The organism is Oligoflexus tunisiensis, assembly GCF_001748245.1.
Taxonomy (GTDB): Bacteria; Bdellovibrionota_B; Oligoflexia; order Oligoflexales; family Oligoflexaceae; genus Oligoflexus; species Oligoflexus tunisiensis.
In genome coordinates this window covers 4,590,485-4,646,552 of the sequence record NZ_BDFO01000001.1, presented here as the reverse complement: position 1 = coordinate 4,646,552, position 56,068 = coordinate 4,590,485, and the positions used below count along the sequence as shown (strand labels likewise).

Genomic DNA, 56,068 nt, shown 5'->3' with positions numbered 1-56,068 from the left:
CTCCTTGATGGCTGCATTCAGGTAGATGCTCTCCAGGCTGGACAGAGCGATGTTTCCCTGAGATCGGACCGTTTCGTACAGATCGTGGGCGGCCTCGGCCTGAGTCTTCATGCTGATCGCCGCGCCCTCCTGCGTATTCGCTGGAATGGTTTGCGCATCCTGACAGATAGCGACGGGACGACCATTGCCGATGACGGCGCTTTCGTATGTGGCGCGGGCAATGTCCTTGCGTTTGGAATTCTCCCAAACTTCCTCTTCGATGAGCGTCTTGACTATACGAGTTTCCACGCCCATATACGCTTCGGCGATGATGCCCTCACCTAGACCAGCGCCCCGCTGGCCGCGGCAGCTGGTGTCAAAGATCGGCACCTCGATGGGATCACCATAGGAATCCTTGGTGAAGTTATAAACCTTGTCCGGCTTCGCCACTTCAACAACCTTGGTTTTGGTGCGGGGCTGACAACCGAAGGCCAGGACGGCAAGAGTTGAGGACGTGAGAGCGAACACAGTCTTATTCATGGTGTGAATCCTAAGTGAGGGTCAAAGCTGAAGTCTGGAAGTAGACGGTTTTCACGATACTTTATTGCAGAGTTCCCTCATATTTGAGGACGTCCTGTTCCTGTCCGCGCTGTCCCGTTTTGCAGCCATAAAATCCGCCGAACTTCCTGAAAACCTTGATATTTCCAGGTTTTCGGACTGGCATTCTTTCTGCAAAAGGGGAGATGTTACGCACAGGAGAAAACGACCATGTCCATCCATCCTTCATTTTTGATTCACCCGATCCCGAAGCCCAAGGCTCCCCCGACGAAGCCGGTTCCAGTGGAAAAACCAGGCAAAACGGGCTAATGTCCGGGCTCTTGTATTGTGTTGCGCTCACGGCTTTGCTAGAATCCGGGCGTTTCCATTACGGAGGGCAGGCCTTGCCTGGAATCGGTCCAATTTGGCAAAGATCGTTCAAAAGTCTGGGACTTCTTGTTCTGGCGTTGAATGTTGTGCTGGTCTCGATCCCCCGTTGTGAATTGATTCTTTCCTTTTTTCTGCATCATGAACAGCACGAATTGGCCCATGGGGACGTGATGGAATCCTGTCACCACTCCGACGGGCCGGTCGATGCCCAGAGCCCGGCGTTGACAGCCGAGCGTCTTTGCGAATGCTCGATCTTATCATTTATGGCTTTTCACGCGCCTGCGTTGAATCTGCACGAGCATGTCGCCTTCCGTATCCAATCCGAGCGTCTTCTGATTTTCCCATGGAAGGCCTTTCTCAGCGATTTTCAGCCGCTTCCCGAACCGCCCTATCCAAAAGTTTGAACACGTTGCACTCCTGACATTTTTATCAGCACGAGGCTTGCGTCGATTGCGAAACGTGGCGCTGCCGCCTTGCGTCCCATCACCGTGAATTCTGTTCATTCAGAAAAAGGATGTGTCATGTCTATGAAGGACTCTGATGTTTCGTGTGCTCTGCTCACCGCCGCCCTCGCCGGGCTCATGGGAGGCTGCGGCACGCGGGAGAAGGAAAAGGTTATCGAGACTCCGCAGCCATTGGCCGGTGTGGTCAGCGCGACCACTGTGGATAAAACCCTGACTCTGGCTTCATTCACCGCGCTCTGCGAAACCCGCGGTGGCCTCGTGCAAACCCACGCGAGTTGTGCCGGCGCCAATACCTGTGCGGGGATTTCCTATCACAGCTCATCGGGGCGTTTGACGGAACATAGCTGTCGGTCGGCAAACAGCTGTGGAGGCATGAGCTGTGTGGATCTGCCGGCGGATCGGGGCCTGACTGGAGCGCAAATCCTGGAAGGAGCGCCGGAAATCGCAATGGGGGCAGGGGAGTCCCAGTGCAATTACTGTCACGGCACGGGCCAATCCGCTTTTGTTCTGCCCATCCCACCCGATGCCGATCCGGAAGAACGCAAAGCGGCCTTCCAAGGCAAATCGGATGCGGCCCTGTTGGGTGCGATTGCCTTTGGCATTCATGGCGTCAGCGCGGATGGAACGGCATATGCGAACATGCCTGCCTTTTATAAGGTGTATTCCCTGGCGGAAATGAAAAGGCTGGTGACTCATCTGCGCTCGCTGCCTCTGGAAACCAAAAACTGGCGAGCTGTGCCGTGAATCTGCCGCGTGATGCGATCGGCATCGGGCTGCGGCCCGCACTTTATGCAGACATGCAGAGGGAGGTGCCGCCCGCGCTCGATTATGTCGAGATCATCAGTGAAAATTTCATGGGAACCGCGTGGCCCCCTCAGGAAAACCTGAGGCGCGTGCGGGCGCATTATCCCGTGGTGATGCACGGGGTGGGGCTGAATCTTCTGGGGCATGAGCCCTTGAATGAACGCTATCTCGATGAACTCTGTCGGCTGGCGGATGATCTTGAAGCCCTTTTTGTCAGTGATCACCTGTGCTGGACGGGAAGCCATGGGCACACGCATCATGATCTTCTGCCGACGCCTTACACGTGGGATCTGATCGGCTATGCCGCCGAGCGGGCTGCCTTTGTGCAGAAGCGCCTGGGACGACCCTTCGCTCTCGAAAATGTTTCGAGTTATGTGCAGTTTGCTGCGAGTGAAATGAGCGAGTGGGAATTTTATCGGGCTGTGGTGGAAGAGGCCGGAGTTTCCTTCATGCTGGATATCAACAACATTTATGTGTCGAGCCAGAATCATGGATTTGATCCCTGCACTTATTTACGGCACATCCCCTACACGCGTGTGGTGCAGGTGCATCTGGCCGGACATGAGCGCCAGTCCGATGGAGCCATCATTGATACCCATGATCGTGCGGTGGCGCCTGCTGTCTGGGAGCTCTATCGGGAAGCCTGGGCCATCGGTGGGCCCTTTCCCACGCTTTTGGAATGGGATGATAAAGTTCCGCCGCTGGCTGAACTTGTGAACGAGCTGAACAAGGTGCGGGAGTATCAGCAATGAAGAAAGCTCCTGCCTGGCTTGAGGCCTTTCAAAAGGAATGGAGCCGGGTTCTGCGGACACCTCTGGAAACCGCTCATGGACAACTCCAGGCTCAGCTGCCGGACGGCTGGTCCCGGCTCGGGATTGTGCCGCGTGTTCAGCGTGCGGCGCAGGCCGGGCTTGAGGATTATCAGCGGCAGTATTGGTTTCGCCTGCTGACCATCCTGCAGCAGGACTTTCCCTTGACGGCCCGCCTGCTGGGCTGCTGGCAGTTCAATCAGCTGGCCTTGAATTATCTCGTGGAATTCGCGCCGCGCGACCATGATCTGCAGGGCATCGGTCGGCACTTTGTGAATTTTTTGTGTGATCGGCATGAACCGCTCTTCGTATTGCAAGCGGCCTGGATTGATGCGACGCGCTCCGCCGTGTTTCTGGCTCCCGCTGTTCAGGCCTGGACAGCTCCGCGGGATCCCGCTCAGGATCCTGCGACCTTGCGTCTGAAGCCGGCTGCGGACTGGCGTTTTGTGCAGGAGAGTTGGCCGCTGGTGGATTTGTGTCTGCGACTTCAGGACAATCCAGGTGAAGAGGCCGTGCCCTGTCCCAGGCCATTGGCTCAGCCCCAAACCTGGTTGATTCAAAGGGAAGGTCTGGGGCTTGTGCATCGACTCCTGGCGGCTCCGCAGGCGCGACTTTATCAGCTTTTGATGGAGCACGCTGTGCAGGATGCTCTGATGAGACTCGAAGCGGAGAGTCTGTCGCAGAACAGGGCGCTGGCGCCGGACCTGGTGCAGCAATGGATGGCGCAAAGTGTGACCTGGCGCCTATGGTCCGCTTGAAAGTGCGGCGAAGATTTCCGTGGGAAAGCCTCGCCGCGAATTGCTGAATACCCGGTCCCTTAAGGCTTGGAAAGGTCAGCCAGGGATTTTTCCATGGGCAGATTGCGCACGCCAAAGGCCTTGGCAATCGACTCGTCCTTGTCCAGGAAACAGACGGCGGACGCGGCGCGATCCTTTAAATAAAGGCTCAGGACCTTTTCGGCCTTGGCCTTGTCATCGGCCGCTGCCACGAAGATGGTATCCGGAACGCGCTCGGGCGTGACATAACGCGAGCAGGAGGAACACCAGGACGCAAAGAATACGACACGGTCGGGACCCTGGGTGGTGGCTTCACGAAATTCCTTGAGATCCACCGCGCGACAGTTGGCGCCAAGGGCAGGCAGGGGAAGCAGGAGAACAAGTGCGATCCAGTGAAGTTTCATAGGGTCCTCATCCAGGCCAAAGTGTAGGAGCGAAACACGGTGGCGTTTTTATTCGCACCAAACGCCGCTTTTTTGCTGAAGGTGAAGCGGACATTATCCTCTTCCACACGCAGGGTTTCGAGAGTCAAAAACAGGTCTTGCGATTTTTTGTCGGACGGCACAGGCGAGGGCTCACCGTCGAGTTCAATGCCGCCGCGTTTTTCCTGAACCAGGCCACCGATGATCTTGAAGGCTTCCATCGGTTTGTAGCCCACGGTGCCGATCCATTTTTGAGTAGGACCGACCTGAAGACGGCCGCTGCGGGTCGCCTCCTCCCACGGCTGGGAGTAGAGAAAGCTGCCGCCGAAGAGGACGGGCAGCATGCCGAACCAGACATCAACACCGGCGAAGGTTTCATCATAACCGGCGCCGAAGGAGTCGAGATTGTTGAGTTCCCGCGAGTCCTGCAGACTGCGTGTGGTTTGGAAGCGATGCGAAAGAACAAACTGAACCTGAGGCCACCAGGGTTCGGTGACATCCTGAAGCCAGGCGGTCCAGCGCAGATTCAGGGTGGCGTCGGTCAAGCCGGTTTGCGAGCGTGAGCCCTTGCGATTTTCGCCAAGCCCGCTGTCGAGACTCACGAAAAGGTGCGGCGTCAGGCGATGGGCATAGGCGAGTTCCAGTTTGGTTTTGCGGTCGGGACCATAGTCCTTGCGAACCATCCCCTGCTCGTCGATGGTTTGAAAACCTTCGGAGAGATTGAGGCCCAGATAGAATTTCGCGGGCTCAAGGGGATTGAGGATGACAGGATCCGCTGCACCACTGCCACAGGAGGAGCAGGCGTCCGCGGAAGATGCGTGCAGGGCCATCAGGGACAGGATTCCGAGAACGGGCTTATTCCACGGCATGATCAATGCTCACGCGCACCTGATCGGCCTGGCCATTGACCTCGGCTTCCAGGTCCACAACCCAGGAACCGGACGAGCCGCCCATGGAAAAGTAAATGCGACCAACGGTCCAGTGACCGGGATCGACCTGGGTGAAGGTCATCTCGTTTTCCTTGATGGAGGGATGCCCCATGCTGGCCATGTAAAGGTGAAAGCGGGTCAGTTGCGAGGTGCTGACGGGTTCACCCTTCGGGTCCAGAAAATAGACCTCGGCACTGTTGTCGAAACTTCCGGCCACAGGCGCGTTGTTCCAAACGATTTTCGCCGCAAAAGCGCGATTGGGACTGAGGGAGTAACCCTCAAGCGAGGTTTGATCGGCGCCGGGCAGGGGAGCCGTGGTGTTTTCATCCTTATTGTTGTCACTGTTTTTGCCGCAGGAAAGGGCGGCCAGTATCAGTATACCCAGGCACTGTATTTTCATGGGGTCTCCTTTGAAACAGTCCACTGTTGGTATAAAGCAATTCTTTAAATGAACCAATGCAGCGAATTGTTGCAGGTCAGGAAGCGGCTATGCGTAAAACACATCAAAGATTCCATCAGGCTTTGCTGGAGCCCAGTCCCTCGTCCGGCCGGGATGGAGTGGAACAGACCCTGGTCAAATATGGACTTTTGCGCCGCGTGCGGTGGTTTGTGATCGCAGCGCAGCTGGGCGTCATGTATCCAGCCTGGAAAACCGGCTATCTCGTCGATGAGGGGATGACGCTTGCGCTTTACGTTATCATCGTGGCCTCTCTGGCCCTTTGGAATCTGCAGCGTCGTCCGCTGGCTGTAGCTGGCGGCATTTTTTTCGAACTGTCGCTGGATCTTTTGTCCCTCAGTGGCCTTCTGGTTTTGACGTCGGGCTGCCAGAATCCTTTCTTTCCCCTCCTCTATGTCGGGGCCATCCTTGGTCCGATTCTTCTGCCGCGGCGCTGGGCGGTGGCCTATCTGTTCGAGTCCGCTCTGGCGCTGACCCTGATCTGTTATGGGACTGAACCCGACATGATGAATGCCAGCGGCCATCAGGTGCCCGGTGTCCTGACCGTCGGTGTCAAGGTTCTGGTGATCCTGATCATGGGAGCCCTGGCGCTCTGGTTGAAAACTCATCTGGATCAGGCGCAGATTCACCGCGACAGCTTGCAAAAGCAAAGACAGAAGCTGAACAACCTGCGCGTCATGGGGATCGTCGCGGGGCAGCTCTCGCATGAAATCGCCACACCTTTGAATACGATGCGTCTGATGCTGGATCGCCTGCAGCGTAAGGATGCTGAGGCGCATGAACTGCAGGTGGCGCGCGCCGCCCTGGAGCAATGTGAACGCAGCATTCGGAATCTTTTTGAAACCGGGGTGGACGCTGACGCTTTATCGTTTGGAAAAACCGAACTCGTTGCCTTTGTGAAGTCCGTCTGTGAGCAATGGCAGCTCGATTTTCCCGAGGTGCAGCTCCGTTTTACCGTCGACGCGCAGCTTGAGGAGCTGAGCTATCATATTCCAGCGGCCCCCTTTGCCCAGGCGGTCCTCGATCTTTTGGATAATGCCAAGGAAGCATCTGATTCCGCGCCGATCTCCATCCGTGTCAGCATACACAAAGGACCGGAAGGGATCGAGATCACCATCGCCGATCGCGGCCGTGGTCTGGATGAGGGCATCCGGGCCCGTCTCGGCGAACCCTTTGTGTCCACCAAAAGCACTGGCACGGGCCTGGGAGTTTATAACGCGACCGCTTTGCTCGAAGCGCTGGGAGGCCGTCTCGGTTTGAAACCAAGGCAGGGTGGGGGCACGCAGGTGTCGATGGTGTTGCCGCTATGAAACAACTCCTTATTATCGAAGACGATGTGATGTTTCGTGAGGCTCTGCTCGGGGAGTTTGGCGAGCGGGGTTATCGGGTTCGCGGCTGCGGATCGCTCAAGGAATGGCGGGAGCAGAATGATTTTCATCCTTCGCATGCGATCATTGATTTGAGACTGCGTGGTGAGAGTGGTCTGGATGCGGTCACGCATCTCAAAGGTCACTACCCGGATTGTCAGATGATTGTGCTGACCGGTTACGGTAGCATTGCCACAGCGGTGCAGGCCGTGAAACGCGGAGCCTTGAATTACATTTCCAAACCGGCTTCCATTGATACGATTGAACAGGCCCTGGCCGGGGTTTCGGAGCCGGATCGGGGGACCCCGGAACCTCCGAAACTTCACGAGCATGAGCGGGAATACATCGAAAAAATACTGCAGGACTGTGAAGGCAATATATCCCGGGCGGCCCGGGCCCTCGGGATTCATCGGCAAAGTCTGCAGCGGAAACTGCGAAAATATACCTGAACCAAATCCCGCAGAAATTGCTCAATTTCACGCGGTTTTTGCTTCGCCGGGTCGAAGGCTCCTGCCAAGGCCTCAGAATCGCAGCGGATGCTGAAACCTCAATATTGGCGCGGGTTTTGCTTGAAAAAAGCACCGAACACGAGCCGTCTCTATGAATTGAGAAAGAGGTTACCGATGCGGAAGAGTCTGCGTCCCTTGATTATCCTCAGCGTTCTGCTGGCTTCCAGCGCATGCATTCGCCGTGCGAAAAATTCCGAAGTTCAGGAAGCCCCGAGCGGACGCTGGTATGCTGCGGAACGCGACGTGCCGCCGCTGGAATTGAATTATCACAAAGTCCTGACGCCCTTGCCGCAAGGCGCGGAAATGCTGAAAAGGCTTTGTTTTGGCTTTGATCCGCAGCGCAGCCAGGACTTTGATAAGGTTCGCCAGGTTTTTTGCCAGGCCACCGTTCCGACTGTCACCAGCCTGCGTGATCTGCAGTCCGCTCTGGGTCTTGCGATTCCCGAGGCGACCGTCGGCGGCCGCGAAGTCAATGGCAAGCCGGGCGTGACGCCAGGCTGGGCCTTGACCGGACATTCCACCTCGCTGGTCAGCCGCTTTGTGTCCCCCATCAATCCGCGCGTCATTCTCTTTACCGCTCCTCAGGATGCCAGCACGCCGAGCCCTGATTTTGTGGTGATGGGCTTTGTGCGGGGCGATCAGTTCGTGGAGGTGATCGCGCGCGATCCGAAAGCCGGACGTTTGAATTTCTTTCTCATCGCCTTCACACAGGCCTGCAATGCCACGGGCCACTGCTCCACCGGACATCTGCAGTCCTCAGCCATCGAAAAGGATTGGCTGTCGATCTCCATTTATGAAGACACTTATCTTGCGAACACTGTGTTTGACTGCACCCACTGTCATCAGCCGGAAGGTCCTTCCACAGAGAAAATATTGCGGCTTCAGGAGATGGAACAACCCTGGCTGCATTTCTTCCGTGATGATACCCAGGGGCAGGAGCTGATTCAGGCCTTCAAGGATTTTCATGGGCCGGATGAAGGAGTGGGGGGTGTGCCGGCTTCCTTGATCGCGGCTTCGGATCCCGAAAAATTGGTCTGGCTGCTGAAAGCCAATGGCTTTGGGGAACAGCCCAGTCATTTGCCAGCGGGCACGGTGGGGGCTGATGCCACGTGGCTGGAAGGCTGGCAGCGCTATGTTCAGGGTGAATCGATTCCGTTTCCGTCCTGGGCGAATAATATTTTGGATTCGAGCAAGCTGCCCGATATCAAAGCCCGTATGGATGCCGCAAAAGCTGCCGGCACCTGGGATGATCGTCCAGATTTGCGTCTGGCTCTGGATGATCGTCTGTCCGCAAGCTACGGCGCGCGTGCACCCCTGGACGCGACCGGCAAGGAGCTTGTGGCTCTGGCCTGTCAGCGCTGTCACAATGAAAAACTCGACAGTAACCTGGGCAAATCCCTGTTCCGCGCGGATCTGAAGCCCAGCGCCCGCAGCGCGTTTCAGGCGAAGAATGCCATCGATCGGCTGAACATTCTGCGCAAGGATCCTTCCGATCCACTTGCCATGCCGCCGCGGCAGTTTATGGATCTGACCGATGCTGAAATCGACCTGATCATTGAGGAACTGAAAGACGGCCGCGACCTGTAGAACCACCTCACCCGCCTGGTATTCTTTCTGCAACAATTCTGCTAAGGTGAAGGCCACGCACCGGGGCACCGGTGTGCCTCCGAATTTTTAACGCAAAAGGATATTGCATGATCGCATACCGTTCTCTCTTGTGGCCCGCAATTTTCACGGGGCTGGCCCTCTCCTGTACCACTGTTCCCAAGGGTGACAACCCGTCCGCGTACACCGGTATTGAACGCAAGGAGTTCAATCGCCTGGCGGTGCGTTTGAATCTGCCTCTGCTTTGGGACAATGATGCCAATGGCAATCAGACCATCGATCCCAATGAAGTGCGCACGCTGCTTTTTTATCCCAGCCAGGAAACGTGGAGCGATGGCAAAACGTTGACCCCGGCCTTTGCCGAGGCCTTTGCGAAGATCAAAGCGCTCGCTGCCCGTGGTGAAGCGAGCGACGAACGCTTGCGTCTGGTGGAGCAGGATCTCGACAAGGGTCTGCCGACGGTGATTTATAATGATCTGCGCACCCTGACGGAAGCGGAGCAGGCCTTTGCCCGCAGCATGTTGAAGCTATCCGCGAAAATCGACGCCCTCTATGCGCGGCAGTCCGGATTGGATGCCGTGCGCGCTCAAGTGCCCAAGGATGAACCCGCGAGTCAAAGTTTATTCCGGCGAAACTGGGGACCGAAGTGTCGTTCGCCGCAGCTCGAAAACAATCCGAAGTGTACGGCGATTCCCGGTATGGGGGAGGTGCCGGTGGATATCTATCCCGTCTCCCTACAGACGGATCCTGCCTTTTGCCAGACTCTGGAAAAGCATGCGGACAGCCGCCAGCTTATGAGTCCTTTCGTGGTGGTGCGCGAGAAGGAAGGACGCCTGACACCGGTTTCTTATGCGGAAGCGTATAAGGATCTGATGACGGAAGTGGCTCAGGATCTGGATGCCGCGGCCGCGCTTTTGGGCGACAACGAAGCCGCTCTCAAAGCTTATGTCAAGGCCGCAGCGGGAAGTTTCCGGAGCAACAATTGGGAGCCGGCGGATGAGGCCTGGTCGCGCATGTCAGCCACCAATTCCCGTTTTTATCTGCGGATTGGACCGGATGAAACCTACTGGGAACCCTGTTCCCGCAAGGCCGCCTTTCATATGACCTTTGCCCTGATCAACAAGGATTCCTTGAAGTGGCAGAACGCTCTGGCTCCTGGTCTGCAAAAAATGGAAGAGGACATCGCCAAACTTATTGGAGCCCCTTACAAGGCGCGCAAGGTTTCCTTTCATCTGCCGGATTTCATCGACATCATCATCAACGCTGGTGATGATCGCGATGCCTTTGGTCTAACGGTGGGACAGAGTCTGCCGAACTGGGGCCCGGTGGCGAATGAAGGTCGCGGCCGCACGGTGGCCATGAGCAATGTGTATCAGGATACGGATTCTGAGCAAATGAAGAGGCAGCGGGCCGAGTCGCTGTTTGCGAAAGAGGATCTGGTTCATCTCACTACCGATAAGGAGGTGAGTATCGTCAACACCATTCTGCATGAGATCAATCATAACCTCGGGCCTTCGCATGAGTATGCGTATCGGGGCAAGAGGGATGGTGAGATGTTCGGAGGACAGCTGGCGTCGATGCTGGAGGAACTGAAGGCGCAGACCAGTGGTCTCTACTTTATCGATGCGCTTCTGAAGCAGGGTTTGATCAAGGAGGAAACGGCGCGCTCGCTTTATATGGATAGTGTAACCTGGGCCTTCGGTCATATCTCGCAGGGCATGTGGACCGCGCGCAAGGAGCGCAAAGCTTATAGTCAGCTGGCGGCGATTCAGCTCGGGCTTCTGATGAAGGAAGGGGCAGTGACGTTTGATCCGAAGGGTCTGGCTGCCAATGGCAAGGACCGCGGCACCTTCCACATCAATTTTGCCAAAATGCATCCGGCCCTCGTGAAGATGGCCCGGGAAATCGGAGCCATCAAGGCCAAGGGTGACAAGGCCAAGGCGGAGCATTATACGCGCGAGTATGTGGATGGCAATCAGCAGCTGCGCGATATGATCACCGAACGCTACCAGCGTTTGCCCAAGCAAAGTTTCGTTTATGCCGTTGATATCTGATGCCCGGTTGGAAGGAGTGCGCCCATGGATCTTTTAAATGCCATCATTGATACCACCAAACAACTGGCCGGCGACGCCATCGCCGAAAAAGCCGGAGCTCATACGGAGCAGAGTGCGGATACCGTCTTTGAAGTGTTTCTCCACTGGTTCAATGCCATGGAGGAACAGCACAAAGCGGAGTTCATTCAGCTGGTGAAAACCGTGGCGGGCACCCTGTCTGGCAAGGGTGAGGGCATCGAAGCGATCTGGGACGAATTCAAGGATAATGAGATGGTCCGGCACTGGATTGGAAGCCTTTCGCAGCAGCTGGTGAAGCGGCTGACCCAGGAATTCTTATCCTGAAGCCGGATCAGACGGTTTTATCCTGTTGATCCCGGGCGATCTGGAATTGATCGCGGCCCTGGTTTTTGGTGACATACAGGGCCGCATCGGACAGCTAGAAATATTCCCGCTTAGTCAAAAACTATCTACACAGCTCTGGAATTGACCGTAAACTCATGCTCTTTAAAAGCGCCGCTCTCGTCAGATAAGAATGTCGCACGACCTGTTTCGACTCCAGCCAGGATTTCGTTGTTCGGACCGACAATAGGCTTGAGAACGTCCAGCATCATTTTGCCAAGAATGCTATAGTCTAGTTCGTTTAACAGTATTCCTGGAGTAGGTAATTTTGCTGTTAATTCATATTTCTGACCTTTTGTAAATTTTGAATAATATTCAGGTCTCAACTTAATATGAATGTTCAAAAAGCCTAGCCTTGCCGCAATTTCGCGGAGTTGAACAGGACTCAAATTTCTTCCTATGTCTTGATGGACCTCTAGAAACTTAGTCGCTGAAGCGCACGAGTCATTGAGCACACTAATAAGACAAGTGTCTTCGATTCTTAATAATATTGCGCCCGCATTCGTCAAATCCAGGAAGTCAAAGTTCTCCATATTTGGAATTGCCCTTGCGTGCAACGGAAAAAAACTTCCCAAGGTTTCTTGATGTATTATGTCTGGATTAGTATGGAAAATGCGGCTTAGGCAATGCATGTGATGTAATTGCTGGTAATCATGCATTGATCCAATACTTTCGGACCCTTTTCTATGGTCCAAATGCATTCTGAGAGTCTTGTCTTTTGAGGGGGTCCCAAAAACTCCTCCAAATAGCACTTTAAAATCGCATTTGTTCAGCTCTGTTCATGTCAAATTCCCTCAGGAATTCCTGGGGTGTCCTATTACCTAAAGATCTGTGTGGGCGATCCTCGTTGTACTCACGTCTCCACTGTTCGATCTTATGCCGAGCATCCTCAAGGCTCTCAAAAACCGATTGATTAAGGCATTCATCTCGAAACCTTCCATTGAAAGACTCTATGAAAGGATTGTCTGTTGGCTTCGCGGGCCGGGAGAAGTCCAGCCGCACACCTTTCCAATGCGCCCAGTCGTCGAGGGCTTTGCTGATAAACTCACTCCCATTGTCGACGTTAATGAATGAGGCCATCCCATGACCATGAGACAGCCTTTCAAGAGCATTTGCAACATGTTTTCCGGTCATGCTTCGCCCACATTCAAGTAGCACTGCTTCGCGACTAAAGGTATCGACGACTGTTAGGATTCGAATGGCTTTTCCGTCAGCCAGGGAGTCGTGAACAAAATCCATGCACCAACGCTGATTGGGAGCTGTGGGTGTCGGAGGAATGATTCGGATCTGGGAACGACGCTTACGGTAGTACTTCCGGTGTCGCAGGCTCAAACCCTCACTGACGTATATGCGATGAACCTTCTTGCGATTTACCAACCATCCCTCACGCCGCAGAAGCACATAAATGCGATTGTAGCCGTATCGCACCCGACTCTGTGCAATATCTCTGATTCGCATCCGGATGGCCGTATCATCGCGTCGGCGGGCTCGATATCGACAACACGATCGGTCGAAGAGCAAAACACTGCAGGATCGTCTCTCGGAAATCTTGAAGGCACGTTTCAGGAAGTCTGCAATCTCCCGCTTCCTTGCAGGCTTCAAAGCTTTTTTTCGATCACTTCCTGCAGCATATGCTTGTCAAGGCTCAGGTCAGCCACCAAGCGCTTGAGCCTGCGATTCTCATCTTCGAGCAAACGCATTCGCTTGAGTTCCGTCGAACCAAGCCCTCCGTACTTTTTCTTCCAGGTATAAAACGTCTGCTGCGAAATTCCCAGCTTACGACACACATCCACCACAGCCTCGCCAGCTTCCACCTGACGCAGGGCATAGACAATCTGTTCCTCAGTAAACTTGGACGTTTTCATACATCTCTCCACGTCAAAGAGAGCTGAATTATAGCGGATTTTTCAGCTTTTCGCTGGAGGATTTTTCGGGGTCAACGTCACTTTCAAGTGTGTTTTCGTGAAAATTAATGCCATCCAAACATAGAATAGCATTATTCCGTTTTTTTCTATGTGCTTAACGACTTCATCATATCCTTTAAGCAAAATATTTCTAATGGGTTCCTCAATCATCCTTCCCATATCCGTATTGCAGTCCTTACAACATGGGATAACGTAGCTTCCATACTTCAGCTTTGTTTGGTTCGTAAGCGTTATGTATTTGTCATGAAGTTCATATTTTTTTAAAATCCAGTTCGGTAGCACATGCTCATCGTTAAAAACCTTTGAATCGGGAGATGCGCCACAGACAAAGCAGCAGCTTCCCTCAACAATATCTTTCATGAAACGCTCTATGCTAAAGAAAATAATCCTTCCGTTGCTGTCTATAACAGACTTGTCCTTTGTTCTTTTTAATTTTCGAGTCATTGCCTACTCTTATGAGGTAAATGTTGATCAATAGCCATCTAATGTTTTGTCAACATCGATGAGCAACAACTGAATCAAAAAGCCTGAAATTAAAAACCTCTCGACGGTTCAGCGTTGCTCAAGACATTTGTGACCTTCATCTGCTAAATTATACTGCACCGGATGGTGGTGTTTCTGGTTAAGTAATTTTTACTCTGCGTTGTATAGGGAAAATTGAATCTCAAGCACCTCTATACTCATGCGAGTCTGGAATATTGGCCAGAACTCGCCTTATAAAATTATGACGTCAGACGGGTAGCCTTTATCATGAGGCTGTAGAGCCCTTCAATGGGTGAGAAACTTACTTAACGAGTTCTGGCGGATTCTGTTTGGGTGTTATTTTGGATTTACCTTGAGTGCATCTACTGCAACCTCATTTCGATAGATCTTATATTTTCCTATTTTATGCATCGTGAGAACACCTGCATTTGTAAATGCAGTTAAGTATTTTGAGCAGGTCTGCCAATGAATTTTGGTCTTGTCAGCCATATGCTGCGCAGTGGTTAAGGGGCTGCTAAATAGGTGGTCAACCACGGGACCAATATAGGATTGATTCAACTTAATGTTTTCGATCTTATTGTTGTAGAGTAACTCGCGAATGTGCTTTCGAGCCGTTTTTAATTGAGCGATAGCTAATTTTGTCACAAGAGCTTGGGTTGAAAAACCGATCAACATGAACTCTATAAATTCCCACCACTCACCATGACTGGTGACCCTTAAGAGGCGCTTTTTGTATTCTGTCTGATTTTGACTCAAGTATCCACTTATGAATAGAGCTGGATGACTGAGCATTTGGTCTGATATGAGCTGAAGGATCATCAGTATTCTACCGGTTCTTCCATTTCCATCTTCAAATGGGTGAATGGCTTCAAATTGATAGTGGCAGATCGCGACCTTCACCAAGGGAAAGAAATCGGTATTGCGCTCAACAAAGGATTCCCAATTTCCGAGAAGGCTTTCCACTTGTGAATATAGAGGTGGTGTATATATTGTTTCAGTTGAGCCGTCCTGCAAGCTATTTGCAATTCGATTTTGGACGGTTCTGAATTCGCCGGGTACTCCCTTTTCAACTTCCAGTGCTTGATGAACAGCGCGAATTGTTCTAGACGACATTCCGTACTGTCTTAGATAGCTTTCTCCAGCTGAAAGCGCATTTCGATATTTTAGAACTTCTTTGTTTTGGCGACTTCTTTCCCGATTTGGCTTTGTCTCATCCTCTAATACGGATTCAATTGTGGTATGGATATTTTCTACAGCGTTGCTACTGATTGCTTCTTGAAGAAAGAATGAACTCAAGAAAACGTCTGGATTATCGATTTCTTTCAGCGCTCCATTTAGTTCCGATACGTACTTTTGAGCATCATTATGACGATGAAGAAATTCCATCAGTCGCGGATGTTCTGTGATGGTGATGTTTGGAGGCAATAAAGGCAGTTGAAACGGATAGTTGGCATTATACATCGAAGTTTGCTTTCTTTTTCGTTATGAGGAGTTCGATATATCGAAGAAATGCTAAATTTTCGATATATGATGTGCATCAAAACGAAATTTTTTTCAAGTCTCTATATATCCAAATGACATTGAAGACCTGCATTTTTGAAATAATCAATGAATTTTAGCCACTTAAAGCCAAGACATTGCCTTTGTCCAAGCTGGGACAAACTGTGTCAACATGGATGGATGTGGCGCAAATGTGTTAATGCTCTGGTCAGGCGGTTTTATCCTGCTGATCCCGCGCAATCTGGAATTGATCGCGGCCCTGATTTTTGGCGACATACAGGGCCGCATCGGATAACGACATAAGCATTTCGGTGCTCATCTTGGTCACCGAAGGTTCCGTGGACGCCACGCCCATGCTCAGGGTCACGAAGGGACTGACCTGGGATCCCGTGTGTTCGATGGCGAGTTCGCGGATCGTCGTGCGGATGTTGTTACAGATATTGGCCGCCTGGAGCGCTGTGGTGTGGGGGAGGATGATGGCAAATTCCTCGCCTCCATACCGGGCGACCAGATCGCCGGGGCGTTTCAGGGCGGATTTCACGGCCTGCGCGACTTTCTGCAGGCAGTGGTCGCCGCGCTGATGGCCGTAGGTATCATTGTATTGTTTAAAGTAATCGATGTCGCAGAGGATGAGGGCCAGATTCCCGCCGTTTCGGAATGCGCGTTTCCATTCCTGCTCCAGACTTTCATCAAAACAACGACGATTCGGTATTGCCGTCAAGCTGTCGAGCAAAGACATCTTCGCGAGGATTTGATTGAGATCGGAAAGCTGATGCGTGGCCTCCAGTAATTCCTTCTCACGCGCTTTTCTGCGGTCAATTTCATGCTTGAGACGCAAACAGGAACGCACCCTGGCACGCAGCTCAAATTCCTCGATGGGTTTGCTGACGAAGTCGGTCGCGCCAAAGGCGAAGGCCAAAGGCATCTTTTCCGCCCTGGCTCCATCGGAGGTCGCGAGGATCGGAATATCCTGATAGAAGAGCATGCTGCGGATGCGATCGACGAATTGAGCGAAGTCATCACCGTGGGAGATGTCGATTACAATCAGCTCCAGGCCATAAATGGTGCGCAGAGCCTGTTCGCCAAGACCCAGCACGTCCTGCGCTTCTTCCAGACTGGCACAGAGGATGGTTTGATTGTATCCCCAGCGGCCAAGCATGGCAGCACACTGTTCCAGTTCGTGCCGGTTAGGATCGATAACGACAATCGACATCGCAGTTTCTCCCTGTGAGACCTGAGCTCATCCATAGGATCGGCACGAGCCTTGAACAACTCAAGGATCCAGGCCAAGTGGGTAAAAGTCCTTGCAGAGACTGGAAACTTTCGCAAAGTCATGGCAGTTTGCCGAAAGTCCCAAAGAGCCGAGGAGGCCCTGTGCTGATATGCAAAAAATTGAGCAAGAATTACGGTAGCTTCCAGGCCGTCAAAGATTTGACACTGACGGTGGAACGTGGGGAAATCTTTGGCTTCCTCGGACCCAATGGCGCCGGTAAAACCAGCACGATCAAGATGCTGATGGGTCTCTTGGTTCCCAGCTCGGGCTCTGCTTCGATTGACGGACTTGATACGCAGCGGCATCATGTGGCGGTGAAAAGCCGGGTGGGCTATCTGCCGGACCATCCGCATTTTCTCGATTATCTGCGGGGACGTGAACTGCTTTGTTTTGTCGGTGAGATGCATGGCCTCGCGCCGTCCGAGGCCCGGGCCCGGACACAGCATTGGCTTCAAAATCTGGGTCTGGAAGAGGCTCAGGATGATTTTGCCAGTCAGTATTCCACCGGCATGAAAAAACGTCTGGGCCTCGCCTGTGCCTTGATTCATGAGCCCAAAGTATTAATTCTGGATGAACCCACCAACGGACTCGATCCGCGTTCAGCCGCTCATGTGCGGGATCTGATTTTGGACTTCGCGGCCCGCGGTCGCACCGTGCTTCTCTCCACGCATCTTTTGGATCTGGCCGAACGCCTCTGTCATCGGCTCGGCATTCTGCATCACGGGCAGCTCGTCGCTCTGGGAAGTTGCGCGGAACTCGCACCCGAGGGCAGCCTTGAAGAGAAATTTCTGGCCCTGACTGCGGATCGGCTATGAGCTGGACGCGCGTTTTTATGATTCTCTGGCGTCTGCAGACAAGGCGCTGGTGGAATCGTTTGCAGGTGATGCGAAGCTGGTCACTCGGTGCATCTCTGGGGGCCTTGGTGCTTTTGGTGCTCGCGCTACTCGGCCTGCAGCTGGTGCTGGCGGGATCCCTGCGGAGTTTGCTGGATGCTGATGTCTTATATGCGATCCTTCAGCAGCGATCCGATGATGCCTATCACCTTTTGCGTTACACCCGCTATGAGGATGTTCCGGATCCAGGTGCGCGTTTGATGCTGGTGTTTCTCAATGGCTGCTGGCTCAGCTCACTTTTTTTGAAATGGGGACATTGGCAAAGTCTGCAGCGTGATGCGGAATGGGAATGGTTTGCCGCAAGCCCTTGGCCCGCATGGCCTTTGGTGGTGCAACGCAGCCTCGTTGAGAGTTTGTGGCCGCAGGGTCTTTCCCTCTTCATGGGCGCCTTTCTCGTGCAGCTGGGTGTCATGCGGGGGTTGTCGCTCGGTCTGGCTCTGTTTTGGTCCATCATTCTTGGGATCGCTTTGCAGGCGCTTGTGGCTGCACCGCGTGTCACGGTTGATCTCCACTTGCGTCTGCGCTGGCCTCCGGCTCAGGTGCGCAGCCTGCGTGGATGGAGCGGCATCCTCGGTGCGGGCCTTCTCGTGCTGGGCATGCAGGCTCTGAGTCTGGATCAGGGCTGGGCTTTAAGCAGCGCCCTGCATTGGGGAACGATTCTGGATCAAACTCCTGCCGCCTGGGCTTTATCCACGGTGATGCTGCAGGATGCCTGGCATCATGTCGGGGCGCTTTTCAGTCTTGTGATCCTTGTCCATGGGCTTTGCTATCTCTGGGCCGCCTGGCTTTTACGTCCTTCCACCTCAGGCCTTCCGGGCTGGAGTGCGGGTTTCGGCTGGCGAACATCGCTGAGGCCGGGCCTCATGAATTTCTTATGGGAACGCCTGCATCCTCTCACCAGGCGTGATCTCGTTCTGCTGGGAAGGGACCGGCATTTTCTGCTGCAGATTCTGGTGCTGCCTTTGCTTCTGGCCCTTTTACCCCAGAGTCTGCCTCTGCAGGATCCGGCGTGGCTTTCCGTGATCGCGTTTGGAACAGGATTTTTATTTCTGTGGTCGGCGGTGTTTCATATTCTGCCGATGGAAGGCGAGAGTCTTTGGATGCTGTTCACCTGGCCTCACTCGCTTGCGAAGTTTTTGCAGCGACGTCTGCTTCTGCTGCTGAGTCTCGCGGTCTGTTACGCGGGACTGGTCATGGGTCTGGGCCTTTTGCGGATGGATACGGTGTCGCTTGAAATGGGGGCGATCTTTTCCATGATGTGGGGCCTTGGATGTCTGGGGCTGATCCTGATGGCTCTTATGGTTTTCTCTTATGAGCCGGAAGCTCGTGAGCGTGAACCCCGCGCAGGAAGTCTGCTATATTATGGTATGTTAATACCGGGGGCTCTGCACGGCTGGTTTCTGTTCAGGCCGGATGCGTGGGCAAGCCTTTTTTATCTGCTGGCTCTGACGGGAATGGCCGGCGTTTTCTGGTGGCGCATGCTGCGGGCACTGCCCACGCTGCTCGATCGTCCGATGTCTGGCAAAAAGAAGCTGGCGCCGCGGACGGTTAAACTGTATTTCTTAAAGTTCATCTCTCGTTAGATTGGATACGCATGCGAAAGGTGCTATTGGTTTGCCTCGATAATCTGGGCGATTTGATTTTTACCTCGGCTCTCGCTGAAGCCTTGCGACAGGATCCGGATGTGGAACTGTCGCTTTGGTGCAAGGATTATACGGCGCGCATTGGGCATCTGCTCCCCGGTGTGCAGCAGGTGTTTGCTGCGGATCCTTTCTGGGATAAGTCGCCTGGTCGCAAAAAAGGTTCGGCACGTCTCTTCTTTCGAACGCTGCGTACCATTCAAAAAGAACAATTTGATATGGCCCTGATTCCCAGCAGCTGCTGGCGTACGCCCTGCTTTCTGCGCATGGCCGGTATTCGGCAGCGCATCGGCCTTGCCGGTCGGAAGAATGGTTTGTTTCTGACTCAGGTGTTGCCCGCTCCGTCGCGCCACGAACCCGTGGTGGCCGGTCTTTTGCGGAGTTTTCAACCGGTGCTGAAGCCTGGCGTGGCGCCGCACACCTGCCTCGATCGTGAGCGTTTGCCGCAGTTTCAATTGCCGGCGGAACTGCAGAGCAAACCTTATGTTTGTCTGCATGCGTTTGCCGGACGCCGCGATCGCTGCGCTCCCTTGCCGATTCTGCAAGGTCTGGCCCGTCAGCTGGAAAGCATGGGCTATGCGGTGCTGTGGATGGGCACGGGTCCAGAGCTGCAGGAACTGCGACAGAATCCGGAGGTTTCCATGCATGGGCTTTATGCGGATCGCTGGGCGCATGATCTTTTGAGTGTGGCCTGGCTCATCAGCCGTGCCCGGTTTTTTATCGGTCACGATTCAGGGCCTCTGCATGTGGCGGGTGCCCTGGGTATTCCAGTGTTGGGCTTTTATCTGCCGGGTGAACCCTTGCGAACCATGCCGCAGGGCGCCGGCCCATCAGTTATGATCGTGTGTGATGATCCGGCGGCATTGGATGCTCAGTCGGCAGGTGCGGGGCTTCAGGAACTGTTGGATCAGTTGAAGACATGAAAGGAGTTGGACCATGGCGCGGTTATTGATTTCGATCGGGCTGAGTCTGGTTCTGATGGGTGTGATTTGGCATTTCGGCCGTGGCCTGGGATTGGGGCAACTGCCTGGGGATATTTCCATCAAAAAGGGCAATACCACCTTTTATTTCCCAGTGGTCACTTGTCTTGTTTTAAGTCTGGTGTTGTCGCTTATCTTTTGGATCTTCGGCAAGTTTCGGAGTTAATGCACGAGCGGCTGCCCGAGACCCCGCGCATAGACCCGCGCGAAATCCTGCAGGGCGTGCAGGGTTTCGTCCTTGTCCTTTCCCATGATGATATGGGCCATGAACACAGTCGCGAAGCTTTGAAAACCGATGACAAAGCAGATCTGATTCAGATCCGCATCGGGGGAGAGCTGGCCTTTTTTCTGGAGCAGCTTCAGGCGCTCGCAGAGCTGAGGATCGGGATTGTAGGAGACGTGATGCCGGATCTTGTCGTTCAATAACGGATCCGTGGCTGCGCGCGAGACGATGATGCGAATGAAATCCTTGAAACGAATATCCTGCTCCACACGGGTTTGCAGGTAGCTGCAGAACTCATCCTCGACCGTGTCACGCGGCGGGTAGGTGAGCTGCATTTCCTTTTTCTCATTGATATAGCGGACGATGATCGCCAGAAGCAGGCCTTCCTTGCTCTGAAAATAACGGCTGATGAGCGCCTCATTGCTGCCGGCGCGCTGGGCGATCAACTTGGTGGTCGCGCCTTCGTAGCCCAGCTCGGAGAAAACCTCGAGGCCAGCCTGCAGCAGATTCTCCTGCGTGGTTTCACGGTCCCGCCGCCTGGGAGTCTTGCTGTCGAATCGGGTGAGGGCTCGGGAGAGGGACACCGGCGTGGCTCCTTGGAAAGGCTGAATATCGTAACATATGGAAATTATTGATCATAATATCATACCCCTTTGCGGGCGTGGAATCAAGTCAATACGCACTTAATTAGGTCACGGCAAATTTGTATGTCGCGATGAAAGGGCAACGGGAAGGGCCGCAACTGACAGCGAGAAGGCGGTTCAGGTCAGATGTCGTGATGCCCACAGTCCCGCGCGGGACTGCGGTTCAGGTCATGGGCGCAGGGTTCAAGGGACCAGCTGCGTGGTCACGCGGGACAGTTCGCGGTCTTCAGTTTTGCCGGATGACTTGACGCTTTTCCAGACGAGGGTATAAGCACCGCTGCCATAGGTGCTTTGCTTGGCTTTGTTGTCAACCTTGACCATGAGCGCCGGATAGGTGGCCTTGATAAAGGTCACAGCCTGGGCCTGGGGAATGGACGGCTGGGCATTGATGTTGGAGCCGGACATTGAAAGAGTCAGGAAAGGAATCGGCTCGGTCTTGCCGGGAGCGATCAAGGTGCCCACGATAGTGTCATCCATATTTCCACCGCGCGTGTACTGGCTATTGTGGTGCTCAAGGCTGCGGAAGCCAAAGAAAATCGTGGGATGTTCCGTGGCGCTGTACTCCGTTTCATTGCCATTCTCAATGTTGTTCGACTCCGCGCCGTCCGACAGCTGCACGGACGGGTTGCCGTCATAGCCTGTCGCCACATAGGCAAAGTTCTTGGTGAAATAATTCTGATAGGACAGGGCGAAGGTGCTGCAGCCGCTCAGGAGAGCGCTTGCGAGCAGAACGGAAGCCAGACCGGAACAGGCTCTTATCAAGGACATTACTCCACTCCTTTTGAAAAAAAACCGCTCACATCTGATAGGAGATGCCAAGCGTATCATGTAGGTCAAACGAATCTGCAACTGATCGATCGGGGTCTGATAGCCGACACCGGCTCCCAGACGGACAGGGAGGTTGGATAATATTCCGAGACGAGCGCGTTCATGTTCATTCCGCGCTTCCATCTGGCGATGGGCGTTTTGAAATCCTGCACAGAGAATTCCGGAATAATCGAGCAGACCGATGGGCTGGCACCTTTGGCTCTCCTGGATTTGCGGGTATGTGAATGTTTTTAATTCTAGCATGGTTTCGCGGAAAGAAAAGAGTGACCAGTCGTTTTTGCGCAATAGGGACTAAAACTGGCCAACCGGCTGATACATTGAGGACAAAGAAAGAGAAACGGCCACGAATTCGGCTTGATTCCACCCCCCTGAGCTTGTAAGTAAATGGTTACATACATGCCAATGTAACGGCATGGAGGGGTAAGTTATGAAGTCAATTTCCTTTCTGCTTTCCAGTGCCCTGCTTGTGGCCTGTGGCGAACGCTATTCCCCTTGGGAATCGGATCCACCTTCGCATCTCAAGGATCTGACCGCCGAGCAGCTTGCGCTATTGAATGAACAGCCTGAACAGTCCTTCCCATTTACTATTGCCATCATGGGCGATCCTCAAGGGACACCCAAGGACCTGGCGCGGACCGTGGACGTCATCAATCGTCGCGATGATGTGAAGTTCATTCTGGTTCTCGGCGACCTGACCGATTATGGCCTTTTGCACGAGTATGTGTGGGCAGGTGAAGCGCTGAAGCGTTCACGGATTCCTTTTTTGACTGTGGTGGGGAACCACGATGCACTGGCTCACGGCAAGAGAATCTATAGCGAAATGTTTGGACCGTTTGATTACACCTTCTCCTATGCCGGCATCAAATTCGTGATGTGGAACAACAACCAGTATGAATTTGGTGAAACCGATTTCTCTTACCTCACCCGGACGATCGACAGTCGCACGGTCGTGGGTTCGCATATTCCCCCGATCGTGGATGTTCATACGCAGCCCCAGGTGGACCGTTGGCTGGAAATCAATCGCCAGGCGGGAATCATCGCATCCCTGCATGGGCATCGCGGTACCAGAATCGAGTATAACTGGCATGAAAATGGCATTCCGTACTACATCGTTCCGAAACTCTCCGGACGACGCTACTCGCTCGTGACCTTTCATGCTGATCGCAAAGTATCCTTTAAAGTTTGCAAAGATGAATGCGGGGACCTGCCATGAAATTCTTCCGTTGGATGCTTCCACTCCTGCTCCTGTCGGGTTCCACTCTCGTGGCTCAGGAGATCACCGTTTTCAAAAGGGGCGCCACCGAAAATCCCTGGCTACCCAATTCGGCTATTACGCAGCATGCGGCCTATGCCGGTTATCTGGCTGCAGGTTTTGGTTACGAGTGGCGTGACACCTGGGCGCTTGATCTTTTGTATGGCTATACGCCGCCCGAGCTGGCCGGTGAAGCCGTGCATTCGTGGACTCTGAAATCGCTGGCCTACATGGGCGCGATCGGTTCGCGGGATACCGTGCGTCTGCGTCCTTACATGGGCCTGTCCGTGAACTACAGCCCGGATAGTGAACTCTTTTTGCAGGTGCCTGATCGCTACCCGCGGGGTTATTACCCAGCTTCCGCCCTGCGCCCGGCGCTGGTCGGTGGCGTGGAATTCCGCGTGCAGAACCAGCTGGCCGTGGCCTTTGAATTTGCAGTCCTCGACAGCGAACTTGCCTATTTCACCGACGCCAAAACTTTCGATCCTGAGTACATGGGCAGTTCCGGACTTTCGGTTCGCTGGCTCCTCTAACTGTCGCGCTCTGAGTCTTGCCCGATAGACCCCAAATCATTAGTATAAGCAAAGGAACGACCGCCTTGACGGGCGTGTTGTTTCCTCGCGACCTCAAAGCAGAGGGGTTTTCCTGTTGCCAGGACGTCGGCTTGGAAACGGCATTGGAGGCGGTGGATTATGGGACAAAAGCAGTCCCTGAGGACCCAGCTTGTGACAGAGATTGTCAATCGCCCGAAAACCATCAGCGCCCTGACCATGACAGGAGATGTAATGGCCATCACTGTCACGTCCGCAGAGTTCGACCGAAACGCCGTGGGGTTCCTGAGCAAAGGTCAGCCGCAAATCCAGCCGTCGATTCCAAAGTTCAGCGCACGATTCCAATTTTTGCCGCGCATACCCATGCAGGCGCGGCGACGGCGGCATCCGACGAAAGAGAGTGTCGATCATCATGGGCGATGCTCCTTTATGGTTCAGAAATCAAGACGTCCAACGGAATTCCCCACTATAGAAGCGAAGTTTTCGCGCATGCGCAAGACTGGAGTGTAAAATCCCTGATGCGGAGCCTGCATGCCTGTAAAATCCAAAAAGAAGACCAAAGTTGTCAAACCCCGGCGGCCCTATCAGCATGTGCTACGCAGTCTCAGCAAAGTCATGAAAATCAATCGCGAGATCGATACTCCGGTCTGGCTCTCCGGCAATGCCGAACATGGCTGCTGGGGGCCCTGGCCGCTGCGCGTGACGATTTGGAATATTTTTAAGGGTCACGGTGGTGAACATTTTTACAATGACTTTCGTCTGCTCAGTTTTCAGAGCGATCTGGTCCTGCTGCAGGAAGCCCTCATGTCGCGACGGTCCCTTATGGAGCTTTCCCCCGAGGGCTTTCTCAGCGTGCACGGTGCGTCCTACGAGCGCCTTGATCAGCTGCGCGATGGGGTGATGACGTTAGCGCGGATGATGACGGACGAAGCGCCTCTGCGCATCCTCTGCAAGTACCCGGAGCCGGTGCTGAAAACGCCGAAAGCGGCCCTGGTGACAAGCTATGCCCTGGGTCATTGCGAGGAGAGCCTCATGGTCGTCAACATCCATGCGACCCTGATTCGGACCATCAAGCGTGCGGTGGAAGAGCTGGACTACCTGATCCATCACCTGCCGCAGCACAAGGGGCCGATTATCTTTGCGGGTGACTTCAATACGTTTACGCCGAAGTACTTCAAAGCCGTGGCGGGCAAGCTGGAGGAACTGGGCCTGCATTATGTGCCGATCCCCGGGGATCCAAGGCGGCCGGTCGACCATTTGGATCAGCTGTTTGTGCGGAATCTCAACGTCAAAGAGGTATGGGTTGAAACGCGGATTAAATCGTCGGATCACTTTCCGATCCGCGCCGTTTTGGAGTATGAGCCGAAGCGCTAGGCGCCTGGAAATGATCCATCGCGGAAAATTCCGGTCTGGAAACCCCTCATCCTTCTTCAGTTGGAACCAAAATATACTGAAAAGAACGCAGCAATCTCAAGTCCTGCTTGCGTTTTCACAGGCAGCGTCGCAATTTAACCGCATACTGTTCGATTTTGATAGGTCTTGAACGCAGGATTCCAGAAAGATGCCTCTCATACCGCTGTCACAGTTGCTGGAAGAAAAAATCAGGGGCTACCTGCTCACGACAGGTCAGTCCCTGGAACAATTGGCTGAACAAATCGATGTGCGGCTCCCGACTCTGCGACGCCTGAGCAAGGGTGGTGAGGATGCCAGCTGCTCCTTCTATGATGCCTTCCTTATTCTTACCCATATCGTCCCGGATGAAGCGAGCACCCTGCTCGAACAACATTTTCCGGAGTTCATGGATGAGTACGCGCGCAACCTGAAAACGTTCGCCGACAAACGGGTGAAGGCGCCGCAAAAGGACGAGATCAAAAAAGACTCAAATATCGTGCGCAAGGTCTTTCAGTCCGTTCACCACTACCGTTTATACGGCTGGATTTTGGCTGGAATTTCACGTGAGAATATCTTAAAAAAGTTTGGTGTGGATGGCATTTCCATCCTCGAAGAATTCATTGCCGCCCAAGTTGCAATGGTTCTCAATGATGGATCCATCATCCCGATCGTGGAAGATGCTTTGGTGCTGAATAGCAGCGACCTGAAGCGTCAGGCGGAACTGAATATCGAACTTTTGGAATTGAGTACGGCTGAGGCTTGGGTATGGACACGCATGACCAACCTTAGTCCAAATGCCGTGACAGAAGTCCGCGCAATTATGCAGGAGGCGCGTCGGCGCATCTGGGAAATTATGGCGGACGAATCGAATAGCGGGGCCTTGCCTGTGCACTTGACGATGTTCACGGATTTTGTGCGCTAAAAGACCAGCTGATGACAGGGGATACACAGAATGAAAAGTTACTTTGGAATTGCTCTTTTCTTCGTTCTGGGGGCCCAGGTGGCCCACGGTGGGGGAATTGGTGGACTTGGTGGTGGTACCGGCCTGACCATTCATTTTAATCCCACCACCCAAAGCATCAGGGTTCCTGGACACCTGGACGCACGTTTTGAAATAGCCAGACGTGGTGCGGGCAGTGAGTCAGACTATTACATGGAACCGGGTGATTTTGCCCGTTTACTGGAAGTGTCAGATTCCCGTCAGGTCATTATCGTCTGGAGCGAGGGGGGAACGCGCTCCTATCGAGCCGTATCCGGAGACCAACCGCAGCAGGTGGAGCTGATCGATCGCCGGGCTGCGATACGCAGTGAAGTACGCTGAATGAGTCATTATAAAGAAACGACAGCGGACGAGGTCTATGAGCAGTATCAAAAACTCGGATCGGTGCATCTCATTGATGTGCGCGAAGCGGATGAGTTTAGCGAACTGCGCGCCCCGTTCAGTCGCAACCTGCCTTTGAGTGAACTCGGTGATCCCCAGGTGATTTCCGACCTGGGCATCAACAAAGCCGAGCCTATCTACCTGATTTGCCGTTCCGGCAAGCGTTCGGCTCGCGCCTGCGAGATTCTCGCCGGACATGGTTTCCAGCGGCTCTACAATGTCAGCGGCGGTATGATCGCCTGGCAGGCCGGACTTTTGCCAACTCAGTAAAAGAAAATTGCGGATAGCTGACGCTATCCGCAATAACGAGGGAGAGGGGTCCGCGAGATGGAGAAAGGGAGTGTTCCATCCGCTGCGAACAGGAACCGATGAGTCCTTGCTGTGGGGCAGCAATACTCACATCCACAGGAGTGAATCACGTGTCGTCATCCTTCGTCTGATGGTTTGCTCATTCGTCACTCCTCGGTGTGTGGCCAGGTTCTGTTGTCCGCAGTGCAAAGATAATTCCACAAAAAAATGCAATCATTTCCACAGAGAATCTGTGGACAATCCTTACGTGACGGCATATTTGTCAAGGTTTTGGGCAGAATGCTTTTAGAAATTCAGCGACAGTCCGAACTGCCAGGCTTTGAAAGTGGGCTGGGCATAAGCTTGAAAGGTTGTGACGCCATCGCTATCGGCAAGACTGAGTTCATAGCTGCGATTCACCGAGCGCACGGCTTCCGCATAGAGACCGACAGGACCCCAATAAAAACTGGTGCCGACGCCGCCTTCGCCTCCGCTCTGTTTCACGTCCACCTGAAACGACTGCTTGACGTCCGGCTCACCCACACGCGTCGCCGCGCTGATGGAGGCCTGGGAACGGCTGGCAAAGATCTGGGAATAGAAACCATAGAGCCGCAGGAAGCCAAAGCGCGGACCGATCTGGACCAGTCCTGAGTATTCCTGCGGGGCGATGGACGCGGTTTCACTGTTGACCTTGAGTTTCGCATCATCCATGTGATAGCTGACGCCCATGGACAGAAAACTGAAGGGGTGGACCAGGGCGCGTACCTCAAAGGCATCATGACTATCGACGAGGTCCGTAAAAAGACCTTCATTCAGTGGGTCACCCGCTTGATCCTTCTGCACCATCACAGTGTCGAGCTTGAAAACGCGATGTCCGGCTCCGGCGCTCAGAGTCACCCAGTGGCGTGATTCCTTGGAACGACTGGCCGTCTTGGGGCTTTCGTTGTCGTTGACCCAGTCCACGTCCGCGACGCTGCCGTCCCACATGCGTAGGTCTTCACTTCGACTTGCAGCCGCCGCACGCTTCTTTTTCACCTTGGGTGCCGCCGCAGCAGAGCCCACCAGGGACCAGATCAACAGCAGAAGTAGGGATCGCATACACCACTCTCCAAAGGCACGGTGTCCATATCCTTACTTCCAAGTCCTGGGCCAGGGCCAAGTGCTTGAATTCATGGGGCTGACACTGTCGGGAAACCCGCACAGCTGTCAAGCGGATGGGCTGTTACTTTTCCTTCACAGCCGATGGTCATCGGGCACGGGGGGAGCGTGTTCGATCGGAAATGCCGGATGGTGGGGAGAAGGTCCGGTCCGGATCAAAGCCTTGCCGGAAGGCTCATGCGTTTTCTGGAACAGCCTTTGCTGCTGAAGAGGAGAAAGTCGGAATCAACCAAAGGAGTTGCGTTGTGCGTTACCTGCTCATGTCCAGCATTGCCTGTTTGATTTTGGAATCAAGTCCAGCCTTCGCTCATGGGGCTCAGAATGTGGGGTATAACGCCGGTCGGGATATGGCCGCGCGTTTATGGAGCGCGAAATATCATAAGGATTGCTTCCGCTCCGATCGATACTTCGCTGAACTCTCGCATATGCAGCGGGGTCTCTCCGGTTCCCAATATCATCGCGGCTACAAGGACGGCATCGCCAAGGTTGAGGCAGAGGTGGCCCAAAGCTGCCACAGCACCCAGAGCAACCATCAAGGCGAACCGCAGGGGGAATGCCCGCTCACCGGATATCAACACGGGTCCAACCTCGGCATGCAGGTCTGCAACGATACGATCATGAGCAACCGCATGGCCAACACCTGCTTTCAGCAGGCGTTGTCGACCTGTTACGATGGACTGAAGCAGCATGTGCGGAATTTCTGCCGCAACAAGATCTACAGTTCGTCCTATCGCCGGGCGGAAATGGAATGCCAGCAAGCCTTTGCCCGCCGCTGATCCTGACGGCCTGATCGGAATGGTTGTGCTTGCCTGCAGATGGTTCGTCTGCGGGGCAGGCCTTTTTTATGGCAGGTGTCTGCAGCGATCACTTTATCGGATCCCCCTCCCAGCAGCCATTGAAGAGTTTTCAATCTGTGTCCATCCTGGAAGCAACGCACACTGGATTTTATCAACAAAGGAGAAGATGTATGCGTATTGTGTTTTCTGTGTGGATGGGGGTGGCGACCAGCCTGGCTCAGGCCGGTCCGGTTCAGGTGCTGGATCGCGGTGCGGTGATGGAGGAATCGGGTGGCAGCGCCCTCCTCGTCACCGATCGTTTTTTCATCACCCGGACCCCTGAAGCTCGTGACGAGGATTTCAAGGATCTCTATTACCTGAATCTGGACGACTCGCGGTATGATCGTTTCACCCTGGAGCGCTTTGGTCGGGTCACCGCGTTCGTGCCGGAAGCCCTGGCCGTGCTGGAAATCCCGGCATCCAACCTGGAACAGGCCGCGGCCGAACTTCACGATGAACGCTGGGCCTGCGGGCAACTCATACGGCTCTTTGGGGATGAAGTCCCACTTCACTTCACGGCAAAGACGGCGACACCGGTGATCGCGGTCACGCAGAAGGTCAAGGCCATCCCGTCCCTTCATGAAACGGTCAGCCCCGCGGCGATTCAGGAAACTGTTCAGGCGATGGTCGACCTCGGCACCCGCTATGGTCGCAGCAGCAACGCCGGTGCGGTCACCGAACTTTTGCTGAAGCTTTATCAGGATATGGCCGCCGGTCGCAACGATATCACCTTCGAGAAGGTCGCGCACAGTGGTTACTCGCAACCCAGTCTGGTCGTACGGATCCGAGGGCAAAGGAATCCCGAAGACATCATCGTGCTCGGCAGTCATATCGATAGCATCGCGCGTGGCTCTGATCTGGCTCCTGGTGCGGATGACAATGCCAGCGGCACGGCCTCCAACCTGGAAGTTTTCCGCAACATCATCGCTCATGATCTGTATTTTGATCGCACGGTGGAAATCCATGGTTATGCCGTGGAGGAACTGGGTCTGATCGGCAGTCAGGAAATCGCGCGGCGCTATGTGAATGGCGGCAAAAATGTGATCGCCATGATGCAAAATGATATGAACATGTTCAAAGGCGCGAAAGAGGACATGATCTGGCTGATCACCAATGACAGCGATCCGCAGCTGACGGCGTCCATGGAAACGCTGCTGGCGCAATATCAGACGGTGAAAGTCGACAAGAATCGTCTGCTCGCTGGCACCAGCGATCACCGTTCCTGGAATCGCCTCGGCGTTCCGGTGGTGTTTCCCACGGAAAACCCGACCAACTATAATCGCAAGATTCACACACCGAATGACGTGATCGCCAGCTCCGGCGCCTTCACACAGTCCGCCGAATTTGTGAAACTCTCGCTGAGCTTCCTCGCCCATTATGCCGGTCTCGTCACCGCGCCCTGAGCCCTTCTGCAACCTGTGTTTCTCTGAAACACAGGTGTGCAACCGTAGGCAATCAAGCTGAGTTGACAATTCATCGCCATCCGGCTAATGCTGGGAGAATTCATGATTTTGTAAACCTGACTTGTGAATTCACCAAAGTGAAGAAGCGAGCGTTTGAGGAGACTCCCGTGATGCGTTGCATGCCGTCTCTAGCCAGTCTGATGCTGGGACTGGGTCTAATTTATCCTGTGGCCACGGCCGCGCTGGGGGGACCAGCGGTATTGAAGCAGGCTGAAGCCGAACTGCGCAAAAAACAGGTTGCGGATGTGCGGTATGCTCTCGATTTGGACCTGCCGGAAGCGGATACACCCTTTCAAGGCACGGTGCGGATCAGCTTCACCTTTCATCCGCAACATCAGCCTTTGCGCGTCGATTTTGCCAAGGGGACCGTGGAGTCCGTCAAGGTTAATGGGCGCACGGTGAAGTTTGAAGCCGATGATGTGGCGCTGCAGTTAGACGAAAAGCTCCTGCAGCCGAATGCCAAAAATGAAGTCGAAATTCGCTATGAGCATCCTTACAGCAAGGACGGCAACGGACTTTACTGGTTCCGCGATCCGGTTGATCAGCAGGTTTACACCTTCACCCATTTCGAACCCTATGCGGCCAACAGCGTTTTCCCAAACTTTGATCAGCCCGATCTGAAGGCCACCTACCAGCTCAAGGTCAAGGTTCCCAAATCCTGGACCGTGGTGTCCTCGGTGCGCGAAAGCAAGGTGACAGCGGATGGTGAAAAGAACGTCTGGGAATTTCCCGAGACGCAGAAATTCTCCACCTATCTTTTCGCGCTGCATGCCGGGCCTTATCGCATCTGGGAGGACAAGTCCTTCCGCATTCCCCTGCGGGTCATGGCGCGGCAGTCCCTGGCTCAGTATATGCCGGTCGATCAGTGGTTCAAGGCCACGCGGCATGGGCTGGATTTCCTCGGCAAGTACATGGGCTATGAATATCCCTTCGGCAAGTATGATCAGGTGGTGGTGCCTGACTTCAACGCTGGTGCGATGGAAAACGTGGCGGCGGTCACCTTCTCGGAACGCTTTCTGGTTCGCGGCAAGCGCACGGCGGCCGATGAGCAGTCCCTGGCCGGCACCATCCAGCATGAGCTCGCGCATATGTGGTCGGGCAACCTCGTGACCATGCACTGGTGGAATGACCTCTGGTTGAACGAAAGTTTCGCCACCTACGCTGGCACGATGACGATGGCGGCGGACCCGCGCTTTCCCAACACCTGGATAGGCTTTCATCGCAGCAAGAGTCGTTCGTATTTCCAGGATCAGCTCGTCACCACGCATCCGATCGTGACCGAGGTGCCGGATACCATGTCGACCAACTTTGATGGCATCACCTATGGCAAGGGCGCTTCGTTTTTGAAGCAGCTGCACTTTCTGGTCGGAGAGAAGGCCTTTCAAAAAGGTCTGCAGATTTATTTCAATGAGCATGCCTTTGGCAATACGCGGGTGAATGATTTCATCGCGGCGATGGAGAAGGCGACCGGCCGCAGTCTGCAGACCTTTGCCAAGGAATGGCTGCACACGGCGGGTGTGAATACGCTGGCGGTGGACTTCACCTGCCGTAAAGGAAAAATCGATCAGTTTCATCTCAAGCAATCGGCCCTTCCGGAACAGCCCACGCTGCGGGAACATAAAACCCAGCTGGCGCTTTACAAGTGGAAGAAGAAGAGCTTCGAACTGATCAAGGAAGCCGCGGTGGGGTATCAGTCCGCTTCGACGACCTGGAAGGAGGCCAAGGGCCTTACCTGTCCGGATCTCGTGATTCCCAATCACAATGATCATGACTACGTGAAGGTGGTCCTGGATCCTATCAGCTATAAGAATGCGGCGGAGCATCTGCAGGCGATCGAAAATCCCATGCAGCGCATCATGGTGTGGAATGCGGTGTCCGATATGATCGTGAGCACCGATCTCTCCCTGAAGGATTACACCCGCTTTCTCGTGCAGCAGCTGCCCCTGGAGAAGGACTACGAAGTGCTGCGCGCCATTGATGGCAACGTGGATCGCGATCTTCTCAGCTTTGTGGAATGGATCCCCGAGCCGGCGGTGAAGCAGGAACTCCTCCAGGATCTGATTCAGGTCTATGAAGGAACCTTGAAGTCCTCCCTGCCGGCGGACAGCAAGAAAATTCAGTGGGGCACGTATCGGCAGCTGCTGACCATGGCCGATCGCACGGATAGACTGCTCAGCCTCTGGCAGGGCAAGACCACCTTCCCGGACGTCACGATCGATCAGGATGAACGCTGGAGCCTTCTGGAATCCTTGAGCCGATTGGGACACAAGGAGGTTCTGGCCTGGTCGGACGCGGAAAAGAAAAAGGATCCGACGAGTCTGGGCCATCGCCGTTACCTGGCCGTGCAGGCCGCATTCCCGAACTATGATCAGAAGATGAAAATGCTCGATCCCATCGTCAAAGCCGAACGGCGCATGTCCGGTCAGGAGCGTTATGCGATCATGGGCAACCTCTTCCCGCGCGCGCAGCGTGAGCTTTTGAAGCGCTATGAACCGACCTACCGCAAGGAGATCGATCAGATCGTCACCAAAGCGGAACCGGGCGTGGTGCGGTCCTATGTGATGAATCTTCTGCCGGTGAGCTGCGATAGCTCGACCCTGCCGCTCATCGACGAGTTGATCGCCAAACCCTACCCGCAGTCCATTCACGATGGTCTGAAGGCGGCTCGTCAGAATAATGAACGTTGCCAGAAGGTAATGGCCCGGCTTCTGAGCAGTCGCCAGGGCTGAGTCTCCGTGGTCCCCTGGTCACCCAGGGGACTTTTGATGCCAACTCCGCTGCTCGCCTCCCTCCCGCCTTGTCTCTTTTTTGATGCGACAGTCAAAATTGTCATCCTGCCATAGCCCCAACCTGTGGAGTCGCCTGGTTTCGCCGCCAGAGGGCCCGCATCCATGCCATACAAACCTTATTCCATGTTGGTTTGACTGAAACCCTCCCGCTAAACATTTTTCAGGAAATCTAGGCGGCCGCTGAATTTTGCGGCATAATAACTCGTCTTTTTTCGCAAATCTTCAGGATGGATTTCTATGGAATTACTTAGTTCACCGGAAGCCTGGCTCAGTCTTATCACCCTGACGGCGATGGAAATCGTTTTGGGTGTCGATAACATCATCTTCATTTCGATTCTGTCCTCGCGCCTGCCGCCCGAGCAGCGTGACAAAGGCCGTCGCCTGGGCCTCATGGGCGCGTTCATCTCGCGGCTTCTTTTGCTTTTCACCATTTCGTGGATCGTTGGTCTTGTGCATCCTCTCTTCGAAGTCGCTGGTCGGCCGATCTCCGGGAAATCCATTATTCTTTTTGTCGGTGGACTCTTCCTGATCTGGAAAGCGACCAAGGAAATTCACGGAAAACTCGAAGGGGATGAGGAAGGACACGATATCAAAGGCACGGTAACGCTTGGCAGCGTTCTGGTGCAGATCGCCCTTCTCGATATCGTCTTCTCACTCGATTCGGTGATCACTGCGGTGGGCATGAGCCAACATATTTCGATTATGGTGGCGGCGAACGTGATCGCACTCGCGGTCATGGTCTTTACCAGCAAAGCCATCAGTGATTTTGTGGAACGCCATCCCACCATCAAAATGCTGGCTCTGTCCTTCCTGATAATGATCGGTTTCGTGCTGGTGGCGGATGCTGCGGGACTGCATATTCCGAAAGGCTACATCTATTTTGCGATGGCCTTCAGCGTCGCGGTGGAAATGCTGAACCTGCGCACGCGCTCCAAGAAAAGCAAAGATAAAAAGTCCTTGAGTGAGACGCGCTCCTGAACCGCGAAAAGAAAAGGACCCGGCCTGCCGGGTCCGGATTTTTCACCCTCCCTTCCTCGTAAAATGACAAGTTTCCCATGAGCCATGACCCCCATAAAATGGTGGGAATTCATCAGTCCATAAGCGTGGCGCATGTGTCGTAAGTTTCCTACGGAACGCCATGTCGCAGCAGACTGGGCCGGACAGCTGGGAAAGACTCCTAACAATCCTGACTATCAGTAAAAATAGATTTTTTTAGACCTTGACGCAAAAGTCGCTCAAACTTAAACATCAAACAGACTTCTTTGAAATCTCGCCTTAATGTAGTTGTAAAAAACGAGTGAAGCATGGAAACACTTCGGATGTATCGCGTTGGGTTTGTCTGTATTGTTTTGTCTTTTTGTCAGCAGGGAGCTTGGGCTGCAGAACCGGCAAACATGGGTCCCATCAGCGTTCTGGGTGACAGGCCTTGTCCCGCCCTGCAACAGGCCACCTGCGAAAGTCTGATGCGGGACATCACCGGGATTTGGGAACAGATCAAAACAAAACCAGCGCCTCGTGAACTTTCCTTTTTACGTTTGAAGCTCAACCGTGCTCTGGAACATTATCGAATGATCGCGCGCGGGGCTCAGGCGGAGTCACTGCAAGCCTTGGAACATAAATACCTTGCCTTGCAGGAAATCCTGCAAAACACGGAGCGGGACACGCGTGCGACGGCCCCTGATATCGCCTATCATCATCTGGAATTGAAGGTGGTGCAAGAGGTGATGGAACGATACGGTCCATTGGAATTGAATCCTGCCAGCATCAGTCCCAAGGATCAACCCAACTGGCAAACACGTGAGGTCCCTCCACCCTGGGCGGGTTATTGGTACCCACGCTATGATCCCATTCTTTATACGGGCGATAATTCCATCATGGCCAAGGTCGATCGCATGATGGCGCGTATTGGGCGTCCTTCAGAGGCTCAGGCCTGGGAGGCCTCGTTTACCGCGGGGCATCCGGAAAGCTGGGAAGGACTTTGCAACGCCTGGTCCAACGCGTCCATTCTGGAGCCTGAGCCCAAGGGGCCCATCACCGTGCTCGGTGAGCAACTCAGTATATCGGATCAAAAGGCCCTGCTCATCAAACTCCATGAAACGTATCCCGTCACGATCTACGGCGTCCGTTACAACGGTGATTTTGAAACCGATGGGACGTATCAGGATATCCGGCCTGAGGCTTTGCTGCGTCTGGCCTTTACCTATCTGGGCAGCCTGAAAAAGACCTTCATCATCGATGATACGGCAGGCACCGAGGTGTGGCAGCAGCCCGTCTTTAAAGTGGACTGGGTGATCCATGCGGACCCCGCCTTCGATAATGCCTACCAGGCTTCGATGCGCCTTTGGAAAATCAAGATGCGCCCGCGGGTGAGCGAGGAACTGACCAATATGAATGATTACGCCTTTGATCAGTTTCAGCTTCGACTGTTCGTTGATCCGCAGCTGAAGGCCCAGCAAGGCCGACTGGTTGTGATTGCCGGCGAATGGATGGGGAATTCACGCCAGACGCATCCTGATTACGTGGTCGTGCCGCAGGAGAGTGGCCTGCCGGGATCTTTCAATACCTCGCTGCAAAGCAATGTGGATCCACTCATGGCCTTGCTCAAGCATCCATCTTCATTTTTTCTGGACTAGTCTCTCAGCGTCTGATGGGATTTCGGGCGTTGGGATTGTTCTTTCAACGGATATTCTACAAAGGATAGTTTATGAAAATCACAGTTATGACTTCTGGACTGTTTCTTCTGTCGATGACAGCCTTGGCCGGCCCTGGCCAACAGGTGGAACTGGGTAACGAGGGAACCTATACGATTGATGGCATGAAGGAGCGCTGCCGTCTGTTCCAAAGCTCAGCTCAGCTGAAGCCTTTCTCCATTCGCATCGAATGCGCGAAAACAGAAAACCGCTGGGACGCCATTACTCAGAAAAGACCTCTGCCCATGTGGGTTGAATACAATGCCGCTGGCGTAGGCAAAGGCCAGATCGTGGCGGAACAGGTGAAAGAAAACCTCGCGGCTCAGGAATTTGAGTGCGTGAACTATCAGGAAAAAACCCTGCTGTACAAAGGCTATGTGGAGTTGAGCTGCAATGACTTCATCGACCATGTCAGCAGCCTGAAAACACTCTGCGCCGAAGGCTTTGTGAGCAAGGACGGAACCGAATCGCTGGTCGATTGGGTGCAGGTTGGTGAAGCTCAAACGGGCAGCCAGTTCACCAACGGCTGTCAAACTCAAATCGAAAACGGCAAGCCTGAAAGCGGCGAACAACAACCTGGCGAACAGGATCCTGCCCAGGGCGAGGCTGAAGATGCCGAAAAGCCCGGCCAGGAGGATCCCGCTCAAGGCGAAGCTGAAGCAGGACAACAAAATCCAGCTCAGCAGGGTCAGTCTCAAGCCAGCTGAGGCTGGGATGGTCTGAAACAACGAGGGGGTTTTTTAACCCCCTTTTTCCAAGGAGTCTATCCATGTGGTTGAAATCTCTGCTCACCAGTGTGCTGACGACCGCGACACTTTCCGCTCCGGCCTGGGCCGGAGCGCCATTGACCAACGAGGCCGCGCAGGCCAACAATGATTTTGGCTGGAGCCTCTTTGAACAGCTGCAGGCGCCCCAGGTCCGGACGGAAAACCTCCTGTTTTCCCCGCTGAGCGCATGGCTGGCTCTGTCCCTGGCCAGTAACGGGACGGAACAGGAGACACTCGAGGAAATTCAAAACGCCCTGCGAACTGATGAATATTCCCTGGTGCAAACCAATCCGCTGGTGCGCGATCTGGTGCAGAACCTCATGAACAATGAAGGCAGTTCCGAAATTCTGCGCATCGCCAACGCTGTCTGGGTGAATAGCGACAGCTTCGATCTGGCAGCAAAATTTCAAACGGATGCCGAAACCTTTTATTCCATCCTGCCGGACGACGAGGTGGTGACGAGCGAATCCTTCGGCGAAGCCGCCACGATTCAGCATATCAATGAGTGGGTGAGCAAAAGCACCGGCGGCATGATTCCGAGCATCCTCCAGAAGCTGGATCCGGACATGGCCTCCATTCTGCTCAATGCCCTTTATTTTCAGGGCCAATGGCTCCTGCCCTTCAGCACGGAGCTGACGAGCAGCGACAGCTTCCAGTTGGCCGATGGTTCCACCAAAACAGTGAGCATGATGCAGCAGCGGGCTTTCCTTCTGCCCTTTGCCAGCAGCGGCCAGTATAAGATGATTACCCTTGCCTTCCGCAGCGGGGCGCTGGAAAGCGGTGAGGGCATCATGGGTCGCTTCCAGCTCGATCTGGTGCTGCCGGAAGGCGCGGAAGGCAGTATCTTCAACTTGAAGCAGGCGGACTATCAAAGCCTGGTGCAGGGCCTGAGCGAGCAGGTCGCACACGTGGCCCTTCCCAAGTTCAAATTCTCTTTTGAGAAATCCCTGACGGATTCGCTGCAGGCCATCGGCATTCAGCGCGCTTTCGATCCTGGTCTGGCGCAGATGGCGCCTCTGGGAACACCGAAGATGGGCGGTCGTGCCTATATCAGTGATGTCCTGCAAAAAACCGCTGTGGAAATGGATGAGCATGGTTTCAAAGCAGCCGCCGTCACCGCGGTGATCGTCGGCACCACCGGCGAGCCGGTGGAAACCGCTGAATTCGTGGCGGATCGTCCCTTCTTTTTCGCGCTGCGCGATCGGATCACGGGCGCGCTGCTGTTCCAGGGTATTGTGGCCAATCCGGAAGCGCCCTGAAAGGCAGGCCGGGCCCTCTACTTCATAAACAAGGCCGCACTGCGAATGATCATGCTGGTCGGCATGATGCGGGGCAGCGCGGCCGTCACCTTGTTCATGAAACCCGCGACATGACATTCATCGCGGGCAAACATCGCATCAAGACCCTGACGGGCGACATCCGGTGATTTCATCATCAAGGCCTGGAACGACGAGTTCAGCTTGTGCTGGGCCCTGTCAAAGAAGGACGTGGAGGTGGGACCCGGACACAGTGCGGTGGAACTGATCCCATGGCGCCGGGCCTCGTAGTTGAACGCACGGGAAAAACTCAGCACAAAACTTTTGGTCGCAGCATAGACGGCATAGGAGGGCAGGGGTTGGAAGGCGGCACTTGAGGCCACCTGCAGCATATAACCCTGGCGCTGCTGCTCCCGCATCCTGCGGCCATAGTGATGGGTCAACTGCACCAGGGCATCCATATTCAGAGTCATCATGTCCCGGGCGAGTTCGAGGTTGCCGTCCAGAAAAGGTCCCCAGGCCCCCACGCCGGCATTGTTGATGAGAACCTCCGGCACGATACCCCAGCTGTCGGTCTGCTTCACCAGGGCGTCACAGGCACCGGGGCGAGTCAAATCCTGAACCATGATCCGGACCTGGCGGGAATCCTGGGCCAGCTCCTTTTGAGCCTCCTCCAGTTTATCCTTGGAGCGGGCCACCAGAACCAGATGATAATCGCGCGCGGCCAACAGCCTTGCGATATCGAGACCAATTCCACCGGAAGCGCCCGTGACGATCGCCCATTTTTCTGTCATGATGATTCCTTTCCATGTTCAAGCTCTGCCAAATATTAAAGTGGGAAGCGCGGGGAGACAAGCATGCAGGACTGTGATGCCGTCATTTTTGATTTGGGCGGCGTTTTGCTCGATATCAACTACCAGGCCACCGAAAGAGCCTTGCGGGGACTGCTCGGACCCCGCAGCGATCATTACTATCAACAGACCAAACAGAGTCCGCTCTTTGATGATCTGGAAACCGGTCGGATCGAACCGCAGCATTTTCATCAGGGCCTTGTGGAACTGGCCGGCATGCCGCTGACTGTGGAGGCGATCAACCAGGCCTGGAATGCCATGCTCGGCCGTCTGCCGATCGCCCGCATGGCCTTCGTTGAAAAGGTGGCCGCCCGCCGCCGGGTTTTTCTTTTGAGCAACACCAATGCCATTCATAAGGCCGCCTTTGATCAAATCATTGCCGAGGATTTGCGCGGGAAAAATTTTGATGCCTGTTTTGAGGCTGCCTATTATTCTCATCTCATCGGTCTGAGAAAACCGCATCATGAAGTCTATCGTTATGTCACCGATCGGCATGGGCTGGATCCCGCCCGCACGCTTTTTATCGATGACAACCGCGAGAATGTCGAAGGCGCCCGCCGGGCCGGACTGCAGGCGTTTCACCTGCAGGGTGATCTTCTGGAGGCACCTTTGGACTTTCTCTGGCGTTAGAAAGCGTTGCCATAAAGAAAGTAAACGCCGACATTATCCTGACTGAAGCCCAGGTCGAGCCGCAGATTGTTCATGCTTTTGCGATCGAGAAAGTAGTCGATGCCGACGCCGCCTGCGGCCTGGCCCGACGCTTCCTCAAGGCTCGTCAGGCGTTCGGCATGTGCGCCCACACCGGCGAAGATGCGAAAGCCCCAGGTTTCCGCCCACAGGGTTCGCCATTCGGCCTGGCCATAGCTTATGGCATGGTCGCGAAACTGATTGCCATAAAATCCACGCAGCACCTGATTGCCGCCGAGGCCCAGTAAAAAATAAAAGGGCACTTCCACCTGGTCCATCTGCGCGGCGGCCAGCTGGAAGGCCAGCGACTGCCGCGGATTCAAGGTCACGTACTGTTTCCAGTCCAGGCCGCTCATTCCAAAGTGGCCCTCGTCTGTGTTCGTTTGAAAGCGTTGATGACGATAGAGGATCCGCAGAAGGTGGCCGGTCGTGGGACGCACGCGACTCGGGCGACTGTCATGGCCGAGGGCGAGGGCCAGGTTTTGCTGCTGACTTTTGTGCCCCCAGCGCGCGAACTCGGCATCCACCAGGGGTGTGGGTTCATCGTGCTGGGCCGTGAAGCGTTGCCAGCCGGTCCCCAGTTCAAATTCCCAAAACAGGTGTTGATAAAACATATGTTTGAGGCGCGTTTCCACGCTGAAGCTTTTGTCTTCATAGGCTTCCGGATCATCCGGATGCAGCTCCACGGAACCGCGACCATAGTATTCACTGGGAAAATCCTGGGCGGAGAGCTGAGCACTCCATTCCCAACGGCCGGCGTCCCAATAGATCTTTGGTTCCACGCGGGAGATGATCTGCTTTCTTTGGGTCAGGGTCGCAAAGGCCACGAGCTGTGAGGGATCACCCTGATCCGGCTCATCCAGATTGCGAATCAGAAAGGCGCCGGCACCGAGACCCGTGTCCGGAGTATAAAACAGGACGGGCAAAAGGCGCGAAAAGGAAGCGGGTGGGCTTGAGGCCGGGGCCGCTGCTGCCTTCGGGCAGAAGCAAAGCCAGGAAAGCAGGACAAGGACAACCCGCATGATGACCTCGTGGAAGGGCTGAGGGGCCGGATGGCAGAGTTTCCTTGGGCCGCAGGACAACCCTGGCGAAAAAAATCTGCGTTTGGCCAAGGCCCGGATGCCAGAGTTTCCCTGGACTGCAAGGAAACCCTGGCCGCAAAAAGTTCAACGTCCGGCAAACGCTCCGGGACGCCGTTCCGTGAAGGCCCGCAGACCTTCCTGCACATCATCCGTGCCGGCGATCTGCAGGAGGCGTGGGAAGAGGCCGGCAAAGGCCAGATCCTCGCCGTCGCGCAGGCTTTCGCGGGCCGATGCGAGCGTGGCCTGAACCGCGAGCGGGGCCTGGGCTGCAATGGTCGCGGCCAGTTCCATGGCCCGATCAAATTGCTGTCCAGGTTCCACCAGTTCCTGCACAAGGCCGAGCCGATACGCTTCCTCAGCTGACATTTCATCGCCGGTCAGAAGATAGCGCATGGCATGTCCCCAACCGATTTCACGTACGAGGCGCACCGTGGCCCCACCAAAGGGAAAAATACCGCGTTTCACTTCCAGCTGAGCAAAGCGGGTATCGCGAGCGGCGATGCGAATATCAGCCGCCAGCATGCTTTCGACGCCAAAGGTATAGCAGATACCCTGGACCGCGAAGATGATGGGTTTGCGACAGATGCGGCCATCGGTCATGGCAAAAGGATCGCAGGATCCTTCCGGATACTCGGGCATGTGGCCGCCGGCGATAATGTGTTGCCACTTCGTAAGATCCAGGCCGGCACAGAAATGATCCCCGATCGCATGGACCACGCCCACCCGGAGTTCCGGATCCTGATCCAGGACTCCATAGGCCGTGGCGATCTCAAAAAACATTTCAACATCAATCGCATTGCGCTTGGCCGGACGATTGATGCCGATGGACAGAATGGAACCATGACGTTCGACCAGAATTTTGGATTCGTTCATCATCTGCTCTCCTTTCCGCTCTAAAACTCTCCGGCGCGGGCATAGCGATCCCGATGGAAGCTGGCGCTGCCAAAGAGTTCGGAGTTGATACGACTGCGCTTCAGGAAAAAGCCTATATTGTGTTCATCGGTCATGCCGATGCCACCATGCAGCTGAATGGATTCGGTGGCGACGGCATGGAAAACTTCGTTGAGTTTGCCCTTGGCGAGGCTCGCGAACATCGTGGCCTGAGGATGATTTTCATCCAGCGCAGCGAGAGCACGTTGCACCACTGAGCGGGAAACCTCCAGCTCGCAGTAAAGATTGGCCATGCGATGCTGCAAAGCCTGGAAGGAACCAATAGGCACCCCAAACTGTTTGCGTTCCTTGAGATAGGCGAGCGTCATTTCAAAGGCGGCGCTGGCCGCTCCGAGCATTTCCGCCGCGAGGCTGACCGCTCCCGCATTGCAGACGTCCTCGTAGGAAGCCATGGCATCGCCGCTGCCGATGCGGGCGCTCGCAGGAACTTCCACCTGCTGCAGGGTAAGATGCGCTGCAGGACGACCATCGATCAAACGGAAATGTTCCCAAGCGAGACCCTTGGCATTCTGCGGCAGCAGGAACCAACCGAGGCCCTTGTCGGTGCGGGCCAGCACCAGAATCTGATCGGCCAGCGCAGCATCCAGGACCACGGATTTGCGGCCGTCCAGAATAAAGCTGGAGCCCTTGGTGGTTGCGGTCGTGCCGATCTGCCGACTGTGCTGTGTGCTTTCATCATGCGCCAGGGCCAGGATGCTGTCACCGGAGGCGATGGCGGGCAGAAGGGATTCCTTCTGATCGGAACTTCCGAGTCTTTGCACAAGACGGCTGGCGCCGGCTACCGTGGAAAGCAAAGGCGTGGCCGCCAGGTGTCGGCCGGCGGCCTCCAGAATCAAACCCAGACCACGGAAGCCGAAATTCAAACCGCCGTGCGCTTCATCGATCAGAATACCGGTCCAGCCCAGTTCGGCCATCTCCTTCCAGGCTTCCCGCGGGAAACCCATAGGATCGTTGGTATCGCGCACGCGGCGCAGATGGTTGATCGGCATTTTTTCACGGAAATAATTGGCAGCCGAAACCTTGAGCAGCTTTTCCTCGTCGGTCATATCCCAGTTCATCATGTCTTCTCTCCTTCAGGGTAAGCCCAGCACGCGTTTGGCAATGACATTCAGCTGAATTTCGCTGGTGCCCCCTTCGATGGAATTGCCTTTCGAACGCAGCCAGTCGCGAACAGCCTGACGTTCCCTGGCCTCATCGGTTCCTTCCCAAACCAGACTCTGAAAGCCGATCGCTTCCATCATCAGCTCATACTTGCGTTTGTTGAGTTCGGTGCCATAGAGTTTGAACATCGACGAAGCCGGGCCGGGCGAGTGTCCCGCCTTTTGCAGGGACGTTTCGCGTTCGAGCGTCAGTTCAAAGGCGGTGTTGTCCATGTGCCACGCGGCCAGACGCTGGCGGTAATGTTCATCGGCGATTCGGCCATCGCGGGTGGCCAGTTTCTGTTTGGCGATGATGTCGAGCGGCAGTTCACTCGGTTTTTTATTGATCTCGCTGATGGCCTGACGCTCGTGCGTGAGCAGGGCCTTGGCGATTTGCCAGCCGCCGTTCAAAGGACCGATCAGATTGTCCTTGGACGTTTTCACATCCTTGAAAAAGACCTCACAGAAAGGCGAGGCGCCGCTGATGAGACGAATGGGTTCGACTTTGACGCCGGGTTGATGCATGTCGATCAGCATGAAGCTGATGCCCTGTTGCTTGGAAACATTGAAATCGGTGCGCACGAGGCAGAAGATCCAGTCGGAGGCATCCGCATAGGAGGTCCAGACTTTGGAGCCATTGATCACAAACTGATCACCGACCGCTTCCGCACGGGTCCCGAGACTCGCGAGGTCGGATCCGGCCGCCGGCTCGCTATAGCCCTGGCACCAGCGGATCTCACCCCGGGCGATTTTCGGCAGGTGACGTTTTTTCTGTTCTTCCGTTCCATACTGCAAAAGAACAGGGCCCAGCATCCAGATGCCGAAACTCAAAAGCGCCGGTCGGCAGCCGAGTTTGTTCATTTCCTCTTTCAGGACCATAGCTTCCTGCGGACTCAGTCCGCCGCCGCCATAGGCCTTGGGCCACTCGGGTGCGGTCCAGCCTTTGGCTGCCATGCGTTCAAGCCAGATTTTGGAATCCGGGTTCTTGAATTTTTCCTGGCTGCCGCCCCAAACCTCCTCCTCTTCCACGATCGGTGTTCGCATGGAGGCTGGGCAATTCGCCTCAAGCCACTGACGCACTTCTGTGCGAAAATCCTGGAGCATGGTTCCCCCTGTTGATGAGTCTGCCTTCAGACGAATTCGGTGCGAAACCGGAATCCGGCCTGTTCAAGGCGTTTGGTCAATTGATCGCCAAAAGCCACCGTCGGCGTGATGAAGCCTTTGACATTGGCGGCAAAGGCGTTTTCCGCCGCCAGCCGCGCGGTTTCACAGGCCAGAGCCACGGTCACCTCGTTGCCGGGATCGCCTTCCCGTTCCATACGCACGATCAGTTTGCAAAGGCCCTGGCTGCGGCCGACAAGTTGCCCGCGGAAAAAACCATTGCGACGAACCTCTTCTGATGGGCCTTCGCCTGGTTTGGGGCCGAAGCGCCGCAGAATGTTACGACCGATACTGTTGCCGGTCATCAGGCCGAAGCCGGCCAAAGCCCCGGTGGTAAGACCAGCCTGCACCACGCCCAGGTTGCGTCCGACGAGCAGGCGTTCTTCATATTGGAAGGGATGATCGGGCTTGCCTTGCGCGGCGCGGAGCCAGGACGAGCGGCGCACGACGGCCTTGTTGATCGGGCCCATGAAGAAAGGAGCGGTCCAGCGTTCCAGCACCGGTTCATAGCGGGGTTTGAGATCCGGTTTCGGTCCGCGTGGCCAGTTGGGATCCGGAATCAAAATGTTCGGATCAAAGAGTTCACGGCCATTGCTGTGCTCGGCAATGTTCAACGCCGAGGCGAGCGTGCCCCCATTCAGACCGCCCCGAATTTGATAGTAGAGGCTGAGTTCGTCGACAAGAAAGCCGCGGCTGCGGGCGGCAGCCAGTGCCAGGTATACAGTCAGGTCTGCCGGGATGGAGTCAAAACCGCTGAAAGGAATCAGGCGGGCGCCGGTTTTTTCCGCTTCCGCCTGATAGCGCTCGATCATCTTGCGAATGAACGGTGTTTCACCGGTGATGTCGAGATAGTCACGCCCCCACTTCGCACAGGCGGCGACGACAGGCTCGCCGTGAATGGCAAAGGGTCCTGCAAAGGTGAGCACAGCTTTGGTTTGTTGGACCATCGCGTCGAGGCTTTCCGGGCGGGTGGAATCAGCAATAAGGATCTCGGGTTTACGGTCGCAGGATGTTTGCACCGCCTCGAGCTTCGCCTGGCTTCGTCCGGCTATCGCTACGCGCAATCCTTCGGCACCGCCGGCACGGGTGAGATACTGAGAGGCAAGACGGCCCGTGAAGCCAGTAGCGCCGTAGATGACGAGATCAAACGCGGTCTGCATAGTTTCCTCCGACTTTGAGAGAACAGCAGCCTGTTTTAGCACAAGCTTTCACGGTCGCAAAGCGCTTCGTTCGCGCTTTCCAGAAAGCACGCGCTCGCAAAAAACGATGACGATCTCTGAAATCGTTGAATAAAGCTGCATTGCTTTCCCGTGTCGGAATAGATAGCCATGAAGAAGAAGAGCCCATTTTAAATGTTCGTTTGGAGAGGATGCTACATGAAGCGTTTCTTACTATCGGTTCCCTTTGCCTGGTACTCCTTAAGTGCGGAAGCCATTACCTTTCCTGAGTTTGGCAAGCCGCTGCCCGACGCGCCGGAATTTGCTGCGGAAGCCTTCGCAGCGGCCTACGATTTTGAAGGAATCGTGGCGTTGTCGAACTGCTCGGGAAGTCTGGTGCGGTTCGAGGATAGTCTGGATTCGGATCAGGCCATGGTCTTGAGCAATGGTCACTGCGTGAGCATGATCCAGCCGGGCAAGGTGATTAACAATCAATCCGCCAGCCGCTCCTTCGATGTCCTGAGTTCCACCGGATCGCGCCTGGGACGGGTGACGGCGACGAAGCTTTTGTATGCGACCATGACGAAAACGGATATGAGTCTTTACCTCCTGAAGGAAACGTATCAGGAGATCCTGAATAAGTATGAGACGCAGGCGCTGACTCTGGCCAGCGGCGAGCCTTCGGTCGGGACCGACATCGAGGTGATCTCGGGTTACTGGAAAAGGGGGTATAGCTGCCAGGTGGAAGCGATCGTGGATACGCTGAAAGAAGGGAACTGGACCTTCTCGAGGTCGGTGCGTTACAGCCGGCCGGGTTGTGAGGTGATCGGTGGAACCTCGGGCTCGCCTGTGATTGAGAAGGGTTCGCGGATGGTGCTGGCGGTGAATAATACGATCAATGAATCAGGACGCGAGTGTACGGTGAATAACCCCTGCGAGGTGGATAAGGATGGCAACATCACTTATCAAAAGGGAGTGGGTTATGCCCAGCAGACCCATTGGATCTACAGCTGCCGTGATGCGGATAGGAATGTGGATTTGACGGTTCCGGGTTGCCAGTTGCCACGGTGACGATCGGCCCCCTTCGGGGGTGACGATGGATGAAGTGGGTGGCGGCCCCCTTCGGGGGTGACGATGGATGGAGTGGGTGGCGGCCCCCTTCAGGGGTGGCGCCGGATGAAGCCTACTTGCAGTTCCCCATAGCCGGCACGGCGCCCAGACTTTTCTGCTCCGGCTTTTTCTCCGCCGGTGGGGTTTCGAGGAAACCCTGCAGCGGAGCCTCGGGTTTGGGGGCAGGAGGCTGGGCCGCCGTACCTTCGGGTTTTTTCTTATCGTCATCGCAAGGCTTTTTTTCCAGCAGACCACCTATGTCAACTTTGTTCTCTGTCTGGGCCCCGACGGGGACGCTGAGCAAACTTATGGCGACGAGCCAGCGACGTGTCATGCCTTCCCTCCTACGTTGAATCTTTTCGTAACATGAAAAAAGCGGGATTTCCCACCGGAAATCCCGCCCGCCTCGGCCTGTCGGCGAGTCTTCCAGCTCTTACATTCGCTGCCGGAGTGCTACATAGTAGCGACGGCCCAGGGCGTCGTAGTTATAGCCGCTGTACGCGAGCGTTCCCGTCTCGCGATTGGTGGTGTGGATACCACCGATCTTATTCTCCAGGTTGAAGACACCCAGGGATATCGTTCCATTCCAAGGGTGGTCCCAGCTGTAGGTTGTATCATACCGGGTGAAGGGTTTGATGTAGCCATAGCTTGGGTCGCGATAAAAGATCGAACTTTCCATCCGACCTATGGTCAAGGAATCCACACTCCAGCGATGTCCCCCGTTGCGCACGACAAAGGTATTCGACGTGCGGTACCGCGGCTGCGCGTAGGAACCGACGAACTCTTCATTCGGTGCGCCGGCGGCGATCTGCTCCTTGCGCGAGAGGACGTTGGAATAACGCGTGCGGAAATTCATCTGCGTGCTGGTGATGTTCCAGTTGAAATTCGATTCCAAATCGAAACCGCTGGTCGTCATTGTACCAAGGTTCGCGTAGCTGTTTTCAATCCGCGAAATCTTGCCATTGTCCGGACGATTGGGATCCTCCACCCGAATCACCTGGGAACTTCCGATCGGCAGACCCTGGCTGGCCCGCTCGACGATCGTGTTCAGATCCTCCTGGGAATGCATGCCTTCAACCTTGGCCGCCCAGTAATCGGCCGTAAAGTCGAAAAAGTCAACCGGCTGCAAAATGAAACCGAGGTTATACGCCACAGCGGTCTCTTCTTCGAGCTCGACGTTGCCCGGATTGTTCACGTAAACGGAATAGCTCTGGATATCCTCACCGCAGGGGTTGTCACGTCCAAGATCCACGTTACAGTAGGTTGTGTCTCTCACACCCAGGTAACCGCCGCTTGATTTGTCATAGAGCATCTGCAGCGAAGGAGCCTTGAAGCTGGTGCCATAGTTGGCCCGCAGTTTCAGAAAGGTAAAGGGAGAATAGCCCAGAGAACTTGCATAGTTGAAGGTGCTGCCAAAATCATTGTAATTGTCCAGGCGACCCGCCAGCCCGAGTTCCGTGCGCGACGCGACCGGAAGGTTCAGCTCGACGAAAGCTGAACTCACATCACGCTCACCTTTACCGTCGGCATTCACGCTGCCCCAGTAACGTGGACCTTCATTGTAAAAGAGTTTGTCCTTTTCATCGGCGATGAGCTCATAGGTCTCATGCTGATAGTTCATACCGAAGGCGAGAGCCATGTCACCGCCCGGCAGTGTTCCAACCGTGCCCGTGGCATAGGCCGTGGCCGCGCTGATGCCATTGCGTTCCTTGCCGTAGAGATTGACGAAGAATTCATCCAGCGTCGCAGGATCCGGATTGAAAAGGTTCAACTGGGGTGTCGTGCCATCGTTCGGAAACATTTTCTCCGAGAAGGCCAGCTTATCATCGACTCGGTTGTAATAGCGCTGACGGATGGTGCCGAAGCTCGACAGATCCAACTGCCAATCCCAGGCGTTATCCAGGGCCCCGCCGATGCCGACCATCCCGCCCATGGCCGTATCACGGCTTTGGGTATTGCCTTTTACATAGGGAAGCGAACGGGAAAGGACCTTGATCATGGTTTGATCGTCCGTGACGAGACCCAGCCGACCCACTTCCGCCTGCAGATCCGCGGGAGCATCGGCGAGCCGCATCATGTATTCCATGCCGGTGAGCGGATCGGTGGTGCCGATACGCGGAACCTTGTCACCCATGGTTTCCGTTTCCGCGAACATGGCCGTGGTGTTGATGTTAATGCCATTGTTCAACTCGGTATTGGTATTGGCCATGGCGTGCCAGTTCTGGCGTTTGGTCGTGATTTGACCGGTACTGGCGTCACGGCGCAGACCACGGCACATCACCTCGTCCGGAGCATTGGCGAAGGCGATTTGGTTTTCCGTCGGACAGTTCGGGCTTGGACGATAAACGAACTCGTCGCGTTCGTTGTTGACGTTGTTTGGGTCAACAAGGGCCCAGCTGTACGTGCCCTCAGGGTTGGCATAAGCGCTGTATGCGTAGTTGCCTTTATAGCCCCAAAGATCATCGCGATCGCGGGTATAAACGGGAGTGGTGCGAGCCCCACCCACCGAAATGGTGACGTTCGTATTTCCAAAATCGGTGCCGCCGACGGCACTGAAGGAAAGGTTATCCCCTCCGCCCTGCTCGGAGGTGGTGCTGCTGAGCGCTGTGGCCACGCCGCGGAAATCCTTTTTCAGGATAACGTTCATCACACCGGCCACCGCATCGGCGCCATAGACAGCCGAGGCGCTCATCTTGACGATTTCCACGCGGTCAATCATCTCGATGGGAATATTGTTGATGTTCACGCCACCGAGCGAGGCTTCCGAAGGAAGGCGCCGGCCGTTGACCAAAATCAAGGTGCGATCCGAGCCCATACCGTGAAGGTTGATCGTCGCCTGGCCATCCGAGATATAACCGCTGCCACCGTTGAAACTGCCGAAGGAGTTCTCCGTCTGGTTGCGGAAGAGATCCGAAACGCTGGTGATACCGGCCTTTTGAATCTCCTCCTGATCAATGACCTTGATCGGAACACTGGTTTCCACGTCAATCTTCTTAAGACGCGAGCCCGTGACTTGCATCTTCTCGGTGCTCTTCTCATCGCTCTTTTTCTTCGCCGCTTCGGTTTCCTGAGTGGTCTCCGGCCGTTTTTCAATCGTGCCGGTATCCTGCGCGAACGATGGACTTGTAATGGGCAAAAGGCCGCCGATCGCACAAGCAAACAACATGTATTGCTTCCTGGCAGTTTGTAATGACATGCAGACTCCCTAAGTAAATCGCGAAAAGCCCGCTGAATCAAAGCTTCCAGCGGAGGATGAGAATGCGATTAAATTTACTTGTTGGATACACAAACACTCGCTGGGAGTAAACAAAAAATGCAAATTGATGAGTCACAAATCGCGCTGGCTCCTTCCATCACACGTGCTGGTTACTCTGTAAAGGTTATGATCTTTGTGGATCTTGCAGCAAAAGACTTTGCGGCGGGTTAAACAGGCGAGCCGGACCGTGAAATGTTATGCAGAGGTTCAATGTGCAGAAACCCTTCTCTCAATTTAGAAAAAATGCCTTTTCTGTCGGAACAGCCTTCTGCAGTGTAGATAAAAATTCGCTTTGAAAATTAAGACGAAAGAAGGGGGACAAAGATGAACCTTGCAGCGCTTGGTGTTCGAAGGCTTGGCGGCGGAGTGAGTCATTCCATGGGACTATTCCTGGTCATGGGACTGGGCTTGACCGCATGCGGACCGCAGATTTCCAGTGAACGCGCGGAAATGAAAGCCGATGAAGGCGCGACCCAGTCCTATCAGGAATGGTGTACGGGCTGGCAATTGAATTGTCCGGTGGTCGAACCAGGGAAGGACGCGCCTCTGACAGCGGCTCAGTTCAAGGCTCTCACTACCGTGGCCCGCGGTGTGTTGAGCAGTCCATCGGTATTCAGCTTGACCCGTCAGGAATTGGACGCAGAAGGTCTGAAGCAGGCGCTGACGGCTCTGCATCTGGAGGATGTCTACCAGGATGTTCAGGAGCGGCTCGATGCAAGGCAATGGCAATCCGGTGGGCTCGAAAGCGGTGCCCTGGTTTCCCATCATGCGGCCGGATCGCAGTTGAAAACCGATGCCGGGCTGCTGTGGAATCTGGAACCCGTGCAAAAAGTGGAGCTGATTGCGGAAGCCATACAGCTTTCCGGTTTCGGGCTCAGTGCTGAGGCGGCCGAGGAAGCTCCGGTTTTAAAGGGTCTTTCCGTGGCCGAGGACAGCAGTTTCAGTCTGGAGCTGAGCGATCGCGCGGTGCAAGGCGTGCCGCAGGATTTTGCCCTGGACAGCCTCCTTTTGACCTTTGGTCTTGATCTGACGATGCTTGATGGCAAGGAGATCGCTCTGCCGGATCTGATCGCGGCGGGGGCACCGCTCGTGAGCTGGTTGAACACGAGTACAAGGCAGATCGTGCTGGAACGCGCCTTCTTTGCGACGGCTGCGAGCGAAATGGGTGTGCTGCTGCCCGACGATGGCATGGGGCAGGCGCTGGGCAATCTAATGAGTCGTCTGGAAACGATGCGGACGTCGAGTCAGGCCGGAACCAATCTGGCTTCGGTTGCGCTGGTCCGCGGCAGCACGGCGAAGTGTGATATGAACAACGGCGAAATCAAGATGAAGTTTGCGGCGGAATTCGGCATCAAGCGCATCTATCAACCGAGCGCTTCATCCCTCGGTATCGAGTTTTATGGTCTGGAAGCCAGCGCGAAAAAAGCTCTCGGCATCCCCATCAAGCTGAAGCGCGTGGAACTGAGCGCCGACAAGATCACCATTCTCGATGTGCCCATCATCGGTAAAGTGGATCTGAAGCTGGATGATGTGACGAATCCGGATCAGCTCACCACGCTGGCCTGCGGCGCCTGATCAGTCCAGACGAAAGTTTGAAAATTGCGAGAGGTTCAATTCCGGCGGCAGAGGCTGACCCTGACGCTGCCGGAAGGCGCGTTCCCCGATAAAACGGTGGATGCGCGCCACCTCCTGCAAAAGATCGCAGGATTCCTTAACCAGCTGAAGACTTGACATCGAGGCTGGCACCACATCCTGGTTGTTGCTTTCGCAGGAAAAGCTGAGAAGACAGGCGGGCAGACTCATGCCCTTGATCTTCTGCAGGATCGCAGAGGTCAGTTGATGCAGACCTTTTACGTGGTTGCCGGGTTCGGCGGTGCTTAAATTTTCCGGCAGACCGTGATTGGTTTCCGGGGTGACCGTCAGGAGAATCTGGCGATCCATAAGATCGGCCAGGCGCACGATTGCATTTTGCATGAGTTCGGCCGCGCTGGCGAGGGCTGCGGTATAAAAGAGCCCGCCGTGCCAGACGCCTTCCTCCAGGACCACAGGATTATCCGCGAGCTTGAGAGCCTCGCGTTGAATTTTCTCGCCGGCAAATTGAAGATTGTCTTCAATATCCAGGAAAATCTGCGGCGCGCAACGGATGGAATAGCGCTCCTGGAGCACGGCCGGACCTTCCGTTCCAGCGTCCCGTTGATTCTGCAAGGCCGTTTGCCAGGCCTGCACGTTATCGAACCAGCGCCTTTGCGCAGGCGAAAATTGATTCCCCGCCTGCCAGCCGGCATGACCAAAACCCTGTTTTTTCCAGCCCAAACCTTCGGCATGCAGAAGCCAGCCGTAGGTGACTTTGGTCTGCAAGGCCGTGAGGTCATGCCAGATGTCAACCGCCAATGAGGCCATCATGGCATTCGTGTTGATGAGAGCCAGGACATCGCGGGGACCCTGGGGCTTTAGCTCCTCGAAAATCGGCTGCACGGCATGCGCCATGGGAATGAGGTCACCGCTGGCCCCCAGGCTGCCGAGACTCGGCACAGCTGGCAGGTTTGGAGCATCCGCCAGTTCCAAAAGTTTTTGAAAGGTGAGGGGATGCAGACCGGAATAACCCAGCCCCATTTTATGACACTGCAGACGCAGGGCCCGCCGGACGACACGTTCCGGAAGGCTTGGACCGATACCAACGCAAAGATAACGCAGCAGGGCTTCCTGGTGGGTCTGCCAGTCCTGAATGGGGACACGTGTGGAAAGATTGTGGCCGAAGTGGGTGTGAAGGCCGTAAATCGCAGCGCCATCCGTTTCCAGATGCTGCATCAGACGCTGCCAGGCCACTTGAACGCGCTGTGTGGCGGCCGTATCAAGAGACCAGCTTGTGGCCGATTCACCCAGTCGATAGAGATCCGCCAGGCCGGTTTGGTGATCCAGGTGAAGCTGCATGATGGTGGTCTCCCGCGATTACATAAAATCGATAGCTTAGGCGGGAATGCGGGCGATGACAAGAGGCAGCCTCATCGCAAATTCTTCAAATGCGCCGCCACCAGCAGAGGCAGTTTGTCGAGGTTATATCCCCCTTCCAGGCAGCTCACGATCCGGCCGTTGCAATGCGCATCCGCCGCCTCCTGAACCGTGCGGGTCATGATTTCAAAATCCTCGATATCAAGACCCAGGGAACCGATCGGATCATCCTTGTGCGCATCAAAACCGGCACTGATCATGATCAACTGCGGCTGGTTTTGTTGGATGCTGGCTTCGAGCCCTTGCCGGAACAGTTCATGATAGCGGGCCCGCGAGGTTCCGAAGCTGACCGGAATATTCCGCGTCGCACCCAGCCCGGCACCGGTTCCGGTTTCGGATTCATGTCCGGTGCCGGGATAAAAAGGATAACGATGGATGCTGAGAAAATGCACCGCGGGATCATCGTAAAAAATATCCTGCGTGCCATTGCCATGATGCACATCAAAGTCGACAATCAACACGCGATCGAGATGGTGCACATCACGCGCATAATGCGCGGCGATCGCCACGTTATTGAAGATGCAAAAGCCCATGCTTTCGGTCGGCGTCGCATGATGCCCGGGCGGACGGATCAGACAAAAGGCCGAAGCATCCGGACCCGACAGCACACGGTCCACGGCGGCTATGGCGGAACCGGCCGCATGCAGTGCGACCTGAAAGGAATCGGGCGAGACGAAGGTATCCGGATCCAGATGTCCGCCACCCGCCGCACAGAGTTCCCGCGTCTGCTCCAGCATGCGTTCACTATGGGTGCGCAGAATCCATTGATCATGCGCGGCCACGATCCGGCCCCGCGGCAGCTTCGTAAACCAGGGAATCGCTTCCAGATAACGGACGGTATTCTGAACGCGTTCGGGACACTCAGGATGGTAACCCGTGCGGTGCTTTTCAAACAATGGATCAGCGAAGACACAAACCATGACGTGCGAACCCTCCGGCTGGCTTTCCAAAGGCAGCATTCTCGCAAAAGCTCCGGGCCTTGTAAAGCGCTCTCCGGTCCGGCGCAATCCTTGCGGACTTTCCAAAAAATGCGTCGGGACCTCTGCGATATCAAGGTTTTGAGGGCCAATTCCGGTGCGCCCGCAGCGGTCGCGACCTAATCCCCCGGCAGAAATTGCCGAAGACCCGAGGAGAACTCGTGGAAAGAACAAAGAATGAGCAAGAGCAAGGACCAGGACGAATCCATTTTGCTTTCCCCTTTTGAAGCGTTGTTTCGCGACGTGCTGGACTATTACAGTCAAACGCGGAATCAAATCTTCAAACTCGAAAAGTGGGAATACAAAACCGTCTTCGAAAATGTGATCAAGGCCCGCTTTGGTGGCGACGCCCGCAAGGCCCTCGATCGCCTTCGGGAAAGCTTTCACGAGACCCGTGCTGAGGAAACCGCGCATGGGAAACGGTATCTGACCGATCTGCGGGGACTCATGTGGCAAGGCATGGACCAGATTTTTACTCTGCTCGATGCGCATCAGAAGGATGACGGCCTTCTGCTTCGAATGCGCACGCATCTGCAGAAGGCTCTTGTGGCCCAGGACCTTGCGTCCGTGAAGCAGACCGTCAAGGAAGTTTTAACGTCCCTGACGGAGCTTGAGAAGGCCAGACAGAAGGATTTCGAAGGGCTGCAGAACAGTTTTCAGAAACAGATGGAAACGCTGCAATCGGAACTGCAGATGGTGCAGAGTCAGTTGCAGCTCGACGGCATGACCCATGTTTACAATCGAGCGACCTTCGATCAGCAGATTCGGAAGACCGCGCAGTTTTCCTTTCTTACCGGGCAGAAGTCCTGCCTCATCATGTTCGACATCGATCACTTTAAAAAAATCAACGACAGCTATGGGCATCCTGCCGGTGATGCGGTGATTACTGCGTTTGCCCGCACGTTAACCCAGTCCTTTCCACGCAAGACGGATTTCGTCGCGCGCTATGGCGGCGAAGAGTTCGCTGTCCTTCTGCAGGGCACCGACCTGAACGAAGGCCAGGACCTCGCCCTGCGGCTGCTCGGGCGGGTGCGCACCCTGAAAATCAGCCACAATGATCAGGATCTCGCCATCACCGTCTCGGCAGGCGTGGCCCTGTTCCAGGTCGGCGAATCGGTGGAACAGTGGTTGAAACGGGCGGATAAGGCCCTTTATGATGCCAAGCAGCAGGGCCGGGATCGCCTGATCCTGGCGGCCTGACCCGGCTTGTGTTAAGCTGCCTCCCTTTGCCTGGGGGCGTGCCATGAGCTCACGAAAAAAATACGAGCAGCGCTGTCGTCGCTGTTTGATGCGACAGGAACTCTGCCTTTGCGCGCAAATTCCTGACCTGAATTTGGCGACCAAGCTGATCCTCGTGATGAATAAACGGGAAATCAAAGTGCCCACCAATACCGGTCGGCTCGCGGCGTTGGCTCTGCCCAACAGCGTGATCCTGAGCCGTGGTGTGGAGGATGCGCCCTACGATTTGAGTGAACATCTGCCCACGGATCGCCCAGCCGTTTTACTTTATCCGGCGGATGATGCCATTCTTCTCACTCCGGAATGGGTGGCGACAGCCGGTCCCTTTCATCTGGTGGTGCCGGATGGCAACTGGCGGCAAACGAGCAAGATGCGACGCCGCGATCCGGTGATGGCCACGCTGCCCTGTGTGCGTTTGCCTCCTGGTCCACCGACGGCATATCGGGTACGCCGGGAGACCAAGGCGGAAGGCCTTGCGACCATCGAAGCGATTGCGCGCACGTTCGGCATCCTGGAAGGTCCGGCTGTGCAGAAAGCATTGGAAGATCTTTTTCAGTTGATGGTCACGCGCACCCTCGCAAGTCGCGGCATTGGGGATTCTGCAGGATTGCGCTCAACTTCCGGCTGACCTACAATCAGCTCATCCATGCAGCAATCAAAGAGGGAATCACAATGAGATCAAAAGTAGGTTGGGTGTTGTCTGTCCTGCCGAGTATTCTCCTGCTTTTCAGCGGTTTCAACAAGGTCATGGCCACTGAGGAAGTGCTCAATGGTTTGAACCAGTTTGGAATCGATCCTGGACAGATCAAAGCACTGGGGATTGCCGAAATCCTGCTGACCCTGCTCTTTCTCATCCCGCGCACAGCATTTGTAGGAGCCATACTCCTCACCGGCTGGATCGGTGGAGCAATCTTCACGCATCTGCGCGTGGGCGATGCCTTCGTCATGCAGATCATCATTGGCGTTCTGGTCTGGATTGGGTTTGGCCTGCGGTATTTCGATAATATCCTGCCCTTGCTCGGTCTGCGAAAACCCATACAATAAGCCGTCTCCGGGATGTCGGACGGGGTCCATTCCCGAAATGGACCTTCACCCTTAACGAGCCGACATCTCACATCTTTCCTTGAAAAAGACCTGTCGCGACCCACTCGAATTCCCATTTTTTAGGCTACAGCAGCCCCCTTCCTGAATCAAATCATCGAGATAAAACCAAAAACAGCGGGCAGTGCGGTGTAGCCAGCACGGAATTTCACAAGTCATGAGGTGTCAGGTCGCTGATTTTACAGGACATGCACTCTGGCCCCAAACTTGAATAACAAGAGGCACAAGGGCTTGACGAACTTTTAAAGGAAAGGAAAGAGGCGCATGCGTATTATTACTTTGGGTCTGATTCTGGTCTCTGTGGCTTGTGCTCAGGCTCCCCAACCGGTGAAATCGACGGCTGGTCAGCCCGCAAAGGCCACCACGCCGACCACCCAGGCTGAGTCTGTGCAGGACGCAGTTGCCGCTGAACAACCAGCACCCGCAGCTGTGCCTGATCAAATTTCAGCCTCTGACGTGGCTGAAGTGATGACGACCGCCAATCCTCCCGCTGACGGCGCCATGGATATGGTGGCCATGGAACAGCAGGTCCAAACCATCTTTGCTCAGAGCAATCTCAGCCCCGAGCAAAGTGCAGCCATGTCTGAGAAGACCATGGCTCTGATCGCTGCGGCCAACGCCGGTGATCAGGAAGC

Annotated in this window: 57 protein-coding genes (2 of these 57 cut by a window edge); 34 read left to right on the top strand and 23 right to left on the bottom strand. The window is 55.0% G+C overall.

What is annotated here, in order from left to right:
- Positions 1–519 carry the 5' end (the start) of a hypothetical protein gene (locus OLTU_RS19255; protein WP_141734389.1) on the bottom strand. 978 nt of this gene lie to the left of the window's left edge, so only the first 519 of its 1,497 coding nucleotides appear in the window; its start codon is at positions 517–519; its stop codon lies beyond the left edge, outside the window.
- A gap of 401 nt (positions 520–920) precedes the next feature.
- Between OLTU_RS19255 and OLTU_RS19250 the strand changes: the two genes are divergently transcribed.
- The 4 genes from OLTU_RS19250 (at position 921) to OLTU_RS19235 (ending at position 3,741) form a co-directional block, all read left to right on the top strand.
- Positions 921–1,310, top strand: coding sequence for a hypothetical protein (locus OLTU_RS19250; RefSeq protein ID WP_141734388.1), 390 nt, complete (start codon positions 921–923; stop codon positions 1,308–1,310).
- Positions 1,311–1,427: 117 nt separating this feature from the next.
- Positions 1,428–2,114, top strand: coding sequence for a c-type cytochrome (locus tag OLTU_RS19245; protein ID WP_141734387.1), 687 nt, complete (start codon positions 1,428–1,430; stop codon positions 2,112–2,114).
- Positions 2,111–2,926, top strand: a complete 816-nt coding sequence (locus OLTU_RS19240; protein ID WP_218110136.1) for an MbnB/TglH/ChrH family RiPP precursor modification enzyme — start codon at positions 2,111–2,113, stop codon at positions 2,924–2,926. The genes OLTU_RS19245 and OLTU_RS19240 overlap by 4 nt, the downstream gene beginning before the upstream one ends.
- Entirely contained in the window at positions 2,923–3,741 is an 819-nt protein-coding gene (locus OLTU_RS19235) for an HvfC/BufC family peptide modification chaperone (protein ID WP_141734386.1), read from the top strand. The genes OLTU_RS19240 and OLTU_RS19235 overlap by 4 nt, the downstream gene beginning before the upstream one ends.
- A 59-nt stretch (positions 3,742–3,800) precedes the next feature.
- Here the strand turns inward: OLTU_RS19235 and OLTU_RS19230 are convergent, their stop codons facing one another.
- Genes OLTU_RS19230 through OLTU_RS19220 form a run of 3 tightly spaced genes read right to left on the bottom strand, consistent with a single transcriptional unit; the run spans position 3,801 to position 5,510 of the window.
- Positions 3,801–4,163: a thioredoxin domain-containing protein gene (locus tag OLTU_RS19230; protein ID WP_141734385.1), complete on the bottom strand. Its 363-nt coding sequence runs from the start codon at positions 4,161–4,163 to the stop codon at positions 3,801–3,803.
- Positions 4,160–5,050, bottom strand: coding sequence for a hypothetical protein (locus OLTU_RS19225; protein WP_141734384.1), 891 nt, complete (start codon positions 5,048–5,050; stop codon positions 4,160–4,162). Before OLTU_RS19225 ends, OLTU_RS19230 begins: the two co-directional genes overlap by 4 nt.
- A complete protein-coding gene (locus tag OLTU_RS19220; RefSeq protein ID WP_141734383.1) occupies positions 5,037–5,510 on the bottom strand; it encodes a hypothetical protein in 474 nt (157 codons plus the stop codon). The genes OLTU_RS19225 and OLTU_RS19220 overlap by 14 nt, the downstream gene beginning before the upstream one ends.
- A gap of 89 nt (positions 5,511–5,599) precedes the next feature.
- Here OLTU_RS19220 and OLTU_RS19215 point away from each other — a divergent pair, with 89 nt between their 5' ends.
- From OLTU_RS19215 to OLTU_RS19195, 5 genes are all read left to right on the top strand, one after another.
- Positions 5,600–6,877 (top strand): sensor histidine kinase, encoded by a 1,278-nt coding sequence (locus OLTU_RS19215; RefSeq protein WP_176736769.1) that lies wholly within the window; start codon positions 5,600–5,602, stop codon positions 6,875–6,877.
- Positions 6,874–7,383, top strand: a complete 510-nt coding sequence (locus tag OLTU_RS19210) for a response regulator transcription factor (protein WP_141734381.1) — start codon at positions 6,874–6,876, stop codon at positions 7,381–7,383. The genes OLTU_RS19215 and OLTU_RS19210 overlap by 4 nt, the downstream gene beginning before the upstream one ends.
- Before the next feature lie 174 nt (positions 7,384–7,557).
- Positions 7,558–9,030 (top strand): c-type cytochrome, encoded by a 1,473-nt coding sequence (locus tag OLTU_RS19205; protein ID WP_176736768.1) that lies wholly within the window; start codon positions 7,558–7,560, stop codon positions 9,028–9,030.
- A gap of 107 nt (positions 9,031–9,137) precedes the next feature.
- Positions 9,138–11,102 carry a hypothetical protein gene (locus tag OLTU_RS19200; RefSeq protein WP_141734379.1) on the top strand — a complete coding sequence of 655 codons (1,965 nt, stop codon included), beginning with the start codon at positions 9,138–9,140 and terminating at the stop codon, positions 11,100–11,102.
- A 24-nt stretch (positions 11,103–11,126) separates the two neighbouring features.
- Entirely contained in the window at positions 11,127–11,444 is a 318-nt protein-coding gene (locus OLTU_RS19195) for a hypothetical protein (RefSeq protein ID WP_141734378.1), read from the top strand.
- Positions 11,445–11,569: 125 nt separating this feature from the next.
- Here OLTU_RS19195 and OLTU_RS32415 read toward each other — a convergent pair whose 3' ends face one another.
- The 5 genes from OLTU_RS32415 to OLTU_RS19170 all read right to left on the bottom strand — a co-directional run bounded on the left by OLTU_RS32415 (position 11,570) and on the right by OLTU_RS19170 (position 16,622).
- A complete protein-coding gene (locus OLTU_RS32415) occupies positions 11,570–12,196 on the bottom strand; it encodes a hypothetical protein (protein WP_218110135.1) in 627 nt (208 codons plus the stop codon).
- A 58-nt stretch (positions 12,197–12,254) separates the two neighbouring features.
- A protein-coding gene (locus OLTU_RS19185) for an IS3 family transposase (RefSeq protein WP_439956666.1) occupies positions 12,255–13,366 on the bottom strand; the annotation gives its coding sequence in 2 pieces (ribosomal slippage) (positions 12,255–13,114 and positions 13,114–13,366; 1,113 coding nt in all).
- A gap of 42 nt (positions 13,367–13,408) precedes the next feature.
- Positions 13,409–13,870 carry an HNH endonuclease gene (locus OLTU_RS19180; RefSeq protein WP_141734376.1) on the bottom strand — a complete coding sequence of 154 codons (462 nt, stop codon included), beginning with the start codon at positions 13,868–13,870 and terminating at the stop codon, positions 13,409–13,411.
- A 375-nt stretch (positions 13,871–14,245) separates the two neighbouring features.
- Positions 14,246–15,370 carry a Fic family protein gene (locus tag OLTU_RS19175; RefSeq protein ID WP_141734375.1) on the bottom strand — a complete coding sequence of 375 codons (1,125 nt, stop codon included), beginning with the start codon at positions 15,368–15,370 and terminating at the stop codon, positions 14,246–14,248.
- Positions 15,371–15,617: 247 nt separating this feature from the next.
- The gene (locus tag OLTU_RS19170; protein ID WP_141734374.1) at positions 15,618–16,622 is read right to left on the bottom strand and encodes a diguanylate cyclase domain-containing protein; all 1,005 of its coding nucleotides are present in this window, start codon (positions 16,620–16,622) and stop codon (positions 15,618–15,620) included.
- Positions 16,623–16,783: 161 nt separating this feature from the next.
- Here OLTU_RS19170 and OLTU_RS19165 point away from each other — a divergent pair, with 161 nt between their 5' ends.
- From OLTU_RS19165 to OLTU_RS19150, 4 genes are read left to right on the top strand one after another with little or no spacing between them, the layout of a single operon-like run.
- Entirely contained in the window at positions 16,784–17,497 is a 714-nt protein-coding gene (locus OLTU_RS19165; protein ID WP_141734373.1) for an ABC transporter ATP-binding protein, read from the top strand.
- Positions 17,494–19,158, top strand: a complete 1,665-nt coding sequence (locus tag OLTU_RS19160; RefSeq protein ID WP_141734372.1) for a hypothetical protein — start codon at positions 17,494–17,496, stop codon at positions 19,156–19,158. The genes OLTU_RS19165 and OLTU_RS19160 overlap by 4 nt, the downstream gene beginning before the upstream one ends.
- An 11-nt stretch (positions 19,159–19,169) precedes the next feature.
- Positions 19,170–20,138 carry a glycosyltransferase family 9 protein gene (locus OLTU_RS19155; protein WP_141734371.1) on the top strand — a complete coding sequence of 323 codons (969 nt, stop codon included), beginning with the start codon at positions 19,170–19,172 and terminating at the stop codon, positions 20,136–20,138.
- A gap of 13 nt (positions 20,139–20,151) precedes the next feature.
- A complete protein-coding gene (locus tag OLTU_RS19150) occupies positions 20,152–20,361 on the top strand; it encodes a DUF2905 domain-containing protein (protein WP_141734370.1) in 210 nt (69 codons plus the stop codon).
- Here the strand turns inward: OLTU_RS19150 and OLTU_RS19145 are convergent.
- Positions 20,358–21,002, bottom strand: a complete 645-nt coding sequence (locus OLTU_RS19145; protein ID WP_176736767.1) for a TetR/AcrR family transcriptional regulator — start codon at positions 21,000–21,002, stop codon at positions 20,358–20,360. The genes OLTU_RS19150 and OLTU_RS19145 overlap by 4 nt on opposite strands.
- 243 nt (positions 21,003–21,245) lie before the next feature.
- A complete protein-coding gene (locus OLTU_RS19140; protein ID WP_141734368.1) occupies positions 21,246–21,830 on the bottom strand; it encodes a hypothetical protein in 585 nt (194 codons plus the stop codon).
- A 487-nt stretch (positions 21,831–22,317) separates the two neighbouring features.
- On the opposite strand from OLTU_RS19140, the gene OLTU_RS19135 reads away from it, so the two are divergent.
- Both OLTU_RS19135 and OLTU_RS19130 read left to right on the top strand, forming a co-directional pair.
- Positions 22,318–23,103, top strand: coding sequence for a metallophosphoesterase family protein (locus tag OLTU_RS19135; protein ID WP_141734367.1), 786 nt, complete (start codon positions 22,318–22,320; stop codon positions 23,101–23,103).
- Positions 23,104–23,117: 14 nt separating this feature from the next.
- Positions 23,118–23,675, top strand: coding sequence for a hypothetical protein (locus tag OLTU_RS19130; protein WP_218110134.1), 558 nt, complete (start codon positions 23,118–23,120; stop codon positions 23,673–23,675).
- 93 nt (positions 23,676–23,768) lie between these two features.
- Here the strand turns inward: OLTU_RS19130 and OLTU_RS19125 are convergent, their stop codons facing one another.
- Positions 23,769–24,107, bottom strand: coding sequence for an HPF/RaiA family ribosome-associated protein (locus tag OLTU_RS19125; RefSeq protein WP_141734365.1), 339 nt, complete (start codon positions 24,105–24,107; stop codon positions 23,769–23,771).
- A gap of 117 nt (positions 24,108–24,224) precedes the next feature.
- Between OLTU_RS19125 and OLTU_RS19120 the strand changes: the two genes are divergently transcribed.
- The 4 genes from OLTU_RS19120 (at position 24,225) to OLTU_RS19105 (ending at position 26,736) form a co-directional block, all read left to right on the top strand.
- Positions 24,225–25,067 (top strand): endonuclease/exonuclease/phosphatase family protein, encoded by an 843-nt coding sequence (locus OLTU_RS19120; RefSeq protein ID WP_141734364.1) that lies wholly within the window; start codon positions 24,225–24,227, stop codon positions 25,065–25,067.
- Positions 25,068–25,254: 187 nt separating this feature from the next.
- Positions 25,255–26,007 carry a hypothetical protein gene (locus tag OLTU_RS19115; RefSeq protein WP_141734363.1) on the top strand — a complete coding sequence of 251 codons (753 nt, stop codon included), beginning with the start codon at positions 25,255–25,257 and terminating at the stop codon, positions 26,005–26,007.
- Between the two features lie 30 nt (positions 26,008–26,037).
- Complete coding sequence (locus OLTU_RS19110; RefSeq protein ID WP_141734362.1) at positions 26,038–26,406, top strand: hypothetical protein; 369 nt, start codon at positions 26,038–26,040, stop codon at positions 26,404–26,406.
- Positions 26,407–26,736, top strand: a complete 330-nt coding sequence (locus OLTU_RS19105; RefSeq protein ID WP_141734361.1) for a rhodanese-like domain-containing protein — start codon at positions 26,407–26,409, stop codon at positions 26,734–26,736.
- A 324-nt stretch (positions 26,737–27,060) separates the two neighbouring features.
- On the opposite strand, the gene OLTU_RS19100 is transcribed toward OLTU_RS19105, so the two are convergent.
- Complete coding sequence (locus tag OLTU_RS19100) at positions 27,061–27,852, bottom strand: hypothetical protein (protein ID WP_141734360.1); 792 nt, start codon at positions 27,850–27,852, stop codon at positions 27,061–27,063.
- Positions 27,853–28,157: 305 nt separating this feature from the next.
- Here OLTU_RS19100 and OLTU_RS19095 point away from each other — a divergent pair, with 305 nt between their 5' ends.
- The 7 genes from OLTU_RS19095 (at position 28,158) to OLTU_RS19065 (ending at position 37,716) form a co-directional block, all read left to right on the top strand.
- The gene (locus OLTU_RS19095) at positions 28,158–28,688 is read left to right on the top strand and encodes a hypothetical protein (RefSeq protein ID WP_141734359.1); all 531 of its coding nucleotides are present in this window, start codon (positions 28,158–28,160) and stop codon (positions 28,686–28,688) included.
- 191 nt (positions 28,689–28,879) lie between these two features.
- Positions 28,880–30,151 carry a M28 family peptidase gene (locus tag OLTU_RS19090; RefSeq protein WP_176736766.1) on the top strand — a complete coding sequence of 424 codons (1,272 nt, stop codon included), beginning with the start codon at positions 28,880–28,882 and terminating at the stop codon, positions 30,149–30,151.
- Positions 30,152–30,321: 170 nt separating this feature from the next.
- Complete coding sequence (gene pepN / locus OLTU_RS19085; RefSeq protein ID WP_245676873.1) at positions 30,322–32,940, top strand: aminopeptidase N; 2,619 nt, start codon at positions 30,322–30,324, stop codon at positions 32,938–32,940.
- Between the two features lie 297 nt (positions 32,941–33,237).
- The gene (locus OLTU_RS19080) at positions 33,238–33,978 is read left to right on the top strand and encodes a TerC family protein (protein WP_141734356.1); all 741 of its coding nucleotides are present in this window, start codon (positions 33,238–33,240) and stop codon (positions 33,976–33,978) included.
- A gap of 326 nt (positions 33,979–34,304) precedes the next feature.
- Positions 34,305–35,633 (top strand): hypothetical protein, encoded by a 1,329-nt coding sequence (locus tag OLTU_RS19075; RefSeq protein WP_141734355.1) that lies wholly within the window; start codon positions 34,305–34,307, stop codon positions 35,631–35,633.
- 71 nt (positions 35,634–35,704) lie between these two features.
- Complete coding sequence (locus OLTU_RS19070) at positions 35,705–36,397, top strand: hypothetical protein (protein ID WP_141734354.1); 693 nt, start codon at positions 35,705–35,707, stop codon at positions 36,395–36,397.
- A gap of 62 nt (positions 36,398–36,459) precedes the next feature.
- Positions 36,460–37,716 (top strand): serpin family protein, encoded by a 1,257-nt coding sequence (locus OLTU_RS19065; RefSeq protein WP_141734353.1) that lies wholly within the window; start codon positions 36,460–36,462, stop codon positions 37,714–37,716.
- Positions 37,717–37,733: 17 nt separating this feature from the next.
- On the opposite strand, the gene OLTU_RS19060 is transcribed toward OLTU_RS19065, so the two are convergent.
- Positions 37,734–38,507 (bottom strand): SDR family NAD(P)-dependent oxidoreductase, encoded by a 774-nt coding sequence (locus OLTU_RS19060; RefSeq protein WP_141734352.1) that lies wholly within the window; start codon positions 38,505–38,507, stop codon positions 37,734–37,736.
- Positions 38,508–38,570: 63 nt separating this feature from the next.
- Between OLTU_RS19060 and OLTU_RS19055 the strand changes: the two genes are divergently transcribed.
- Positions 38,571–39,194: an HAD family hydrolase gene (locus tag OLTU_RS19055; RefSeq protein WP_141734351.1), complete on the top strand. Its 624-nt coding sequence runs from the start codon at positions 38,571–38,573 to the stop codon at positions 39,192–39,194.
- Here OLTU_RS19055 and OLTU_RS19050 read toward each other — a convergent pair.
- The 5 genes from OLTU_RS19050 to OLTU_RS19030 all read right to left on the bottom strand — a co-directional run bounded on the left by OLTU_RS19050 (position 39,191) and on the right by OLTU_RS19030 (position 44,744).
- Positions 39,191–40,273 (bottom strand): BamA/TamA family outer membrane protein, encoded by a 1,083-nt coding sequence (locus OLTU_RS19050; RefSeq protein ID WP_141734350.1) that lies wholly within the window; start codon positions 40,271–40,273, stop codon positions 39,191–39,193. The two genes, OLTU_RS19055 and OLTU_RS19050, sit on opposite strands and share 4 nt — an antisense overlap.
- A gap of 144 nt (positions 40,274–40,417) precedes the next feature.
- Positions 40,418–41,209, bottom strand: coding sequence for a crotonase/enoyl-CoA hydratase family protein (locus tag OLTU_RS19045; protein WP_218110133.1), 792 nt, complete (start codon positions 41,207–41,209; stop codon positions 40,418–40,420).
- Positions 41,210–41,226: 17 nt separating this feature from the next.
- A complete protein-coding gene (locus tag OLTU_RS19040; protein WP_141734349.1) occupies positions 41,227–42,345 on the bottom strand; it encodes an acyl-CoA dehydrogenase family protein in 1,119 nt (372 codons plus the stop codon).
- Between the two features lie 12 nt (positions 42,346–42,357).
- Positions 42,358–43,527, bottom strand: a complete 1,170-nt coding sequence (locus tag OLTU_RS19035) for an acyl-CoA dehydrogenase family protein (RefSeq protein WP_141734348.1) — start codon at positions 43,525–43,527, stop codon at positions 42,358–42,360.
- 26 nt (positions 43,528–43,553) lie between these two features.
- Positions 43,554–44,744 (bottom strand): saccharopine dehydrogenase family protein, encoded by a 1,191-nt coding sequence (locus tag OLTU_RS19030; protein WP_141734347.1) that lies wholly within the window; start codon positions 44,742–44,744, stop codon positions 43,554–43,556.
- Positions 44,745–44,960: 216 nt separating this feature from the next.
- Between OLTU_RS19030 and OLTU_RS19025 the strand changes: the two genes are divergently transcribed.
- Positions 44,961–45,812 carry a trypsin-like peptidase domain-containing protein gene (locus OLTU_RS19025; RefSeq protein WP_176736765.1) on the top strand — a complete coding sequence of 284 codons (852 nt, stop codon included), beginning with the start codon at positions 44,961–44,963 and terminating at the stop codon, positions 45,810–45,812.
- A 112-nt stretch (positions 45,813–45,924) separates the two neighbouring features.
- Here OLTU_RS19025 and OLTU_RS19020 read toward each other — a convergent pair whose 3' ends face one another.
- Positions 45,925–46,185: a hypothetical protein gene (locus tag OLTU_RS19020; protein WP_141734345.1), complete on the bottom strand. Its 261-nt coding sequence runs from the start codon at positions 46,183–46,185 to the stop codon at positions 45,925–45,927.
- Positions 46,186–46,284: 99 nt separating this feature from the next.
- Positions 46,285–49,017, bottom strand: a complete 2,733-nt coding sequence (locus OLTU_RS19015; RefSeq protein ID WP_176736764.1) for a TonB-dependent receptor plug domain-containing protein — start codon at positions 49,015–49,017, stop codon at positions 46,285–46,287.
- Between the two features lie 108 nt (positions 49,018–49,125).
- Here OLTU_RS19015 and OLTU_RS32410 point away from each other — a divergent pair, with 108 nt between their 5' ends.
- Positions 49,126–49,278: a hypothetical protein gene (locus OLTU_RS32410; protein WP_218110132.1), complete on the top strand. Its 153-nt coding sequence runs from the start codon at positions 49,126–49,128 to the stop codon at positions 49,276–49,278.
- Between the two features lie 153 nt (positions 49,279–49,431).
- Positions 49,432–50,682, top strand: a complete 1,251-nt coding sequence (locus OLTU_RS19010; RefSeq protein ID WP_141734343.1) for a hypothetical protein — start codon at positions 49,432–49,434, stop codon at positions 50,680–50,682.
- Here OLTU_RS19010 and OLTU_RS19005 read toward each other — a convergent pair whose 3' ends face one another.
- Positions 50,683–52,038, bottom strand: coding sequence for an aromatic amino acid ammonia-lyase (locus tag OLTU_RS19005; RefSeq protein WP_141734342.1), 1,356 nt, complete (start codon positions 52,036–52,038; stop codon positions 50,683–50,685).
- 71 nt (positions 52,039–52,109) lie between these two features.
- On the bottom strand, positions 52,110–53,075 hold the full coding sequence (locus OLTU_RS19000; RefSeq protein ID WP_218110131.1) for a histone deacetylase family protein: 966 nt from the start codon (positions 53,073–53,075) through the stop codon (positions 52,110–52,112).
- Positions 53,076–53,270: 195 nt separating this feature from the next.
- Here OLTU_RS19000 and OLTU_RS18995 point away from each other — a divergent pair, with 195 nt between their 5' ends.
- The 4 genes from OLTU_RS18995 to OLTU_RS18980 all read left to right on the top strand — a co-directional run.
- Positions 53,271–54,293, top strand: coding sequence for a GGDEF domain-containing protein (locus tag OLTU_RS18995; RefSeq protein ID WP_141734341.1), 1,023 nt, complete (start codon positions 53,271–53,273; stop codon positions 54,291–54,293).
- A 43-nt stretch (positions 54,294–54,336) separates the two neighbouring features.
- Positions 54,337–54,960 (top strand): tRNA-uridine aminocarboxypropyltransferase, encoded by a 624-nt coding sequence (locus tag OLTU_RS18990; protein ID WP_141734340.1) that lies wholly within the window; start codon positions 54,337–54,339, stop codon positions 54,958–54,960.
- A gap of 44 nt (positions 54,961–55,004) precedes the next feature.
- Positions 55,005–55,376: a DoxX family protein gene (locus OLTU_RS18985; RefSeq protein ID WP_141734339.1), complete on the top strand. Its 372-nt coding sequence runs from the start codon at positions 55,005–55,007 to the stop codon at positions 55,374–55,376.
- Positions 55,377–55,697: 321 nt separating this feature from the next.
- Positions 55,698–56,068, top strand: the 5' portion of a protein-coding gene (locus tag OLTU_RS18980) for a hypothetical protein (protein ID WP_141734338.1). Its footprint extends 187 nt past the window's final position; the window shows 371 of its 558 coding nt (coding positions 1–371); the start codon lies at positions 55,698–55,700; the stop codon falls past the right edge of the window.

Coding starts and splice junctions, on each gene's coding strand:
- OLTU_RS19245 (WP_141734387.1), top strand. CDS start 1,428: ATGTCTATGAAGGACTCTGATGTTTCGTGTGCTCTGCTCACCGCCGCC.
- OLTU_RS19235 (WP_141734386.1), top strand. CDS start 2,923: ATGAAGAAAGCTCCTGCCTGGCTTGAGGCCTTTCAAAAGGAATGGAGC.
- OLTU_RS19230 (WP_141734385.1), bottom strand. CDS start 4,163: ATGAAACTTCACTGGATCGCACTTGTTCTCCTGCTTCCCCTGCCTGCC.
- OLTU_RS19225 (WP_141734384.1), bottom strand. CDS start 5,050: ATGCCGTGGAATAAGCCCGTTCTCGGAATCCTGTCCCTGATGGCCCTG.
- OLTU_RS19220 (WP_141734383.1), bottom strand. CDS start 5,510: ATGAAAATACAGTGCCTGGGTATACTGATACTGGCCGCCCTTTCCTGC.
- OLTU_RS19215 (WP_176736769.1), top strand. CDS start 5,600: ATGCGTAAAACACATCAAAGATTCCATCAGGCTTTGCTGGAGCCCAGT.
- OLTU_RS19210 (WP_141734381.1), top strand. CDS start 6,874: ATGAAACAACTCCTTATTATCGAAGACGATGTGATGTTTCGTGAGGCT.
- OLTU_RS19205 (WP_176736768.1), top strand. CDS start 7,558: ATGCGGAAGAGTCTGCGTCCCTTGATTATCCTCAGCGTTCTGCTGGCT.
- OLTU_RS19200 (WP_141734379.1), top strand. CDS start 9,138: ATGATCGCATACCGTTCTCTCTTGTGGCCCGCAATTTTCACGGGGCTG.
- OLTU_RS19195 (WP_141734378.1), top strand. CDS start 11,127: ATGGATCTTTTAAATGCCATCATTGATACCACCAAACAACTGGCCGGC.
- OLTU_RS19180 (WP_141734376.1), bottom strand. CDS start 13,870: ATGACTCGAAAATTAAAAAGAACAAAGGACAAGTCTGTTATAGACAGC.
- OLTU_RS19175 (WP_141734375.1), bottom strand. CDS start 15,370: ATGTATAATGCCAACTATCCGTTTCAACTGCCTTTATTGCCTCCAAAC.
- OLTU_RS19170 (WP_141734374.1), bottom strand. CDS start 16,622: ATGTCGATTGTCGTTATCGATCCTAACCGGCACGAACTGGAACAGTGT.
- OLTU_RS19160 (WP_141734372.1), top strand. CDS start 17,494: ATGAGCTGGACGCGCGTTTTTATGATTCTCTGGCGTCTGCAGACAAGG.
- OLTU_RS19155 (WP_141734371.1), top strand. CDS start 19,170: ATGCGAAAGGTGCTATTGGTTTGCCTCGATAATCTGGGCGATTTGATT.
- OLTU_RS19150 (WP_141734370.1), top strand. CDS start 20,152: ATGGCGCGGTTATTGATTTCGATCGGGCTGAGTCTGGTTCTGATGGGT.
- OLTU_RS19140 (WP_141734368.1), bottom strand. CDS start 21,830: ATGTCCTTGATAAGAGCCTGTTCCGGTCTGGCTTCCGTTCTGCTCGCA.
- OLTU_RS19135 (WP_141734367.1), top strand. CDS start 22,318: ATGAAGTCAATTTCCTTTCTGCTTTCCAGTGCCCTGCTTGTGGCCTGT.
- OLTU_RS19130 (WP_218110134.1), top strand. CDS start 23,118: ATGCTTCCACTCCTGCTCCTGTCGGGTTCCACTCTCGTGGCTCAGGAG.
- OLTU_RS19125 (WP_141734365.1), bottom strand. CDS start 24,107: ATGATGATCGACACTCTCTTTCGTCGGATGCCGCCGTCGCCGCGCCTG.
- OLTU_RS19120 (WP_141734364.1), top strand. CDS start 24,225: ATGCCTGTAAAATCCAAAAAGAAGACCAAAGTTGTCAAACCCCGGCGG.
- OLTU_RS19115 (WP_141734363.1), top strand. CDS start 25,255: ATGCCTCTCATACCGCTGTCACAGTTGCTGGAAGAAAAAATCAGGGGC.
- OLTU_RS19110 (WP_141734362.1), top strand. CDS start 26,038: ATGAAAAGTTACTTTGGAATTGCTCTTTTCTTCGTTCTGGGGGCCCAG.
- OLTU_RS19105 (WP_141734361.1), top strand. CDS start 26,407: ATGAGTCATTATAAAGAAACGACAGCGGACGAGGTCTATGAGCAGTAT.
- OLTU_RS19100 (WP_141734360.1), bottom strand. CDS start 27,852: ATGCGATCCCTACTTCTGCTGTTGATCTGGTCCCTGGTGGGCTCTGCT.
- OLTU_RS19090 (WP_176736766.1), top strand. CDS start 28,880: ATGCGTATTGTGTTTTCTGTGTGGATGGGGGTGGCGACCAGCCTGGCT.
- pepN (WP_245676873.1), top strand. CDS start 30,322: ATGCGTTGCATGCCGTCTCTAGCCAGTCTGATGCTGGGACTGGGTCTA.
- OLTU_RS19080 (WP_141734356.1), top strand. CDS start 33,238: ATGGAATTACTTAGTTCACCGGAAGCCTGGCTCAGTCTTATCACCCTG.
- OLTU_RS19075 (WP_141734355.1), top strand. CDS start 34,305: ATGGAAACACTTCGGATGTATCGCGTTGGGTTTGTCTGTATTGTTTTG.
- OLTU_RS19070 (WP_141734354.1), top strand. CDS start 35,705: ATGAAAATCACAGTTATGACTTCTGGACTGTTTCTTCTGTCGATGACA.
- OLTU_RS19065 (WP_141734353.1), top strand. CDS start 36,460: ATGTGGTTGAAATCTCTGCTCACCAGTGTGCTGACGACCGCGACACTT.
- OLTU_RS19060 (WP_141734352.1), bottom strand. CDS start 38,507: ATGACAGAAAAATGGGCGATCGTCACGGGCGCTTCCGGTGGAATTGGT.
- OLTU_RS19055 (WP_141734351.1), top strand. CDS start 38,571: ATGCAGGACTGTGATGCCGTCATTTTTGATTTGGGCGGCGTTTTGCTC.
- OLTU_RS19050 (WP_141734350.1), bottom strand. CDS start 40,273: ATGCGGGTTGTCCTTGTCCTGCTTTCCTGGCTTTGCTTCTGCCCGAAG.
- OLTU_RS19045 (WP_218110133.1), bottom strand. CDS start 41,209: ATGATGAACGAATCCAAAATTCTGGTCGAACGTCATGGTTCCATTCTG.
- OLTU_RS19040 (WP_141734349.1), bottom strand. CDS start 42,345: ATGATGAACTGGGATATGACCGACGAGGAAAAGCTGCTCAAGGTTTCG.
- OLTU_RS19035 (WP_141734348.1), bottom strand. CDS start 43,527: ATGCTCCAGGATTTTCGCACAGAAGTGCGTCAGTGGCTTGAGGCGAAT.
- OLTU_RS19030 (WP_141734347.1), bottom strand. CDS start 44,744: ATGCAGACCGCGTTTGATCTCGTCATCTACGGCGCTACTGGCTTCACG.
- OLTU_RS19025 (WP_176736765.1), top strand. CDS start 44,961: ATGAAGCGTTTCTTACTATCGGTTCCCTTTGCCTGGTACTCCTTAAGT.
- OLTU_RS19020 (WP_141734345.1), bottom strand. CDS start 46,185: ATGACACGTCGCTGGCTCGTCGCCATAAGTTTGCTCAGCGTCCCCGTC.
- OLTU_RS19015 (WP_176736764.1), bottom strand. CDS start 49,017: ATGTTGTTTGCTTGTGCGATCGGCGGCCTTTTGCCCATTACAAGTCCA.
- OLTU_RS19010 (WP_141734343.1), top strand. CDS start 49,432: ATGAACCTTGCAGCGCTTGGTGTTCGAAGGCTTGGCGGCGGAGTGAGT.
- OLTU_RS19005 (WP_141734342.1), bottom strand. CDS start 52,038: ATGCAGCTTCACCTGGATCACCAAACCGGCCTGGCGGATCTCTATCGA.
- OLTU_RS19000 (WP_218110131.1), bottom strand. CDS start 53,075: ATGCTGCCTTTGGAAAGCCAGCCGGAGGGTTCGCACGTCATGGTTTGT.
- OLTU_RS18995 (WP_141734341.1), top strand. CDS start 53,271: ATGAGCAAGAGCAAGGACCAGGACGAATCCATTTTGCTTTCCCCTTTT.
- OLTU_RS18990 (WP_141734340.1), top strand. CDS start 54,337: ATGAGCTCACGAAAAAAATACGAGCAGCGCTGTCGTCGCTGTTTGATG.
- OLTU_RS18985 (WP_141734339.1), top strand. CDS start 55,005: ATGAGATCAAAAGTAGGTTGGGTGTTGTCTGTCCTGCCGAGTATTCTC.